Origin of the sequence: Capnocytophaga catalasegens (genome assembly GCF_026005215.1) — a bacterium.
In the GTDB taxonomy this organism is placed as follows: Bacteria; Bacteroidota; Bacteroidia; order Flavobacteriales; family Flavobacteriaceae; genus Capnocytophaga; species Capnocytophaga catalasegens.
In genome coordinates this window covers 1-57,671 of record NZ_BPMA01000027.1, presented here as the reverse complement: position 1 = coordinate 57,671, position 57,671 = coordinate 1, and the positions used below count along the sequence as shown (strand labels likewise).

The window sequence follows — 57,671 nt, the reverse complement described above, 5'->3', positions numbered from 1 at the left end:
AATGCTCAATGATAATGTTGGGAGCTCATACACTGAACAATTTACAACATTCAACACTATGGGAAACATTACCGAAATGGAACTAAACTTACAAGGTTCAAAAACCCGAATAGTGGAACAATACAATGATAAAAAGTTGATTGTCAAATCCGTTTCATATAATCCCGAAGGAGAAGTTGTTTTTTTAAACGAATTATCTTACGATGATAAAGGTAATAAAATAGAAGAAAAAGCATTATTCCCTGATGGTTCTCTTTTACAAAAAATTCTTTGGAAATACGATAATAAAGGAAATGAAATAGAGAAAAAACTTTGTAGTGCTGATAATTGTTTTGAACGAATAGTTTCTTCATACGATTCGAAAGGTAATGTAATAAAAGAATTAAAATACGACGAAAAACACCAACTTTTTGAAACAATTACCTACAACGATAAGAGAAATAATCGTACAGAAATTGTAGCTGTATATCCACAGGGCGAACTTATTCAGAAATTCACCTACAAGTTTGATAAACGCGGAAATGAAACCGAAGTTGTAGAATACGATGCAAGTAATATAATTATTGACAAAAAAACACTCACGTACCAATACGATAAAAAGAAAAATTGGATACTCAAAAAAGAGTATCTTGAAGATAAAATTGTTGCCAAATTTGAACAAACATTAGAGTATTTTAAATAATAACGAAACTAATTATTTATTTAAAAAAGGAGGAAATGGTTGTTTCCTCCTTTTTATATAAGTGCTGATATTGCTGCGGTAAATCCGAAAAAAACACCAGGCATATTGGCAAATGCTATTGGTAGGTCACGAGGCGTTTTAAAAAGTCCATAACATGTCCAAATGGTACAGTTAATTCCCGCTACAAGAGGTTGTATCCAAGGTCCTGTAGCATCACCAAGTGTTCTGCCAATTTGGTCTATATAAGCTACGTACATTGCCACAGACATTGCTGTACCTATCCAACCCAAGATAGAGATGAATTTATTCATTTTTTCTTCTTTTTTTTCCATTTCTTTTATATTTTTAATTGGAAACCTATCTAAATTTTTCTAAAAAGTAAAAGTTTCAAGAAATTTTAGTATTTTTATTTTGATGAAAATTTATCGGAAAAGTGTAAACAAGTTATTATCAATATTAAATTTTAGAATGCAAACAGATATAAAAAAACACCAATAAACACAAATTCTATTGATGTTTTAATTTTTTAACTTTAAATAAATAATCCTTTGTGACCGCAGGAGGATTCGAACCCCCAACCCTCAGAGCCGAAATCTGATATTCTATCCAGTTGAACTATGCGGCCTTATAGTTATGATAATAATTTCTTTACAATAGAAGAAATAAGTTTTCCGTCTGCCTTTCCAGCCAATTCTTTTGAAGCATTGCCCATTACTTTTCCCATGTCTTTCATTCCCGAAGCACCTACTTTTGCGATAATTTCTTTAATTATTTTTTCTACTTCTGTTTGGTCCAATTGCTTAGGTAGAAATTGCGAAATGATATCTGCTTGTGCCAATTCGGGCGTAGCTAAGTCTTTTCTTCCTTTTTGTTGATAAAGCAAAGCGCTTTCTTTGCGTTGTTTGACTAATTTTTGCAAAAGTTTTATTTCGTCTTCTTCTGACAATTCTCCCGAAGCTCCAGCTTCTGTATTTGCTAGTAAGATAGCTGATTTTATAGCTCGTAAAGACTCCAATGCCATGGTATCTTTGGCTTTCATAGCTTCTTTTAGGGCTTCAGTGATTTTGGTTTGTAAATTCATTTTTCAAAAATTGCGATTGCAAAGGTACAAATATTTTTCTTTTTCAGAAAAAGAAAAACGGATTTTTTATTGATTTTGATATTTAATTGACCAAAAATATTAAAATCTCGTACAAAACCATTACCTTTGCCCTATGGAAAGTAACAGACAGAAAAAAATAGCAGGAATATTACAAAAAGAATTGGCAGAAATTCTTCAAAAAGCAGTACGTCAAGGAGGATTAACCAATCTGATTATTTCGGTAACGAAAGTTCATATAACGGTTGATTTGACTATTGCTAAGGTTTATATCAGTATTTTTCCAAATGAAAAATCACAAGAGATAATAGCAGGAATACGCTCCAATGCGCATCTTATCAAACACGAAATAGCGCAACTTACTCGCCATCAACTTCGAAAAATGCCTGAATTGGAATTTTTCATAGATGATTCATTGGAATATCTAAACCAAATTGAACGTTCGCTTACAGGAGTTGATAATCCGATTGAAAACCCTGAATTACTTCAACGTCGTAAAAAATCGTAATATTTGAAAATATCTCTCTACATAGCATGGCGATATGTTAAGTCCAAAAGTTCGCAGAATGTAATAAATATTATCAATCGAATGTCTGCCTTTGTACTTATTATAGGAGGAGCTTCACTGATGATTGTTTTGGCAGGATTTGCAGGACTCAAAGCATTCAGTTTGTCATTTTCAACCTTTTTTGACCCTGATTTAAAAATTCTACCTAAAACAGGAAAATTTATTACGATTTCTCAAGAAAAATTGGATAAAATAAAACAATTAAAAGGAGTTATTGCTTATAGTCAAGTGCTGGAAGAACGCATTTTTCTAAGTCATAATCAGAAGAATTACATCGCATATATAAAAGGGGTAGATGAAAACTATCCGCAAGTAAATCAGGTAGATAGTATTTTGGTTGTACAACCTGATAACTGGTTTTTAGATGACAATTATGTAATTGTAGGTGATTATATTGCTCGAAATCTAAATTTGGGGCTTCATACCTCTTTGTCTCCTTTACAGATTATTGTTCCAAAATCAGGCAAAGGGAGTATTACTTCTGACACACGACCTTACCGAGAGGAGTTGGTTTTGGTTTCTGATTATTATCGAGTAACCGAAGATTTAGATGGGAAATATGTTTTCGCTTCTTTGCCCTTGGCACAGCGTCTTTTAGGGCTTTCCGAAAAAGAAATTTCTGGAATTGAGTTAAAAATTGATTCAAAAGACTCTGAAAAAGAAGTTGTATCACGAATAAACACCCTTTTTGACAATTCTGTAATTGTTAAAAATCGAATGGAACTTAATGAAGACTTGCACAAAATGTTCAATACAGAAAACTTAGCCACGTATCTTATTTTTACGCTTGTACTGATTGTTGCATTGTTTAATTTGGTCGGAGCGATTATTATGATGATTCTTGACAAACATCATAATCTGAAAACACTTTATGCATTGGGAGTTACAACTTACAAACTGAAACAAATTTTCTTCTTGCAAGGATTTTTAATTTCGCTTATTGGAGCCATATGTGGTGTAATATTAGGGGTTTGCATTGCTTGGTTTCAACAGAAATATCATTTACTTTTGATAAATCCTAACTCACTTACCCCTATTCCTTATCCGATTGAAATTAACGCAATAGATGTTTTTATCGTATTTTGTACTATTTTGATACTTGGCACCATAGCCTCATGGATTGGTTCAAGGCGTATTCAATTCTAAGAAAAAGAATATCAAATTCTAAATTTTCTATGTATTTTTGTTTTTTACTTTTTTGTATTTGAGATTATGGTAATACATTTTTTTAATAAAATTTTTATTTTTCTTAAAACCAAGCATTTACATTAGAAAAAGGAGATTCTAATATACTCAATTTTATATTTTCTAAGTTGTTTTTAAGTATATTGAATCTAATTAATTTAGTTTGCTTTGATAAAAATAATGCCTTCTTTTGGGTGTTTTATTATACCATTTTCGATATATTTATGTATGCTATATCCATAATACCTGTTATTGTAAAAAAGTTTCATTGGTTATATTTTCATTATTAAACTATTTTATTTGATCATTTGTAAATCGTATCAAAAACTAGTTTTTCAGATAAATTCTTATTTGATTTTTTAAATTTTGTTTGTGATTGACAAGATAATAATACAACTTCTCAATGCAATTAGCTCCAATTTTTCAATCAATTAAAAATATAAATAGGAAAACTACCTTTTTGTAAATTTGTTTTAAATCCATAATCATTCAAATTACTGATTAACAAATCTTTAAACCGATAATGAACCTGCCAATCATAAGGATAAGAATTGATATATTGGTTTTGATTCATAAGTTGAATAGGTATATTGTGCAATTCGGAAATCAAAGCCAATATTTCGCGGATACTCATATTGTCGGCTGTTATTTGATTGTCATCAACCAAAAATTTAGCATTGGGAGTCCCCCAATTTATTTGTTTTTTATCCCAAAGTAAATCATATGAAACAAGTGTAACTTCAAGGATTTCATCTGTTTTTTGAGTTTGTTCACTTTTGAGTCCCAATTGTTTTTTTATAGCAGAAACAATTTCGTTTTTATCAGCTTGTTGATTGATGATAAGTTGATAAGATTGATTTAAAGGTTTGCGAACTTGTACCTGTTGCTGACCAGTATCTAACAAATATGCCAAAATTTGTTGCAAAGAGCCTTTAACAGAAGTCAATTGGTCATTGAGTTGCTCAACAATAGGTAATGTTTGCGGATTGTAAGTAATCTCATTTAACTTGTAATCTCCTTCTATTTCAATTGATTGTATCGTTTCTGTTTCGTATGATTTATATTGTAAAAAATTATAAATCGGAACTTTTCTTTGATTTTGTCGTAAAAATTGGTCTATCTGTCTGTCTTTAAGGTCAGCAGGATTGCCTCTCCATATAATTTTTCCTTCAGCATTGAGCAATACCCCCGAAGGCAAAGCTCTGATATTGTATTGTTTAAAATTTTGATTATCATAATCAAGACTTACAGCGAGTTTGGTTTTGTGCCGTTTCAAAAATTTTTCAACAATCTCAGGATTTTCTTCCGAGAGAGAAAGTACATACAATTCTTTAGCATATTTGGCTTGAACTACGTTGAGATATTCTGAAACAGTAATACAAGGGGCACACCAAGTAGCCCAGAAATCTATCAAAAAAAGTTGCTTATCATCAGGGCTTGCTAATTGCGAATATTGCATTCGCTTTGACATAACTATCTGTGGGCTTTCACTTTGAGCTTGTATGTAATGGATAGACAATAAGCTGTATAGTATAAATTGAAAATATTTCATAAATCAGTCATTTTTAGATGTTTTCAGTATTTTGTCATTACAAAAACTTTGCCAAAGATACGAAAAAATAGATAAAAACCAAGTAACTCAAAGTAGCGACAACTTTTTCAATATATTTTTGTACCTTTGCCTAAACAAAAATCCTTTCTTATGCAAGAATTTATTGTATATACAGCACTTGCTGTTGCAGTTGTTTTTCTTTTGCGAAAAATTTTTTTCACTAAAAAAAACAAATGTGGTAACGGAAATTGTAAATGTGGATAATGTACTTATATGATAATCCGAACTATTGCCTTTTATAATGTAGAAAATCTTTTTGATATTTTCAGTAACTCATACGCACAAGATGATGATTTCACTCCGGAGGGAAAATTTGCATGGACTCAGAGCAAATATAATGACCATCTAAACAAAATCGCGCACGTAATTTCCAAAATAGGAAAAAAAGAACGTAAATCAGCTCCTGACATTGTTGGACTTGCCGAAGTCGAAAATAAAAATGTTCTGAAAGACTTAATTCGTACCAAAGCACTTGCTCCATATAATTACGGATTTATTCATTATAACTCTCCCGATGCTCGCGGAATTGATGTAGCTCTTTTGTACAAAAAATCGGTCTTTACACCTACACATCACAGTACGCATCCTTTGGAATTGTACAATGAAAAAGGTGCACGTATTTTCACGCGTGACATACTTGCAGTTTCGGGTTTGTTAGATGGAGAAGAGATACATTTTATAGTAAATCATTGGCCATCTCGTAGAGAAGGGAAAAAGAAAACTCGAAAACGCCGTGAAGTTGCTGCTTTACTGAACAAATCTCTTATAGAAGGGTTTCAGCAACACAATCCAAAAGCAAAGATTATAAGCATGGGCGACTTTAACGACAATGCCTTTGATACAAGTTTTAAGCATATTTTAAAAACTAAAGGAAAACGAAAAGAAGTATCTGAGCAAGATTTGTTCAACCCGATGGAAGCTATGTATCAAAGAGGTATGGGTACACTTGTTTTTGAAGGGAAATGGGATTTGTTCGACCAAATGTACTTTACAGGAACACTTTTATACACTACCAAAGGAACATTTTATTTTGTAAAATCGTATGTTTTTAACCCATCTTATCTGTTGTACGATAATGGACTAAAACCCATAGCACCTCGCCGTAGTATGACAAAGGGCAGATATACAGGAGGTTATTCAGATCATTTGCCTGTATATCTGTTACTAAAAAAATAATTATTTTACAAGTGAAATATAATCTGCATATCCTTCTTTTTCCATTTCTTCTTTGGGAATAAATCGCAAAGAAGCACTATTGATACAATAACGCAAACCTCCTAATTCTTTGGGTCCGTCATCAAATACGTGTCCAAGATGCGAATTACCTGTTTTACTTCTAACTTCAATTCGTTGCATTCCGTGTGAAGTATCTGTTTTTTCTTTTATTAAATTCTTATCAATAGGTTTTGAAAAACTTGGCCAACCACACCCCGAATCAAACTTGTCAGATGAAACAAATAAAGGCTCACCCGTAGTAATATCTACGTAAATTCCTTGACGAAATTCGTTCCAATATTCATTTTTGAAAGGACGTTCAGTAGCATTCTCTTGTGTTACAGCATATTGTTCTGCCGTTAGTTGTTTTTTTAGTGTTTCTTCATTGGGTTTTTGAAACGATTTAACAGGATTTGCTTTACGAGCCAAATCAAACAATTCTGTTGATATATGACAATATCCTCCCGGATTTTTATCTAAATACGCCTGATGATATTCCTCTGCTCTGTAAAAATTATCTAACGGAAGTACTTCTATTACAATAGGTTGCGAATATTTTTTAGCCAATTCAGAAATAGACGCCTGAATAATAGGCAAATCGGAAGTGTTTTTGTAATAAATTCCTGTTCGATACTGCGTACCAATATCATTACCTTGCTTGTTCAGCGAAGTTGGGTCAATTGTTTTGAAATATAAGTCAATTAGTTTTTCTAAATTGATATTTTTTCTATGATATACAACTTTGACTGTTTCTGCAAAACCCGTATCGCCTGAACTAACTTGTTTGTAGGTTGGATTTTTAATTTTTCCATTGGCATAACCAACTTCGGTTGAAATAACACCTCGTATTTGTTTAAAAAAATGCTCTGTCCCCCAAAAACAGCCTCCTGCGAAATAAATTTCTGATTTATTTTCTTTTTGAATTTCTTTCATATCGTTATTTGTTTGATTTTCTACTCGATGGGTTGGTTTTCCATTACAACTAATAGTCCATATCAAAATCAAATGCAAAAATAAAAAATTCTTCATAACAAATAAAACTTTTTTATAAATTAAACAGCTTTTTTTACTATTGATGTCGATAAAAATTCTGAAACCTGACAAATTTATGACTTTTATTTTAAATGTACAAAAACAGCCAACAGATAAATTTAGTTGGCTTTGTTTATAATAGAATCTAAAATTACTTCCGACTACTCTGAAAGTCTCTCGACAAGTGTCCGCAAGATTTCCGACTACTCCGAAAGATTCCCAATGTTTCCAATGGACGATTGTAGGGGCGTATGCAATACACCCAATGATAATATGGATTGATATTGAAAAGGGCGTATATAATTGCTTCGCCAATTCACTTCGTTCGGGTCGCCCCTACGATATTTCATTAACAATTAATCATCTATTCAGCCGTTTTACGATACGCGAAAGGGAATTGGGTGAGATTCCCAAAAAGCTGGCGAGGTACTTACGCAAGGGGCGAGTGGGCAAACTCGGGCGTATCTTGCCGATGTTTTGAAAACGCTCCTCGGGCGACTCTTCGATGAACGCCTCCAAGCGGTAGATAAACGCCATCACCACATTTTTCAGTGCCGTGTGGTAGAAGTCAAAAGCGTAGGTGTTGGTACGGGCGGCGGTCTCCAATTGTCTGAACGAAATGCAGCTCACCTCCACATCGGTCAGGGCTTCGAAGGTGTATTTGGTGGACTTCTCTTCCATCAGCAGACATTCGGGAGCGGCAAAAAAGAAGCCTTCTTCGGGTAGGAAAACCTCTGGCAAATCCTTTGGTAAGGAAGTAAATATACTTGTCGTTTGTGCCTTCTTTGATGATGATTTCGCCTTTTCGGAAGGTTTTAAAGGTCGTTAGTTTTTCTAAAAGAAGCGCGTCATTCTCCTCCCAAGTGTTGTATTTTGTCTGTAAAGTATTGCCCCAATCCATTATAATACAAAACTGATTTAGTCGCAAAAATACATTTTTTTCATAAAATGCTATTCTTTTGTATATTTTGGAATGGATTTTTTTCGGAGAATTTTTCAATAAGGATTTTTTTTGTATTTTTTCTAAAAAAAATCTATTTTACAACAAACTGATAACCAAGTATTTACCCCTTCTCATTTATATTTTAAACCTTTGTGTATCAAAAAATTAACTTTTGTATATTTTTTATTACAAAAAAAATTGTCCCTTTGCCCCTCGAATTCTGCATATTTTTCTAAATTAAATTTTTATATATGACCAAAAAAGTTATTGTACTTAGTATGCTACTGCTTTTTCAGTCCACTTATGCGTTTAGTGGCGAAACTGCCGACAAAGTAGCCGATTTTATGACTTGGGTAGTGATTATCCTCTTGCCCATAGGTGGGATTTACCTGTTTTGGCAAGCACACATTTACCCCGAAAAAGTAGCCGAAAAGAAGCATCACCCACAGCTGTAAGCCATCAAAACAATGTGTTTGCTATCGCTTTTCTTTGGCGGATTGCTTTGGCCTGTTGCCTTAATCTGGGCAAATTACAACTACGGCGACAAAAAAGCTAAAAAACACAAAGAAGAAATAGAACCCACAGAAAATCAACCTATTAAAATACCAGTGGAAACAAATAAAACAGAAGAAATAAAACAATTTTAAGAAAAATGAGAAAAATAAATATCATCACATTATTAGGCGTTTTTACACTTTTATTGGTTTCTTGCGGAAGCACATCAACTCTAAAAAGTAGCTGGGTAAAAGAAAAATACACTTTCGCCAACGATAAAGCAGAAAAAGTATTCTTGGTAGCCATCGCCAAAGACGAATCTATCCGCAATCGTGTGGAAGACGAAATGAGAAATGCTTTCTACGGAAATGTTCCAAAAGTACAGGTTTCGTATCCGTTCATAAAATACGGTACAGACACAAAAGAAATGGTGGAACTGATAGAATTAGGAAATTTTACGCACATTGTTACAATGCGTATCGCCGATGTAAAAAAAGATATTAACTATACACTAGGCACTTATTACACAGGTGGTTACGGATATTATCCTTCGTATTATGGTTACTACGGAACTTACTTCGGAAGAGTGTGGCCATCATCATACTATGCACCAGCTTCTTACGAAGAATCAGTAGAATATACCATCGAAACCAATGTCTATTCCACCAAAGAAAAAGCCTTGGTATACTCGGCAATGACTTCTTCTTTCAAAGGGTCAGGACTTAACGAAACCATTTCGGCTACTTTGCAAACCGTAGCAAAAGATTTACAAAACAAAGGATTGGTAGCAACCCCTAATAAAAAATAATATAAAATGTTAGAGTTAATTATCGCTATATATGCAGGAATTTGTTGGCTTTTGATTAAAAAATTAAAGCTCATTCCTTGGACATTTACCACACAAGTTATTGTGTATTCACGGATTTTCGGGTCTATTGCAATGATTTTGAGTTTGAACTATTACACGCCGATTACTTCGGATGTACGCGTAGGAAATCGTAGTGTGGACATCGCCAGCCAAATTACAGGAAAGGTAAAAAAAGTATATGTAGAAACTAATCAAGAAGTAAAGAAAGGAGATACGCTTTTTGTGTTGGATAAAACGCCTTTCGTGCAAGAAATCAAATCGTTAGAAGCAAAAATAGAATCTACTCTTGCGACGGTCAATTCGTATGACAAAGACATCGCCGCTTCACGAAGCCAAATTTCATCGATACAAACTCAATTGGATTTGGCAAACAAACGCGTTACCCAATTTCAAGAATTAGTTGCGGCAGGAGCAGCCAATCGTTTTGACCTTGACCAAGCCATCACCACGGCTCACAATTTACAAGCTCAATTGGCAACCGCTCAATCGCAAATGCAGTCGTTACAAATCAAATCGAGCGTAGTACACAACGGCGAAAACGCTTCGGTATCGGAACTTAGAGCCAAATTGGAACAAGCACGTTGGAATTTAGACCAAACCGTAGTACTCGCACCAACAGACGGAATTATTCCGAACGTACAGCTCAACGAAGGAGCGTTGTTATTGCCAATGAAATCGGCTTTTGTGTTGATTCAAAAACAACAATCGGTAATCGGATATTTTGCACAAAACGAATTACAAGCCGTAAAACCAGGTGATGAAGTAGAAATTGCCCTCAGAACCAAACCAGGGAAAGTGGTAAAAGCCAAATTGGAATATGTAATCGAGGCAACCAATCAAGGGATTATGAACAACGCTACAAGTGCCTTATCGGGAAGTACTTCGGGGATTCCGAATACCGCACAGCCATTGCCAGAAATCGAATCGCGATTGATAGCAAAATTTGTGTTGAGCGAAAACCATCCGCCACTTACCACAGGTGCCAGAGGTACAGCCGTGATTTATTCGGATAATATCAAGCCGTTGCATTTGGTACGAAAAGTAATGGTGCGTATGACAAGTAATATGAATTATTTCATTCCTAAATTACACTAATCAATGAAGTCAAAAATCATTTCCTTGTCTGTGGTGGCATTGTGTTGCTCATCGTGTTTGATGTACAAAGAAGTTTCGCCCGAAAGAACGGACGAGCTGAAAGCATCGGCAAAGAGTATGCAGAATGTCAAAATTTCAGACAAATGGATTACCGATAGAAATTCATCAACGGATTTTTCATTCGATTGGATTAACGATTTGAAAGACCCGCAGCTCGATGCCCTCATCACAGAGGCTCATCAGTACAACGCCGATATGATCATCGCTCAGGAGCAACTCACCCAAGCCGAATTGGCAATGCAAATCGCAGCGAGCAACCTCTATCCGAGCGTAAATGCCGTAGCCAATACCACCAACAACCTTATCAAAGGAAGTCATATTCACAACTTAGCATTGAAAGCCAATTGGGAATTGGACATTTGGGGAAAGAACAAATCGGGGCAAATGGCAAATCAGGCTCAGTATTTTTCATTGAAATATCAAAACGAAAAACTGAAACAATCCATCACGGCGATGGTGTGCAAAGCCTACTTTCTGAGTGTAGCAGGGCATATCCAACAGGAGAAAGTGGCTCATTTTCTTACTTTGACCCAAGATTTGGAAAAACTCTACACGCTTAGAGCCAAAGTAGGAACGGCAAACGCCATCGATGTGTCGAACATTCGCTCGGAGATTATCGCTTTGGAAGGACAGTTGGAACGCATCCAAAACGCCAACCGCGAGGCAAAACGCACCTTGGAACTGCTCACCAGCAAATATCCGCAAGGAACGCAACCCACCGCCGAACAATTTACCCAGCTGAAAACCGCTTTGCCCGAGAGTTTCCCTTTTTCATTATTGGAAAACAGACCCGATGTATTGGCAAATCAGTATTTGATAGAAAGTGCTTTTTACCAAGTGCAAGAGGCAAAACTTTCGCGACTTCCGTCTATCAACATTGGACTATCGGAAGGAGCGGCTTTTACCAATATCGACGCTTTAAATACTTTGTATTCCAATCCGTTGGTAAATTTGGGCGGAGGCGTTGTAGCACCGATTTTCAATTACGGAGCTTTGAAACGAAATGTAGAAATCCGCAACTCGCAAGAGCGTCAGGCAGTGGAAATGTACGCCAAAACGATGCTTAATGCCTTGGCAGAAGTAGAATCGGCGATGAGCAACAGCGTTTCGATAGAAAAGCAAATCGACTTCGGACAAAGAGCCGTTGCCGAGCTGGAAAAGAACATAACCCTCACCAAAAAACAAATCCAAGTGGGTACGGCAGACAGCTTTATCCTTTTGCAAAAACAACGCAATTTGCTTCGTAAAGAAATGAGCCTTATCGATTTGGAATTGCAAAACCGCATCGAGCGTATCAACCTGTATATGGCGTTGGGCGGCGGACAAGCGTGGTAAATTGATTCCTCCTTCAAAGGGGGATTTTGTGAAGTAACCATTTAAAATTACTACAATAATTCATAACGCTTCGACTCCGCTCAGCGTGACAAACCTCCTGTCAGGCTGAGCGAAGTCGAAGCTCTTCATCATAGTACAACGGAAATACACATCAATACTACTTTTATTCTTATTAGTTTCTCTTTTTTATAACAGACATTCATCGGAACATTTTCGGAGAAATTTTTTTGTTTTTTTCAAATCTTTAAGATATTCTGAAAAGCCAAATTATGTGTTATACCATTCGGAAGAAGGAATTTCTAAAATTCAATGATTTAAAAATTATTTTGTCAATTTGTTTCGATTTTTCCACTTCGTTATATACTTCAAAGCGCAGACTTTATTTTGAATGAGAAGAATTTACCTTTTTGAATAGTATCATTATCCTACTCGGTATGAAAAAACAATCTCATAATATTTAAGTTAAAATCACTTCAAACGGAAAATTATAGTGAAACAACGGATATAATTTTTTTTTCTGATTAAAAGTTGTACTTTTGAGCAAAATTTTCAATTATGATTCAAGAACCAAAATTAGCAGTTATAGGTGGAGGAAGTTGGGCAACGGCTTTGGTTAAAATTCTGTGTGAAAACCTCTCGCATATTTATTGGTATATGCGCAATGATTCTGCAATAGCTCATATTCAAAAATACAAACACAATCCTAATTATATCAGTTCGGTAGAACTTCATACAGAGAAATTGCACTTAACTTCAAACATTGATGAGGCTGTCTCGTATGCTGATTATCTGGTTTTTGTTATTCCATCAGCATTTTTGAGTGATGAAATGCAAAAACTTACAACTTCGCTAAGAAATAAAATTATTTTTTCTGCAATAAAGGGAATTATTCCTCAGAGTGGGCGTATTATTGGCGAACATTTTTTACAAGAATATAATATTCCTCTTGAAAACATTGGGGTAATAACTGGTCCTTGCCATGCCGAAGAAGTAGCATTGGAGCGTCTTTCGTATTTGACTATTGCTTGTGCAGATTCTCGTAAAGCTGAAATAATGGCAAAAATGCTTTCAGCTTCGTTTATCCGTACCAAAATATCAGAAGATATTATCGGGATAGAATACGGGGCGATGCTCAAAAATATTTATGCAATTTCAGCAGGAATTGCTCACGGACTCGGGTACGGAGATAATTTTCAAGCTGTACTAATGAGTAATGCTATTCGCGAAATGGAGCGATATATTTCCAATATACAAAACATTGACCGAAATATTGATGCATCAGCTTATTTGGGTGATTTGCTCGTTACAGGATATTCAACATTCAGCCGTAATCGTATGTTTGGTAATATGATTGGCAAAGGATATACGGTCAAAAGTGCTTTTATGGAAATGAATATGGTCGCCGAAGGATACTATGCGGTCAAAAGTGCTTATAAAATCAATCAAGAACAAAAAAAACCTGCTTTTACACCCATTTTAGATGCTGTTTTTGCTGTTTTGTATCAGAATAAAAATATACGCAATACATTTAACCAATTAACCGAAGTACTAGATTAAATTTTTTTGTAACAGACAGAAAAATAAACATTTTAATACTAAAAAATGAAACTAAGCAGCCTTTTCAAACATACTGCTATCTACGGAATAGCCACCGTTTTGCCTCGTATATTGAATCTGATACTTACTCCATTGCACATTGATAATTTGGAAAAAGAACAATATGGAGTGTATCAAGGCATTTTTGCTTATATGATATTGGGCAATGTGTTGCTTACGTATGGTATGGAAACGGCTTTTTTTCGTTTTATTAACAAAGAAACAGATAAAGAAAACGTAAAATCTACAACGATGCTAAGTATTGTAGCAACTACGTTTTTGTTTTTTATACTTTTCTGGATATTCAAAAGTAACATTGCTTTCCATTTTCAGTATTCGGAGTTATTTATAAAATACGCCATCGGTATTTTAGCCTTAGATACATTGGTAGCTATTCCTCTGGCTTGGTTGCGCAACGAAGGAAAATCAGTTTCATACACAATTATCAAAACAGGCAATGTTTTTGTGAATTTGATAATCAATGTATTTTATTTCAAAATGATGCCCGATATGGCAAAATTTGCCCCACAAATATATAATTTCTTAGAACAAGAAGATTTGGTTACGTATATATTTATTGCCAATTTTATTGCCAGTTTGATGACTTTTTTGGTTTTATTACCGATTTATTTTAAAATGAAATTAGAATTTTCTTTCTCTCTCTGGAAGAAAATGATACGATATGCACTACCTATTCTTATTGCTGGAATTGCTTTTTCAATCAATGAGGCCTTTGACCGAATTTTTATTCGAATGTTGTATCCACCCGAAGTTGCCGATGCAACGGTTGGTATTTACTCAGCTTGTTACAAAATGGGTGTTTTTATGACGCTTTTCATAACGGCATATAAGTTAGGAATAGAGCCTTTCTTTTTTAGTACGGCACAAGATAAAAATGCGCCCAAGTCGTACGCCAAAATAACACGGGTATTTATTATTTTTGGTTCGTTTATTTTGTTGTTTGTCAGTGTATATACCGATATTTTGAAGAGAATTCTAATACCTAACCCAACATATTGGGAAGCTCTTTGGATAGTGCCTTTTGTTCTTTTTGCCAATTTATGTTTAGGTATTTATCATAGCTTGTCCGTTTGGTACAAAATAACTGATAAAACTCACTATGGAGCAGTAATTTCTATTGTCGGAGGAGTAGTAACCATTGTAGCTAATCTGGCTTTAATTCCGCTAATAGGCTATCGTGGCGCAGCCATAGCCACCTTACTTGCTTACGCTACTATGATGACGTTATCTTTTGTTATTGGGCAGAAGAAGTATCCAATTCCTTACAATCTACGTAAAATAGGATTGTACTTGTTATTCAGTGTAGGGACAACTATGCTAAATTTTTACCTACTGAATCGAAATATGATTACAGGAACGCTTTTTCTTTTTCTTTTTGTCGGGATAGTTTATTTTTCTGAAAAAAAGAAGGTTCTAAAATAACTTCCACTATTTATGTATTTGAATATTCACACGCACAACGCTGTAAATCAGGGCGATATACAGAATTATTTTCCGCAAGACACGCCTTTATCTCATTATTTTTCCATAGGAATACACCCTTGGTTTATTGCTGAAAATTGGGATTTACAAATGCAAGAAGTTATTAAAAAAAGCCAATCTGAAAATTGCAAACTGATAGGAGAGTGTGGTTTAGATAAGAATGTTTTGACAAGATTGGATATTCAAACAGCTGTTTTTGAGCAACATATTCTCCTTTCAGAAGAAATAAAAAAACCTTTGATTATTCACTGTGTAAAATCTTTTTCAGAAGTAATTGCTCTTCGGAAGAGATTTGCTCCAAGACAAATGTGGATTCTTCACGGATTTCAAAAAAATGAACAAATTGCATGCGAATTGCTAAAAAACAATATCAAATTGTCTTTTGGGAAAGCCATTTTATATAAAATCGAATTGCAAAAACTTGTTTTTTCGCTTTCTGATGCAGATTTTTTCCTTGAAACTGATGATAGTTCTATAAAAATAGAAGAAATATACGAAAAAGTAGCACAAATACGTAATATTTCCGTAGAGAAGTTAAAAAAAACACAACTTTCGTTATTTAATTTATAGTTTTCACTATCAATAACTACTATTTTTTGAGTGTTTTTGACCATACAATTGTTTCCATTATGTGCCGAATATCATTTTTTAGATAATTGGCTGCAGGTTGTATGGAGTCAAAATTGGGTTTCACCTTGAAATAAATAGAGCCTGTAAGAAAATGATGTACGCTATCAGTTACATAAAATTGTGATTGTGATGCAGCATTTCCGTCAACTTCATAAAACATTCCAAAAACTCGACTCTTAGCGTTAATATACGGTTGTTCAATAATATTACTGGCTTTGATAACATGTTCGTAAGTGAGTTTTTGTGCATCACGAAGTAGTATATCTAGATTGTTGTCAATCGCTCGATACGTAAGATAAACGGTGGCTTTCATAGCAGGATATTCTATATCCATATTGCAATTTTTTTCTTTTCTGAGAAAGGATTTAGTATTTTTTTCAAAAGAAAAAGGGCAATTCGTATGTAGTGTGTCATATAGAGCTTCTCCGTAATTGAGCCGTAACATGGCTTTGGGTTTGGGAAGATTTTCATTCTTACAACTTATAAAACATACTCCAAGTATTAGGATAAAAAATTTATTCATTATTGATGATTTTTATCTGTTTAATACGTTTTTTATCAATATTTTCTATAACAAATAAGTAATTTTCAAAAGAAATCTGTTGTCCTTTCTCAGGGAAAACACCAGCTATTTCTAACAAAAACCCTGCAATAGTTTCAGCCTCACCACGTGCTTGTTCAAAAAGAAGTTCTACCTCAGAAGGCATATTCAATATTCTGTAAAAGTCTTTCATTGGAGTTTTTCCTTCAAAAAGAAATGTTTTTTCGTCTATTTTTGAGAAAAAAGAATCATCAACATCGTACTCATCACTTATTTCTCCTACAATTTCTTCAATGATATCTTCCAGAGTAATAATTCCTGAAGTGCCTCCATATTCATCAACAACAACAGCCAAGTGAATTTTCTTAGCTTGAAATTCGGAAAGTAAATCATCTAATTTTTTATTTTCAGGAACGAAAATTGCTTTACGTTTGATAGTTTTCCAGTCAAAATCTTCTTCGTTCAGATAAGGTAACAAGTCTTTAGCATAGATAACACCTGTTATATTGTCGATATTTTCTTTGAAAACAGGTACGCGCGAGTATCCATTTTCAACAATAATAGACAAAATTTCAGCAAAAGAAAGATTCTCGTTTATAGCGCAAATATCAATACGAGGGCGCATTACCTCACGTGTTTCTGTATTTCCGAAAGAAACAATGCCTTCAAGAATTTTTTGCTCTTCTTGTGTGGTTTCTTCTTCAGAAGTAAGTTCCAAGGCTTGTGAGAGCTGTCCGATAGAAATATTTGATTTTTGTTTTCCTAATTTGTTGTTAATCAAAGAAATACCCTTTGTTAAAGGAATACTAAGTGGAGAAAAAATCACCTCCAAAACACGCAAAGGTTTTATAATAAATTGAGCAAAAGACAGATTGTTCCGATTTGCATAGATTTTGGGTAGTATTTCTCCAAAAAGCAAAATAAAAAATGTAACTACTCCAACATCAAAAATAAGATGAAGAATTGGGTCTATTCCTTCAAAGAGAAAATTGCCAATAGGGATAAAAACTAAGGTAATAGAGATATTTACCAAATTATTAGCTATCAATATAGTAGCTAATAATTTTTTAGGATTAGAAAGCATTTTTGCAATAAGAACCCCCGAAGGGTTATTACTTTCTTTCTCTGTATTAACTTCAGTTTGTGAAAGCGAAAATAAGGCTACTTCTGATGCTGATATCAATGCTGAACAAGCTAAAAGCACAAAGAAAATAATACCTTGTAAAAGTAATGAGTCTTGAAGAAATTCTATCTGTAAATTGGGAGGTTCTGTATCCAAAATAATTTATTTTTGTTAAACAAATTTTGATTATTTTTCGTTTTGATTGCTATTGTATTGCGCTTGATTTGCATCTTTCTGTGCTTGCGAACGAGTATTCAAAAATTTGAATTCCGTAGCATATACTTCTGTAATGTTGTGAGTAACTCCGTTTTCGGCTTGCCATTGGCGATTTTTAAGTTTTCCTTCTATATAAATCAAATCACCTTTGGTCAAATATTTTTCACAAACTTCTGCCATTTTATTACGAACTACAATGGTATGCCAATCAACCGAAGTAGTTTTCTGTCCTTCTCGATTGGTGTAAGATTCTTCGGTTGCAAGCGGAAAACGACCAACACAATTTCCATTGTCAAAATACGTTAGTTTTACAACATCACCTAAGCGACCTATCAAAATTACTTTGTTCAAAGAATTATTCATAATAAATACCTAATATTTTTTCCAAAGGTACTAAAAAAATTTATATTTGCAAGTTTTTTAAAAAATTTGCTAGTAAAATAGATGTGGGAAAATTATTTATATTTTCTAAACAAATAGCGTTTTTATGTATTTTTTTTACAGAAATAATCCAAAAATAAGAATAAATATTTTGATGTGATAGCTTATGAAGTATTTTTTCTGATTTCTTTTCTATTGAAATTATTTCTGGAAAATTTGCTTGAATAAGCTTAATAACTTCTAAGTCAGAAACCTCTTCGGCAAATTCAATCAGAGGAAATTCATACAATCCTTGCCAAATATCTTTATTTTTTCTTTTTTGAAAAATAGTGGTTTTGTTTTCTTGGTCTAAAACCATACAATAATGAAAATAACGATTGCGTACTTTTGTTTTCCCTGTTTTTACAGGCAGTTGCGAGATTTTGTTTTGAACATACGCTAAGCATTTTTCAGAAAACACACACTGCTGACAATCAGGAGATTGAGGTTTGCATTGTACAGCTCCAAAATCCATAATAGCTTGGTTGTATAGTCCTGCTTTTTCTTTATCTAAAAGCTCTGTGGCAAGCGCTTTAAAATACTTATTTCCTTTTGAACTATTGATAGGTATTTCAATATCAAATATTCGGCTCAAAACCCGATATACATTGCCATCAACCACCGCTCGGGGTTCTTGATAGCAAATAGATGCAATAGCGCTGGCTGTATAATCTCCAATTCCTTTTAGTTTGATAATTTCATCATATGTTTTTGGAAAAACTCCTTGATACGTGTAAGCAACTATTTTGGCTGTTTCGTGGAGATTTTTTGCTCGTGAATAATAACCAAGTCCTTGCCAAAGTTTTAATACTTTTTCTTCGGAAGCATTTGCCAAATCTTCAATAGTAGGGAAGGCTTTGACAAAATCTTGATAATACGGAAGTCCCTGAACTACTCGGGTTTGCTGCAAAATAACCTCTGAAAGCCAAATATAATACGGATTGGTTGTATGTCGCCAAGGCAGATTACGCTTCTGTACATTATACCAATTGAGTAATATTTGTGAAAACTCGAACTGATGATGTGTCATTGATTTTAAGTAATTATATCGAAAGATTATAGAGTAGCTCCTACCTCATCGCAGATATACTCACCATTTTCACAAAAAGCAACCAATTCTCTTTTGATAAAGGTAATTCCCTCTTCTTCGTATTGCTTTGGATAGAGGAGATGAACATTAGCTCCTGCATCAAGGGTAAAACAAACAGGAATTTTTGTTTCTTTACGAAAACGCCATATTCTTTCAATAACAGATAACGTATTGGGTTTCATCAAGATAAAATAAGGCAAACTTGTTAGCATCATTGCATGCAATGTAAGAGCTTCACTTTCAATAATTTGTATAAAACTTTCGATATCTCCTTGATGCAATGCTTTTTTAAGTTTTGAAATATTAGAATGTGCTTGCTCAAATCGTTCTTTTGCAAAAGGATGCCCGTGCATTAGGTTATGTCCTTGCGAGCTACTAACTTGTTTTTGCCCTTTGTCAATAAGCAAAATCGTATCTTGATATTGAGCAAAAACAGAATGTACTTTGTCGGGATAAGGTATGCCATATAAGTTAGAACTCCCTTGTATATCGGTATGTTCGCCCCATACCACAAGGTCAGAAAGCATACTTCGGCAAGCACTTCCTGAGCCTAAGCGAGCCAGAAAAGAGGCTTTTTTCCAGAAGAAATCATCGGATATTTCTGGGCAAAAATCACGCTCTATTTGCATCAAACAAATTGACAAAGCCGCCATACCACTTGCCGAAGAGGCAATACCGCTACTGTGCGGAAACGAATTTTCGGAACGAATTTCAAAATGAAATTCACTTAAAAAAGGCAAATATACTGCAATTCGTTCAAAGTAAGCATGTATTTTGGCTCGAAAACTTTCGTTTAGCTTATTTTCAAAATAAAAATCAAAACTATAAGTTGTTGTATTTTTTTTAGGGAACAGTTTAACAGAAGTTTCCGTATAACTTTTTGTTAATGTGAAACTTACAGACGGATTAGCAGGTATTTGATTTTCTTTTTTTCCCCAATATTTGACCAAAGCAATATTGCTCGGTGCTTTGTGTTGGTAGGTTTTGTCGAGTATTTTGGTCGCATATACAGGAAGCACAAACTCAGTATGTATCATTTTTTTATTTTTAAAATATATTTTTTTTAATTTCTTTCAAATAAATAATTTTGCCCACAGGCAGTGATTTGTTATAATTTACAAATAAAGTATTTCCATTGCTCTGGCACGCTATTCGATAAAAACCACCTTGAAAATACGATTGTACTACCTGAGCTTGCCAATTACTTTTGTCAATTATTGAAATTTGATGAGGAAATAATATTTTCTCTTTTCCATTATGACCAATAAGATTTATTTCGTCAAAAAGGGAAGCTACATACCGGTTAGCAGGCTCATTGTAGAGTTTTTCAGTTGGTGCTAATTGTTGTATTTTTCCATCTTTTAGAACTAATATTTGGTCAGAGAAAGCCAGTGCATCGGTAACATCGTGCGTAGCAACCAAGCAAGTAATCCCTTTGTTTTTGAGATATGAGAACAAATTACGACGTAAAAAATTTTTGTGAAATGTATCAATTTGACTAAAAGGTTCATCTAAAAGCAATACCTGAGGTTCTTTGGCAAGGCTCATAGCCAGAGCCACGCGCTGTTGTTGTCCTCCACTAAGGTTCAAAGGTTTTGTGTTGGCAAAATCAAGCATATCAACCATTTGCAAAAGCTCGTTAATACGTGTTTTCTTTTTTTTCAAATCAAGATTTGAGAGAAACTTTCCCACATTTTCTGCCACAGTAATATAGGGCATCAGTCCGAAATCTTGTGCCAAATATTTCATTTTTGGATGTCCAGGTACTAAGTTCTTTGCAGGTCCTGTAACTTTTTCATTTGCAAAAAAAATAGTTCCTTGTTCAATATCAAAAAGCCCGTAAATAGCTTTGAGTAATGTACTTTTTCCGCAACCACTCTCTCCAATAATAGACAAATGACTACCATTTTTGACAGAAAAATTGATTGTGTCCAAAACTTTTTTGTCCTGATATGCAAAAGACAGATTTTTTATTTGTAGCATATTTGTTCCTAATTTTTGAAAAGTCATTTTTATTTTTTCGTACTAAATACGCTTATTTTTTGCACCTGCTCTTCAAATTCGTCGCGTGAAACGGCTGATTTATTTCTCACTTTTACACGATAATTATAAACCGTACGTAATGAATATCGCAGAAAATCAGCTATTTTCGAGCTGTCAGTAATTCCTAAACGAATCAGTGCAAAGATACGTAATTCAGTGTTAAGAAGTTCTCCTTTTTTGGGAAAAATATGTTCTTGAGGTTGTAGCAAATTATTAAATTCTTCAACGAAATTCGGATAAATATTCAAAAAAATAGCATCAAAATTTTTATATAATTCTTCCAATTCTTTTTCAACCAAAGTTGTTGATTTCAGCAACTTGGTTACTTCTTGAAACTGATTGTTCAACGCACGTTTGTACAATAATTTTCTATAGTTTTCTATTTTATCAATATACGAAGAACACAAATTGAAAAAATGAGCAATATATTCTTCCTTAATATGGTTTGACTCTTGCAGACTTTGATTGATAAAACTCAGTTCAGAGTTAAGTTCTTTGAGTTGTATATTGGTGTGACGGAGTTCTCGACGAACTTGTATTAGGTGTTTCATTTGTTTATACACGTACCAAAGCATTCCGATAAGTGCAATGGACAAGAAACTAATCAGTAAGAGATAATTTCGTAATTGTTTTTTCTGACGTTGTTCTTTTTCTTCGTAAGCAGTATTTATAATTGTGTAAAAAGAAGTTCCTTCTTGTTCTCGATAGCGAACATTACAAAAAACAGCATCATCAATAGCCGCTTTGATAAATAAATAGGCTTTGTCTATATCTCCCAATTCGTAGTAAGTAAGTGCTAAACTCTGCAAAGAAGCATTGTCTTTAATACTATTTTTAATATCTGCAATAGCTGAAATAGAAAAATATTTTTCTTGCAATTTAATATTGCCTTTTCGCTTGTAAATAAGCCCAAGAAAATACGCAATAATAGCTCGATTTGGATCATCATCATGTGTTTTTTCTAACAATGTAAGTAATTGTTTTTGAGCTAATTCGTAGTTTTGTAAAGGTGCTATATTCTTTGTAGAAGTTTCTAATTGATATAAAAAACTATGCTCGGGCAAGAGCATCAGTAAAGAGTCTCTATATTCTTCACTTAGCTTAAAATACGTTCGGTCATTGGTACTAAGTCCGTAATTGCTATAAAAATTGTTATTTATAATGTAATATTCTTGTAAAAGAAGTGTATCTAATTTATTTTTCTCAATAGCATCTAATAGTTTGCGCGACTCTACATACAATCCTTTAACTGCGTAGAGTTTTGCCAATTGCAAATTTACTTTTTCAGACAAATTACTCCCTAAATGTATTGCTAATTCTTTGTTTTTCAGTGTATAATGAATCGCTGAATCAACTTTGTATTTTCGATATTGCTCACTAATTTGTTCGTTGATATGGAACAATTGTGTTTCTGACACATCACTCATTTGGAGCATAGCCTTTAGTGAAAGAATATATTTTTCTTTCTCTTTCGAATAAATGGAACTGTTTTCTATTACCTTGACAAGATGTTTCACAATGGAATCATTGGTTTGTCCCCGAAGAAAAACAGGAGTCAAAAAAATGAAAAATATTATGATAATTCGTATCATACTTTGCAAAACTATTTGTTATAAAAAAACAGCAACCCAACAAAAATAATTGAGTTGCTTCTATTTATTATGGCTTAAAAAATCTTTCTGAGATTATTTGAAAAACGAATGCGCAGTAGCATCAATACGTTCTGTTTTTTCTTTGTTGAACTTATGCAATTGTCCAATCCAATAAAAGAAAAAACCAAACAAAATAAAAATCATAATCCAAGTAATGGTATTGGCTACCCACCAATTGCTCAGTTCCAACTGACGAATAGCGTCAAGAGGGACAAAGATTATATTTTCAAAAAAATATTGAATCGCTTTAAAAAACGCTGTCATAAGTTATGAATAAATATATTTTGTGCAAAGGTACTGATTTTTTTTAAAAAACAAAAGATTTTTTATTAAATTTCAATCTCCGTATATATTGAATAAAAGTAAAAAAAATTTTATATTTAACATAAAAAACACAAATAATTGATTTGAAACTAATTATCCTAAATTTTACAACTGAAATATAAATATTTGGCAAGTTTATTCAAACCGTACTCATATTCAAATAAATATGGATAATTAGCAAATTTATATTTAAGAAATATTAAACCTTTAAACAGATTATCGAAAGTGCTCTATTTTTTCTCCAAAAATGTTTTCTTTTCTGAAAGATATTTTTATATTTGCAATATCAAAAAACAAGCATAATGACAAGAAAAATTTTTACTTTGTTAGGTATCGCATTGGGTATCGTTTCTTGCCAAAAAAACACTTCACAATACGTAATAAATGGCGAAATTCCTTCCGATATCAAAGGAAAAGTATATCTTATGCAATACAAAAATAGGGAATTTATCCCTGTGGATTCTACCGAAATCTCGCAAGGTAAATTTCATTTCAAGGGTTCAACAAACGAACCAATGGTATATACATTACAACTGAATTCGCTCAGAAAACGCACTTTTTTCTTTTTAGAAAATACTCCAATTGAGGTAAAACTCAATTCTGAATGGGATATTGAGTATATCACAGGGAGTGAGAATACTCGTTTTTTCAGGGAATGCCAACAATTAAATAAAGACAAAGCATTAAATGTAGAACATTTGCTACAAACACATAACAATTCACCGGTTACTGCCTATTTTTTGGCAACCAAATCGTATTTGTATGAATATCAAAGTCTGAAATCATTACGTGAAAAACTTTCCAATTCGCTAAATACTTACACGTATGTAGTCGAGTTGGATAATCTTATTGAACAATTAGAAAAACTACAACCAGGGAACCCTGCTCCCGATATTATCGCACAAACGCCTCAGGGAACAACCATTCGCTTAAGTGACTTGAAAGGAAAAATTGTACTGGTTGACTTTTGGGCTTCGTGGTGCCCTGATTGTCGAAAAGAAAATCCGCTATTAGTAGAACTATACAATCAATATAAAGACCGAAATTTTACTATATTGGGTATTTCTCTTGATAGTGATTACCAAAGCTGGCTCAAAGCTATTGAAAAAGATAGACTTACATGGCACCACGGATTAGTAGAAGGCAATTGGAAAGCAGATGCTCCACAAACTTATGCCATTCGTTGGTTACCTACAAGTATTCTCATTGACAAAAATGGAATTATTGTAAGTAGAACGATTCATAGTCCCGAACTTGTACCACACATTGAGAGATTGTATGAGTAACACTTGCGAGTTAATAATTATTTAACGTTAAGGAAATGTTCTTTTTGGAGAAAATTTAGAAATTTGCAAAAAAAGGATTATATATGGAGCAAATCTATATTTTTATGTTGATAGTCTTGTTTGGGCTTGCTATTTTTGACCTAATGGTTGGAGTAAGTAACGATGCTGTCAATTTTTTAAACTCGGCTGTGGGGTCAAAAGCTGCCAATCTTCGTACAATTCTTATTGTAGCTAGTATTGGAGTTGCTATTGGGGCTGTTTTCTCCAACGGAATGATGGAAATAGCCAAATCAGGGATTTTCAATCCTGAGAAGTTCTATTTTGAAGAAATAATGTACATTTTTGTAGCAGTAATGCTTACTGACATTATTCTTTTAGATTTTTTCAATTCAATGGGATTGCCTACTTCAACTACGGTTTCTATTGTTTTTGAATTGTTAGGAGCATCGGTTGCCGTAGCAGTAATGAAAGTAGTAGGTGCAGACCAAAATCTTAATTTAGTCTTTGATTATATCAATAATGCTAAAGCTTTACAAATTATAATAGGGATATTTGTCTCTGTGGGGATAGCTTTTACCATAGGAACCATTGTTCAATATATTTCACGCCTTATCTTTACGTTCAATTATCAGGGGAAAATGAAATATTTGGCAGGAATTTTCGGAGGTATTTCGCTCACATTTCTTTTTTACTTTCTAATAATCAAAGGATTAAAAGATGTGTCTTTTGTGTCAAAAGAACAATACCTTTGGGTTGATACACATACTCCGTTACTTTTGGGTATTTTTCTTGTAAGTTTCACTATTCTTTCTCAGTTATTACATTCGTTCAGAGTAAATATTCTTAAAGTAATTATTTTAGTCGGCACGTTTGGTTTAGCCATGGCTTTTGCTGGAAATGATATGGTAAATTTTATCGGAGTACCTATTGCGGCATGGGATTCGTTCAATATTTGGCAAGCAAATGGTTCTCCTGAAGTAGGGATGACAATGGAATCACTTCGACATAGTGTTCAAACTCCACAAATATTCCTTTTTGTAGCAGGAGCCATAATGGTTATAACCCTTTGGTTTTCGAAAAAGGCTCGTAATGTAATTGAAACAGGTGTAAGTCTTTCTCGACAAGATGAAGGTTCCAATGAAAAATTTGAAGCCAATGCGCTTTCACGAGTAGTTGTTCGTTCAGCAGTTTGGACATCTACGGTTTTTGAGAAAATGATTCCGCCAAGTCTATCAAGAAAAATAGATAGCCGTTTTCAGAAACCTCAAGAAAAAAAATCAAATAAAGAAAAAGCCGAAGAACCTGCATTTGATTTGATTCGAGCAGCGGTTAACTTGGTACTTGCCAGTGCGTTAATAGCAATGGGAACTTCGTTAAAACTACCTTTATCAACCACATACGTTACTTTTATGGTTGCGATGGGAACTTCGCTTGCTGACCGCGCTTGGGGTAGAGAAAGTGCTGTGTATCGAGTAGCAGGAGTATTTAATGTAGTGGGAGGATGGTTTTTGACAGCAGGAGCTGCTTTTATTATGGCTTTTGCCGTTTCGACTTTACTTTTCTTTGGAGAAGTTATAGCACTTATTGCATTGGTGATCTTGGTAACATTTCTGCTTATTCGTAGCGCCAAAATTTATCGAAAAAAGCAAGAAGCTAAAGAAGAAAGAGCTAAAATTTTTGAATATAATGATTTGATTACCATTAAAGAAATTGTACAAATCAGTTCACAGAATATTGCTAAGGCCATTAAACGTATTGATAACATATTTGTTAATGTTATTAACCATCTGGCAACAGAAAACTTAGCTGAACTGAAATCTTGCAAGAAAAAAGCTAAATCATTAGAGTCTGATATTGAAGAGCTCAAAAGCAATATTTACCGATTTATTAAATCTCTTGATGACAGGTCGGTGGCTTCAAGCAAGTTTTATATTTTAATATTAGATTATTTGCACAATATGTCTCAATCTATTGGATTTATTGCTGATACGAGTTATACACACGTGAATAATAATCACAAAAAACTCAAGTACAATCAAATACGCGATTTAAAAAATCTCTCCGAAAAGATACATAAACAATTTCAAATTATTTTGGAGATTTTGAACATATCAATGTATTCAAACTCAATAACCAAACTCATTGCCGAAGAAAATGCCATAAAAGCTGATATTTCAGCACTTATTGAAAAACAAATTAAAGAAATACGCACAACTGATTCCAGTCCGAAAAACACAAAATTATATTTCAGTTTGCTCTTAGAGACCAAAGTGCTTATCCGCTCAACAATTAATCTTATGAGTCTTTTCAAAGATTTCAAAGATCAATATAAAGCAATAGACAATAAGTAAAATGTTTTCCATAAAATGAATAATTTCCGTAGGATTTGCATAAAAACTTCCTGCGGAATTATTTTTGCTTAAAACTCACTCTGGCAAACTATTTTTGTGTATTTATCTGCAAATGAATCAAATGATTTGTATGTAGCTCCTTCAAGTATGTAATCAACTATTTGTTGTAAATATTTATCCATTGACGGATTAGTTACATTAAAACACATTGCTATAACCACCTGATTTTCAGGATAAATATAAAACCAAGCGTATCCTCCTATTCCATTACCAATATGTCCGTAATAAAGTCGGTTGTTCCAATCAACAGATGATTGCCAACCAATGCCATATCCGGTTTCGTTACCAGTATCTAAGCATTGTGATTGAAGCATTTCATTCTGAATATCTATTGGTAAGAAGGTTCGTCCCAGAATAGCATTGCCCAGAATAGCCATTTCGTGCGATGTAGAGAGAAAACCTCCACCAGCTAGTTTGTAAAAATTATTCACTTCTGTCGATTTGTAAAAAGATGTTTTTCCTTTGGTATAAGGAATAGCTTGTTCTTCTACCATTCCGCCCATATCGGCACGTGTTTGGTACATTCCTAACGGAAGTAAAACATTTTCTTTTACATAACGCTCAAAAGGCATCTTTGCAGCTTCTTGCATTGCAAGAGATATGAGATTCCAGTCAAAACTATTATAAAAATATTTAGTTCCTGGAGCAAAAAGTAAAGAATCTTTAGCAAACATTTCGATACCTTGACGTATACTCAGAGATTCGTTACTAAAAACTTCACGTCCTTTGTAACCCCGTATACCAGCTAAGTGCCCTGCTAATTGTTTTATAGTAAAGTCATATTCCTTTTTAGGAAAATAAGGTACATATTCGTACAAAGATTTGTTCCAATCTATAATGCCTTGCGCCTGCATTTTGGCTAAACTTACTCCTGACAACGGCTTAGAAACACTTGCTATACGAAAAAGTGTTGAGTTTGGACGAATAGTCTTTTTATTGTCTATATCAGCCCAACCATATCCTTGCTCCCAAATTGTATGACCTTGTTTGGTTACCGAAATAGACATACCAGGAATGGTTTTGCTCTCTAATAAATGAGTAATTATTTGCTCTGCTTTTTGTTGTGCTTCTTCAAATGAGCTAATTTTAAGAGTAAGCGTATCTTGTTTCTTAGAAGTATTTTCTTGTCCCAAAAGTTGTTGAAAAAAAGAAAGAATAGTACTAAACAATACGATATATTTTAAGTTCATAAATGCTTTTCTTTGGGCAAAGATACAATTATTTTCAGATGTACAAATCAGTCCAAAATTATTTTAGAAAAATTTAATATTACTTCTTGACAGATTTTTGATGATACCAATAAATAGATTATTTTTTGAATATAGAATGTAATAATAGATTATATTTATAATTTAATATTTTTTTTCATTGCAACATTTTTGATTGTTTTTGACCTATTTTTTATAGTCTTATTACCTAAATAACAGGAACTTTGCAATATACTTAATGTCATACATTAGTTATGTGTTTAATTAAAACTAATATAAACTTATCCAACAAAAAATTCTACTTGTATGAAACAAAAAATGAAACAGATGTTTTGGATGTGTTTCTTTTGCTTTGGTTGGCTTTCAGCTCAGCAAATTGAAGTAAAAGGAGTCGTCATATCCAAAACAGATAACCAACCACTTATGGGGGTAAGTGTTATCGTAAAAGACAAAACTATCGGTACTTCAACCGATATAGACGGAAACTACCTATTGCGAGTTAGTGAAAACGATGTTTTGACCTTTTCGTATATCGGTTTTAAAACATTGGAAGTGCCTGTTCAGGGAAGGAAACAAATTAACATTTCGCTGGAAGAAGAGGCACAGATGCTGGAAGAAGTAGTCACTGTGGGTTACAGAACCGAGCGTAAGGCGGATTTAACAGGAGCTGTTTCGGTGGTAGATGTCGACCAGATGATGTCGGCTTCAGAAAATAACCCAATAAAAGCCCTTCAAGGACGTGTAGCAGGTATGCAAGTGAGTAACGACGGGAATCCCGCAGGGAAAACAACCGTTCGTATCCGAGGTGTAGGAACGCTTAACAATAACGACCCACTTTACATTATCGATGGCGTACCCACACAAGCCGGTATGCACGAGCTAAACTCGAACGATATTGAAAGCATTCAGGTACTTCGTGATGCTTCGGCAGCAAGTATTTACGGGTCTCGTGCCGCTAATGGCGTAATTATCGTTACTACCAAAAAAGGAAAACAAGGCGTATTGAAAATTGATTTCGACCATTACACCACCGTTTCGATGTTTCAATCACGAATGAAAATGCTAAATTCGGAAGAATACGCCCGAATTCTTTGGAAAGCCTCCGTAAATGACGGCAGAGATGCCAATACCAACGGATTAGGCATTTATTATGATGAATCTACCGATGCCAATGGCTATAAAACATTGAACAATCTGTACTTTCCGAAACAATATTATGACAGAATAGGGCGTCCTATCATTCCTTCCAATACGGATTGGTTTGACGAAATTACGCGTATGGGAGTGGCTCAATCTTACAACTTATCTGTGATGAATGGAACTGAAAAAGGCAATTATTTCTTCTCGTTAGGATATTATAATAACGAAGGATTGGTGAAATATACCGATTTCTCACGGCTTTCTGCTCGTATCAATTCAGATTACAAACTCTTGGGCGATGTAATTACCATAGGCGAAAACTTCACCATCAACCGCACCAGCGAAGTAGAACAGCCTTATCAAATTACAGAAGCTGCGATGATTGCTGTGCCTTTCATTCCCGTACATACTGCTGACGGAAAAGGTTGGGCTGGTCCTGTAAAAATCCTGAACGACCGCCAAAATCCTGCTCGATTAGTTTATGATAATCAAGACAATAGATATAATTATTGGCGTATCTTCGGGAATGCTTTCGTGAATATACAGCCTATCGAGAAGTTTAACATTCGTTCCAGCTTTGGGTTAGATTACGGAAATTTCTACAAACGAGTGCTTAATCGCTCGTACGTTTCTGGATTTTTGGAAGAAACCAAAGATCGCACTTCATCGGCTCTTGAACAAGCACATTGGACAAAATGGAATTGGTCGAACACCCTTACATACGATTTTCAAATAGGAGACAATCGTTTTGAAACCTTAGCAGGAATGGAAATGTTCCAGCAAAATGATATTTCTTTCGGTGTAAAATCATATAATTTTGCCATCGAAACCCCCGATTATATGTGGCCAAGTCTGGGAACAGGCTCAGTAACTGGCAATGGTAATGCTACAGGGTACAAACTGATGTCTTTCTTCGGTAAAATAAACTATGCGTATGCCGACCGATATTTGGCTTCTGCTACACTTCGGTATGATGGGTCATCACGCTTTCATAAAGACCACCGCTGGGGAACGTTCCCTGCCTTTAACTTGGGCTGGCGTATCTCGCAAGAGGCTTTTATGGAAAACCTTCGTGGTACCATCTCTGACTTAAAATTGCGTTTGGGTTGGGGACAAAACGGAAACCAAGAAATAGGCAATTATTCTATCCACAATATTTACAATCCATATTACGGAGTTACAGGCGATTATATTTGGAATGCCATTTGGAATACTTCATACGATATTGAAGGAAAGGGAACGGGACAATTGGCTTCAGGATTCAAACGCGATAGACTCGGAAATCAAGAGCTTAAATGGGAAACAACTACACAAACCAACTTTGGGATTGATTTCGCTTTCTTTGATAATACCCTCTATAGTTCTGCCGAATATTACATCAAACAAACAAAAGATATTCTTGTAGAACCTCCTTATGCAGGAATAAAAGGCGAGGGAGCCACTCAGTGGGTAAATGGAGCGGGTATGGAAAACAAAGGTTTTGAACTTTCTGTGGGTTACAGAAATGAAACCGCATCTGGATTGAAATATGACATCAATGCTAACTTCTCCACCAATAAGAACAAAGTTACAGAACTTCCCGAATCAGTAATAAATGCCTATGGCGGAAATGGAAAATGGGATAACATACTTGGGCGTCCTTATGGTTCTCATTATGGGTATGTAGCTGACGGAATCTTTAAAACGCAAGATGATTTGGACAAACATTCATTGCAAAACGGAAAAGCCATCGGGCGTATTCGCTACAAAGACCTAAACAATGACGGCGTAGTAGATGAAGATGACCGCACGTGGATAGGTAGCCCATATCCTGACTTTATTTACGGATTAAATGTCAATTTGGAATACAAAAATTTTGATTTGTCTTTATTTTTACAAGGAGTACATAACGTGAGCGTTGTTAATGATGTAAAAAAACACACAGATTTTTGGAGTGCTGTGGATACACATTCCAATAAAGGACAACGCCTGCTTGATGCTTTTGATCCCATAACAAATCCCAATTCTGATATTCCGAGTGTTACGTATTCTAATACCAATCAGGAAGATAGATTCTCTACATATTATGTAGAAAATGGTTCGTATTTAAAACTGCGTAACGTTCAATTAGGATATTCTTTACCAAAAGATATTTTAGCGAATTTCAAAATGAGTAAATTGCGTTTTTATGTAAGTGGGCAAAACCTATTTACTATCAAAAGTAAAAACTTTACAGGGCAAGACCCTGAAAACCCGAACTATGGGTATCCTATCCCGATGACATTCACTATAGGACTTAATGCTTCTTTTTAATATTAAATTCTCAGAAAAATGAAAAAGATATTATACACCACATTGGCTATTACATTAGCAAGTTGTAATTTCCTTGATGATGCACCACAAGGAATTATGACACAAGAACAGGCTCAATCCGAAGTTGAAGGATTAGTCACAGCAGCATATTCTGCATTGGGAAACGACCATTACGATGTGCCTTTTAGCCTTTGGCCTTACGGAAATGTTCGCTCTGATGATGCGTACAAAGGAGGAAGTGACACCTCTGACATTCAAGCATTTCACTTTTACGAAACCTCTCAGAATATTGACCCTACATTTGCCGAAGCAGACAAATTATGGTTCAACTGCTACAAAGCTATTTCACGTACCAATACCGCTCTGGCTGCTTTACAAAAAATTTCAGAAGCCGACTTACCATTGAAAAATGTACGTATGGGCGAAATGTATTTCTTGCGAGGACATTTCTATTTTATGTTGAAACAAGTTTTCGGGCATATTCCTTTTGTAGATGAAAACACTCCCGACAAAGAGTATGAAAAAACTCCCAACACACTGCCTAATGACGAGCAATGGGCGTGGATTACAAATGATTTCAAAAAAGCATACGATTTGCTTCCTCCAAGTCAAACACAAAAAGGACGTGCCAACAAATACGCCGCAGCAACATATCTCGCCAAAGCCTTTTTGTACAAAGCCTACCGACAAGACCAATCAAACAATGTAACCTCAATTGACGCTACCGACCTTGACCAAGTGCTCAAATATACTAACGAGGTGCTAAGCTCCCCATACGGATTGGAAGACGATTTTGCTTTCAACTTTCTCCCTGGTGGGTATGAGAACGGAAAAGAGTCCATCTTTGCGGTTCAGTATTCTGCGGAGGACGGAACTATGTACGGACGGCTTAATTGGGGCGATGTACTTTCCGCTCCACAAAAAGTAGGATGCTGTGATTTCCACAAACCAAGCCAAAATTTGGTAAATGCCTTCAAAACTACTAATGGAGTACCTCAGTTTGATACGTACAACACAAACAATTACAACCTTACAAGCGACAAAACCGACCCGCGTTTGTTCCACACCGTAGCAATCCCAGGGCTTCCGTATAAGTACAATACCGAGCTTATTTATCAGGAGGATTGGAATAGGAATGTCAATGTATACGGCGTATATGCTTCCTTGAAGGAAAACGTAGACCCTTCGTGCAGTTGCTTTAAGAATATCAACCCTTTCAGAGGTAATTCCAAAAACAGAATCGTTTTACGCTATGCCGACGTGTTACTTATGCGTGCCGAAGCACTCATAGAGCTTAATCGACACGAGGAAGCACTACAATACATAAACCAAGTACGCCAAAGAGCAGCACAAAGTATTTCATTGATAGGCTATGCCCCCAACATCCAAATCGCTACGTACGTACCTGGTGCTAACATCACGTGGAAACAAGAGGTAGCCCGACAAGCACTTCGCTGGGAAAGACGATTGGAATTTGCTATGGAAGGACAGCGTTTCTTTGATTTAGTGCGATGGGGAATCGCTGATGAAGTGATGAATACCTATTATACTACAGAGGCAACACGTCGCCCAGTTATATACAGCAACGCTCGATTTACCAAAAATAAGAATGAATACATCCCTATACCACAAAACCAAATCGGGTACGTGAGGGGAATTTACAAACAAAATGTCGGATTTTAATCAGAAATATATGAAATCAGTAATCACTATTTGCAAAGGACTTACACTATTGGCGGTAGCTATCGCCTGTAACAAAAACCACGAAGGGAATTTGATAATAGACAAAGAACCTTATATAGTATCCTTTAAAGTCAATAACACTATTGAAGGGATTATTGACCACACAAAGCAGGAGATAAATGTATATGCACCTTGGTCGCACGACTTTACTGCAATGAATGTGGCAATAGAAATCCCCTCTGGAGCTACAATTATGCCTAACAATACCACTAATATCGACCTATCGAAAGGGAAAACCTATCGAGTATTGAATGGAAACCTATATTGGGACTATAATGTCAAAGCTCAATATAGCCAAATGCTTTCCTTCGACATAGGAAACTACAAAGGAAAAATAGATAACTCCACTGGTAAAATTACTATCAAATATCCGATGGGGCAATCCGTAACCGATTTATCTCCCACTTTTGTGACTACTCCTGGTGCTGTGGTAAGTCCCAGTTCAGGAACTGCTCACGATTTCACAAATCCGGTCACTTATACAATGCAATATGCTGGAGAGGAGTTTAAGTATGTGGTAACTCTTGTTCCTACTCAGTTTGAGGCATTAGCTTTCTTGGGTACTTCCAAATCTTCTTCTGCTATCACAAATGATGATGAAAAGAAAGCTTTTCTGTGGTTTAGTGAGAACTTTGATAATCATACTTATATTTCATTCGATGATATTAAAAGCGGAAAGGTTAAACTTTCGGATTATAAAACCATTTGGTGGCATCTTGATAGCGACTCACAAGATTTGCCAAGTGAAGCTACCAACGCAGAGGTTATCAACAAGATAAAAAACTACTATCGTGCTGGAGGTTCTCTATTTCTATCATCGTGGGCTGTGCAATATGTTGCCAATTTAGGAATTGCCAAAGATGGGAAAAAAGTAAATAATATGTGGGGAGAAGGTGACGCTCCTTTTGCTACTGCCGATGATTGGGGTATTTGTTATAAAGGCAATGAATCGCACCCTATCTTTGCAGGACTGACAAAAAAAGCAGGTTCTAACAACATCGCATTCCTGATTAGCAAAGGGACTAAGGTAAAGGCACATAATGCTTTATGGAACTTTGAATGGGGTGATTATGCCAATGATGTGCCACGTTGGTCTATCGAGAATGGTGCAATTAACTTAGCAAGTTTTCATTGGAATGATGCGATGAACAGAGCTGCCATATTTGAGTATCCCTCTGACGGAACATCGGGGAAAACTATCTGTGTAGGGATAGAGGCTTACGACTGGCACAACGAAGATAATTCGCCTGAAAATACCTATTTCGGTAATATCGAAAGATTAACCACAAATATTATTGAGTATTTATCCAAATAAGAACGTTCTTTTAAAGTATAGTTTTATATCATTCCGATTTAGGAAAAGAAGAATTCTTGATAGAATAATACTTTACTGACTTAGAAAAAGAAAAATTCTTAGTAGAATAATACTTTCCTGATTTAGGAAAAGAAAAATTTTTAGTAAAATAATACTTTACTGATTTAGGAAAAGAAGAATTCTTGATAGAATAACACTTTCCCGATTTAGAAAAAGAAGTATTCTTAGTAGTATAACACTTTTCCGATTTAGGAAAAGAAGTATTCTTAGTAGAATAATGCTTTTCCGATTTAGGAAAAGTAATATACAATCTAGATTATAATTATTCTTATAGAGAAATAATGACAAAATATTGTAACAAACATCTTTAACATAACATAATAATGAAAAAATATATTCATTTAGATATAATCTGTAATCTATTAGGAGTTACATCGTGCAGTTTAGATGATAACTTCACGAGCAATGACCCTAACGCAGCACCCGAAGCCTCTACCTGTTATGACATATATGATGCAGAGGCAGATTATCATACTTTTTTCAGACCGAAAAAAGCGTGGGTAGGTGACCCTATGCCTTTTTATGATAACGGAAAGTTCTATATATACTATCTTCACGATACGCGACCTGCTGGAGAAACCTTTCACCCTTGGTACTTAGCTACAACTACCGACCTATTTACCTATGAAGACAAAGGGAAAGTTATTCCTTGTGGAGCGGATAACTCACAAGAAGATGCATTAGGTACAGGTTCTGTTATAAAACATAATGAAACATACTATGCTTTCTATACTGCCCACAATGGGAATCTTAATCCAAAGGAGAAGATACACTTAGCCACCTCAACGGATTTAATATCTTGGCAAAAGAAAAATGACTTTAGCTTACAAGCATCAGATAATTACGATGCTAATGAGTTCCGTGACCCTTACGTATTTAAAGATGGAAATACCTTTAATATGCTTGTTACCACAAGGGGATACATACCTGAAGTGAACGATTGGCAAGCCGTCATAGCTCATTATACATCTTCAGACTTGATTCATTGGCAACTCCAAAGCCCTTTTTACTATAATAGTGAGCGAGTATTGGAATGCCCCGATGTATTTACTATGGGTCAGTATCAGTATTTAGTTTATTCCAATTGGGATTGGGCAAATAAAAATAGGAAAATACTTTATCGCTATCGTAAAATAGGTAATTCTGATTGGATAATACCCTCAAACGATGCTCTCGACGGAGACCTTTTCTATGGAGGAAAGACTATCTCCAATGGGGAAAACAGATATTTAACAGGGTGGATACCTACTCGCAATGCGTATAACGATGGTAGTGATTTGAGTTGGGGTGGTTCTCTTGCCGTGCATCAACTATCACAGAACGATGATGGTACATTACGTGTCGGGGTTGCTAATATATTAGCAAGTAAATTATCTAATGATAAGCCGGTAGGGACATTTTCACTTAGTGGCTTAGAGGTTAAGGTTTTTGAAAGATTGGAAAAAACTCCTCAGAAGATAACAACCCGCATCACGGCAGATACTGCTACACAATTTGGTATTAAAGTTGGGGCTTGTGGAAACCTACGCGAAAGTTATGATTTGCTCTTCGACCTAAAAGGAAAAACACTTAGTTTCAACAGAAATACACGAGAGCAGTCGCTCGTAAGCATTGCATCAGTGCATCTACCTATCCTTACGGATAAGGTATTTGATGTTACACTTATTGTAGAAGGCTCTGTGGCTACCATTTATGTAAATAACCAAACTGCATTATCAGTACGCTGTTACCGAATGAATCAAAATACTTGGGGTATATTTACCAACGATGGAGCAGTAACGTTTTCAGACGTAAAAATTTCAAAATAAACACTTACAGAATATCATAGATAGCTCATATATAAGTTCTTTACCATAAAGAAAAACAAAATGACAACAGATAAAAATAGCTTTTCTTCTGCGGAAAACAATCAAATAATAAATGCTGTTTGTGATGTACTTTCAAAACAAATATAAACTAATAAATATACACAAATGAAGAAACAATTTATATTAAATGGTATATTTGCCATTACTCTTATAGGGTGTACAGCATCTCAAGATAAGATTATAGATGATTTCGAGTCAGGGAATTATAATCAATGGACTATAGAAGGAGACGCTTTCGGAGACGCACCTGCACAAGGCAGCTATTCAGGACAGCAATCCGTAAGCGGATTTGAGGGAAAATTCCTGATAAATAGCTTCAACGGCGGAGACGATGCCAGAGGCGTACTTACTTCAAATCCTTTCACGATAAACGGAAAGTATATAAACTTCCTTATCGGTGGCGGAACCCATCAAGAAACATATATTGAACTGCTAATCGATGGACAAAGTATTTACAAGACACACCCTTTGATAGAGAGTGAAACACTACAATGGCAATCGTGGGACGTACAGAACTATGGCGGAAAGACCGCTGTGGTACGCATCGTAGATAATCAACGAGGTAGCTGGGGACATATCCTCATTGACCAAATAGAACAAAGTAACGAATCTAAAAGTATTTTTATGACGGATCATACTCTTTCATTTACAATTGATAATAATTTTCTGCTCATACCAATAGAAAATGAAGCTCCCGAGACTAAAATCCGCTTACTGGTCGATAACAAACCAATAGGAGAAGCGATTGATATCCGACTGGCACAATCAAAAATAGATTATTGGATACCTATCCCAGTTAAGGAATACAACAAGCAACAAGTGGCACTGCTTTTCAGCTCCCTGAAAACTACTGACATAGGCTATAAAGAAATAAAACAGGTAGCTACCTATGAGTTCAATTATAATGAAACCTATCGCCCACTCTATCACTTCACACCGCAATATGGCTGGATGAATGACCCGAACGGAATGGTATATCACAATGGAGAATATCATCTTTATTTTCAGTACAATCCTTATGGAACCAAATGAGGGAATATGCACTGGGGACACGCCGTAAGCCGTGACTTAGTACATTGGGAATATCTTCCTACAGCAATAAGCCCAGATGCATTGGGAACAATTTTCTCAGGAAGTGCCATTGCAGATAAGAACAATACGGCAGGATTTGGTAGAGATGCCATTATTGCTATCTATACTTCGGCAGGAAAAAACCAAACCCAATCCATAGCATACAGCACTGATAACGGACGCACATTCACACCTTATGCACAAAATCCAGTACTTACTGACCCTAATATCGTTGACTTCCGTGACCCAAAAGTATTTTGGCACGATGCTACCCAACAATGGATTATGTCACTGGCTACTTCGCAAACGATTACCTTTTACGGCTCTAAAAATCTCAAACAATGGGAAAAGCTTAGCGAATTCGGTGAAGGCTTAGGAGCTCACGGAGGCGTTTGGGAATGTCCTGATTTGTTCCCACTTACTTATGATGGAAAAACAAAATGGATACTTTTCGTAAGCATCAACCCAGGCGGACCTAATGGAGGAAGTGCTACGCAGTATTTCATTGGTGATTTTGATGGAAAAACATTCAAACCTGATGAACTATCCGCTGTGGCTTGACTATGGACGTGATAACTATGCGGGTGTTACGTGGAGCAACATACCACGTGAAGACGGACGTCGCCTTTTTATCGGGTGGATGAGCAACTGGGATTATGCAAACAATATACCTACGGAACACTTCCGAAGTGCAATGACCATTGCTCGTGAACTCAAATTAACTCACAATGGTGAACATTTAGTAGTAAATAGTATGCCTGTGAGAGAGTTAGAAAATCTACGCCGCACTACCGAAAAATTTGAAAATAAGATTGTTGATACGAATTATATCATTGAAAGATTGCTCAAAGAAAATCAAGGAGCTTACGAAGTAGAGTTCGTTGTAAAACCTGAGCAAAGTTCGGTATTTGAGTTCAAATTGTTTAATCAGAATAATGAAGAAGTACGTTTCATCTTTGATTTGAACAAAAAAACACTTGAATTCGATCGTTCCAAAAGTGGAAATGTAAATTTTAGTAATAATTTCGCTTCAGAAATTATAAAATCACCTTTGGTAAATAAGAAATCATACAAAATAAGATTATTCATTGATAAAAACTTAACAGAAATCTTCATAAATGACGGAGAATTAGTACAAACTAATACTATCTCCCTACTGAAACATATAATTCATTATCGTTTGATGTTCAAAAAGGGAAAATTAATGTAGAAAACATATCAGTTTATAACTTAAAATAGAAAAAAATGACACAAAAAAATAATTTAATGACTTTACTCCCTGTTATGTTAGCATTTTTCTGTATGGGATTTGTTGATTTGGTGGGAGCAGCGACCAATTACGTGAAAGCCGATTTCCAGTTAAGCGAAACGATAGCGAATATTCTGCCTTCTATTGTATTCTTTTGGTTTTTGCTTTTCTCTGTGCCTACGGGTGTGCTTATGGGTAAAATCGGAAGGCGTAAAACTGTGATTTTGAGTCTTATCGTGACAGCGATTTCGCTTATAATTCCCTTTATTAATTATTCGTATATCTCTATGCTCATTTCATTTTCATTGTTAGGAATTGGAAATACATTAATGCAAGTATCTCTTAATCCGCTTCTTTCGAGTATTGTGAAAGGTGATAAATTGGCAAGTTCACTTACCTTTGGGCAGTTTGTCAAAGCGATAGCCTCGTTTATTGCTACTATTTTGATGATTCGTTTTGCATTGATGTTTGAAAATTGGAAATTGTTATTTCCTTTGTTTGCTATTGTTTCGGTGATAGCTATTCTGTGGCTTGGTTTTACCTCTATTGACGAAGAGAAAACCGATAGCAAAAATGCTTCTTTTGCGGAATGTTTCGCCCTCTTGGGAGACAAATTCATACTTCTGTGCTTCATCGGAATTATGTGCCACGTAGGAATTGATGTTGGGGTAAACGTAACCGCTCCTAAACTTCTACAAGAACGCTTAAACATTCCGCTGGACGACTCGATGTATGCCACAAGTGTATATTTCTTATTCAGAACGATAGGTTGTTTCAGTGGAGCGTTTATCCTGTCAGTGTTTTCTCCCAAAAAGTTCTTTGGGCTGAGCGTAGCTTGTATGATTATCGCGATGGCAGGATTTTTTATTTTCGATAGCAAAACGGCATTGTATGTAGCGGTGGCTTTGGTAGGTTTTGGGAACTCGAATATCTTCCCGATAATCTTCTCGCAAGCCTTATTACATAAGCCAGATAAGAAAAATGAGGTTTCAGGACTGATGATTATGGGGCTTTTCGGAGGGACTGTTTTTCCGTTCTTTATGGGAATAGCTTCGGATATGACGGCTTCACAAATGGGAGCTTTGGCGGTACTTAGTATCGGTGTGGCATATCTGATTTTGATGACTCTGAATTTGAGAGAAAAAGTAAATCAATAAAACATTCATATTTATTTTGTATAATAACTAAAAATATTCAAATATTTTGTTTATCATATCAATATTATTTACGATATTTGCTGTATCTGTGGTGGTATTCACAAAAACACAAAAAACGAAAAAAATAAGCCAATGAAAAATATAGTTGTAGGATTAGGAGAAATCCTTTGGGACGTTTTCCCTGAACGGAAAGTATTAGGCGGAGCACCTGCCAATTTCGCATATCACATATCGCAATTTGGGTTTAACGGCTATGCGGTAAGTGCCATTGGCGAAGACCTTTTGGGCAAAGAAATTCTGCAAAGTTTAGAAGAAAAAAATCTAAATTATCTGCTCGAAACAACCGATTACCCAACAGGAACGGTGCAAATAACACTCAGTGGAGCAGGTATTCCGCAATATGAGATATGCCAGAATGTAGCGTGGGATAATATCCCATTCACAGCCCGAACCGAGAATTTGGCAAAAAACACACAAACGGTTTGTTTTGGTTCATTGGCACAGCGTAGCGAAGTGTCACGGGCTACAATCCGTAAGTTTGTACAAGCTATGCCTGAGGATAGTCTGAAAATATTTGACATTAATTTGAGATTAGACTATTATACTCAAGAAGTCATTCACGAATCGTTACTTCTGGCAAATATGATGAAGCTCAATGATGAGGAAGTGGTTAAAATCGCAACTCTTTTCGGGTGGAACGGAACAGAAGAAGCTATTTGCACCAGATTATTACAAGAATACAATTTAAAAATTCTGATTTTGACCAAAGGAACACAAGGAAGCTATGTTTTTACCGATACCAAAACGTCATTTCTGCCTTCGCCGAAAGTACACGTAGCCGATACGGTAGGTGCTGGAGATTCTTTTACGGCAGCTTTTGTAGCAGCATATCTCAATGGCAAAAGTATTGAGGAAGCGCATCAGTTAGCTGTGGAAGTCGCTGCTTACGTATGCCAACAACACGGAGCGATGCCTCGCCTTGCTGATGCTTTTGTGGAGCTTTTTTAGAAGGTAAGAAATAAATACATAAAGCATTATGTTTAGATAAAAATCAGGCTGTCTGAAAAAATCAGACAGTCTTTATTCTTACTATATTTAACCTTCATTTTCTGTAATATTCTCAATTTTTTGATAATCTTCTTCATCGAAATATTCGTCGCAAACGGTTTGATATTTTCTAATAAGCGATTGCAAGGCGTTTTTATAACCTAAATCCCACAAAAGCAAAACCGCATTACAAACGATAATTTCATCAGCATAACTTTCATTGTCAGAATATTGCACAACTAAATATTGCTCAATAAAATCAAAAATTTCTGAAATCATCACTGACTTCAATTCAGGATTTGAACCAAAAAAGGAGATTATTCCCTCTCGCTTGTTAAATTCGTGCATCAGAGTTGTTCCCAGCCAGTTTTTCCAAATCTGTATTAATACTTGATTGTCAATCTAGTATCTGTTTAAAATATCTAACAAAAAGTCTGTTTTGCATTTGTTGTAATTTTTTAAATCCAGCTTTTCATTAAGAACGCTAACTTGCTCATTAAGGGGCAATTTCTGAAATTCAAAAATCAAATCATTCTTCTGAATTTCCAATTGATACATTTTTTCTATATGATTTTTTGTTTCTTTATTTTTTATTGTTACTTAAAATTTAAAAGCATTTCTGCCAGTTCCATTGCTGAATTATTAAGGTTTTTAAAGTTAAAATTCCGCAATGGATTTTTGTATTTTTCCTTACCTTTTTTCTTCTCAATATCTTTCCAAGCGTAGCTATGCCCAACGTTTTTTTTCTGTATAATTCCACGAACTTTGTAATTGTCCAAAAACTTATTCAACTGAGCAAGTTCTCGTTCCAAATCAATATCCAAAGGTTTGTAATGCGTTATCATATAAGGCTTTACACGCAAAACGAATCGCCACGGCTCTCGAAATTCGTAAAAAGTCTCAAAAGATTTCCGCTGCGGATTGTATTCTTCGGTTTTTATGAAATAGGCTTGTTCCTTCTCGTCAAATTCCAATTTTTTATATTTTGGAAACTGCCATTCGATGATTTTGTGTAACTTTTGTTCGCGTGGAACTTGTATTTTTTTGCCTCGTTTTCGTTTCTTTTTCAGAAATTTACGATTGTCGGAATATTGGTAAGTATTGATTTTTTCTAAAATTTGATTGAAAAAATCGGCACTTTTACTCCGAGCTATATCGTCCCGAAGTACAAAAAAACGCACAAATCCCTTTTGATAAGGCTCAGGAAGTGGCACCAACGGAATCTCCTGACGCATTTTCCAAAGTTTTCGCCATAGTTTATTTTGCTGACGAATATATTTCTCGAAATCTTCCTTTTTTAATCGTATTTTGGTTCGTTTGGAACGAATTCGAGAAGTTTCTATGTATGAATTTCCCATTATTCTTTTCTAAAAATATGCTGTAACATTCAGATATAGATGTATTTATAAAAAATACAACCTTATTAGCTCAACAGCTTTTATATTTTATTTTTTTCTAAGTTTTTCAGGGATTTCCGTGCAGATAAGACACAAAAAAGCCCAAAAATTTTGGAATCTTCGGGCTTGAATATATTGTTTTGTAATGTTCTGTTAATATTGAGAAGCACGAAGAAACGACTCACGATTTCGTGAGAAAGTAATTGTAGATGTAAAATTTAGTACACGCATTTTCTTCGTTGTTTATTATATTAGACAATAATTTTCGGGTGCAAATGTAAGAAGATTTTTTTAAATGCAAATTAAAAATATAAAAACTACTTAAAAAAATATTTTTAAAATTATAAACTACTACAAATGAGTGTATTTACGAATTTTCAAAAAAGAGCGAAAAAAACTTTTCGCCCTTTTTTGTTATTTACAACTTCATCACGAGCCTAAATACAAGTACAAAACAGGAGTTCCGTCTTCTTCGTAACCTTCTATTTGGAAGCCTTCAAAGAAAATATGGTCACCGAGTTCTTTGTTTTGCAAGCAGTTATGAATGTTCCAAAGCAATTCCAACGCTCCAAAGCTATTGTTGTCACCAGCAGTAAATTCGGCTATGATTTCTGCCTGATAAAGTCCGTCTTCTTCATTATCTTCATCAAAAATATCTTCGGGGCTTTCTACAAATTGTTCCATTGCGAACAAGGCTTTTTCATTTTTTACCCAAGCTTCGTAAATCACTTTTACTTTCGGAGTATTGAAAATGGTTGCAAACGGATTGAAATCTTCCAAATCTTGCTCAATTTCATCATTATACGCTCGTACATCTTCCCAGAAAGCCATAAGCCCAAGATAATTGGTATGATTAAATGCCCAAGCGATATCGTTCAAAGCACTATTGTTTTCCAATGCTTGGTAGTCAGGACATATATTGGGTCTATTTACATCAACTATTGGCGGATAAGGAATATTTTTTTCTTCAAACAACTCGGTAAGAGCCTCTGCTCCATTTTCCAATTTGAAGAGTGTTTCTTGTTCGTACAAAGGAACTAAGGTAAAGAATTGTACCTCGCGTCCGCTTGGGAGTGAAGCAAGTGCGTTTTCGTTGTTTTTATCTTCTGCCCCGATAAGCATAAAACAATCAAACTGCGTTCCTTCCAAAGGTTCGCCCGTCGGAATGGTGTGTCCCCAACCCAAATACGTTTGCTGTTCGATAGGCAATCTCGCTAAAATTTTCAGCCAGCGAATGGGCCAATAATCTTTTTCTTCCTCGCTTTTCACATTCCAATAGGCAGGGAGGTGAATCATCAGTTCGGTATTGATAGCTCCTTGATATCCTTCTGGGACAAACATGTCAAAAGCTCCCATACCGCCCGTTACCAAAGTGTAATAATTTCGTTCTGGCATAGGTTTTATAACGTATATATCACAATGAATATCAGGCGAAACCAATTCGTGAAGCACATCGTCAAACTTGCCCAAATGCTCCGAAATGTAATCCTCCAAAGCCAATCGGTCATCTTCTTCGTAATAGGCTGGTGCAAACGAACCTTCGTTATCATTGCTGAACATCAATGAGTTAATCTCCTCATCGTAAGCGATTTCTCCACTGGAAATGCTATTGGTAGTGTTGTAAAACCACATCCAAACGCTTTGTTCCACATAGTCAATAAAATAACTCTCAAGCTCCTGATTAGGCAATATGCCGATAAGTTGCCCGAAATCTTCTTTTTCGATAGCATCAAAATCAAAGCAAAGAAATTCCTCAATACCTTGGTCGTTGGTGCGAACCAAAAGGGGAATCCATTTTTTGCTAAATAATTGATTTTTAATAATATCATCATCTAAAAAATCGTCTGCGGATAGTTGTTTCTTTTGCCAATTGTTGCCGTAATTTTTCACCACGAAATCCAACCATCGTTGTTGCATCGCTTCAATTTCCGAAAGAGCCACAAAACGCTGTTGATTATTGAAAAAATGTACATTATTATCGGTTTGTCCGCTGAAAGTTTTGTGAAGTGTACGGAAATACTCAGGCAGTTTTATTCCGATTTTTTGCTCAAAATTGTCTAATTCGGCATCAGAAACGCCGGGAGCCAACACACCCGCCAAAGGAGCGGCTTTTGTTTGGGTTTCTTTTATAAAATGCTCCAACAAAAACTCGAATTTAAGTTCGCCTCTCGGAGCTACTTCCGTAGGTTTAAGCCCTTTTTCCACGGCAATCGAAAGATAAGAAAGCAATTCTTTGGCGTTGCACTCTTCGGTTTGCGAAAGATGTTCTGTTGCCTTTTCGATGTTGTCCAAAAAATAATATGCATACCCAATGCGATAATGCCAACTTTTCGGATTAATATCGTCTTTGATATAATTGAAAACGCTTACGGCTTTTTGCAGATATTCTCGATTTTTTTCTGAAGGGTCAAGCCAATAGAAATTGTTGTACGCACGTCCGAGTTCGCTCAGTACGGCAGGTGTTTTTTCTTCTACGGGCAACGCCTCCACAAACTCGATGATGGCTGAAATTCTGTCATCGTTGTCCCATTTGTCGATTTTTGCTAAAATTTGTTTTTCTGTCATTTTTAAAAAATTTAAAATGTTAATTCGGGGCAAATTTACATCTACATATCTGAAAAACCTAAAAAAAAGCATCTACAAAGCGTCTACAAGTGTCGAAAAAAATATCTTTCAATTGAAAAATAATAAATAGTTTGTATTGGGAGATAGAATTCTATATTCAAAAAGAAGGAATTATTAAAAATAAAAAAAGTCGTTAATTACTAACGACTTATGTATAAATAAATATAATTTTCTTTTATTTTGAAAATTGTTCTATAACTTCTTGACTAACGCCTACATTTGAAAATCCTCCATCGTGGAAGAGGTTTTGCATTGTAACCTTTCGAGTAAGATCTGAGAAAAGGCTCACAGTATAATCTGCACACTCCTGAGCTGTTGCATTACCCAACGGAGACATTTTTTCTGCGTAAGAAATAAAGCCATCAAATCCTTTTACACCTTGACCTGCGGTAGTTGGTGTTGGCGATTGAGAAATAGTATTGACACGTACTTTTTTGTCTTTTCCAAAGAAATAACCAAAGCTACGAGCAATAGACTCCAAGTAGGCTTTGTTATCAGCCATATCGTTATAATCGGGGAAAGTACGTTGAGCGGCCATATAAGTAAGAGCAACAATGCTTCCCCAAGGGTTCATCGCATCGTTTTTGTAAAGAACTTGACATACTTTATGGAAAGAAAGCGCCGAAACGTCCCAACCTTTTAGTGTAAAATCATAATTAGATTCTGTATAAGGAATATTTTTGCGAACATTGACTGACATTCCGATAGAGTGAAGCACAAAATCTAATTTTCCTCCCAAAATTTCCATTGCTTTGGTTACTAAGTTTTGCAAATCATCTATATTGGTTGCATCGGCGGGGATAATTTCAGCTCCTGTTTTTTGAGCAAGTTCGTTAATTTTCCCCATGCGCATAGCAATTGGAGCATTCGTCAAGACAAATTTTCCTCCTTCTTCAAATACACGTTCTGCTGTTTTCCAGGCAATCGAATTTTCATCTAAAGCACCGAATATAATTCCTTTTTTTCCTTTCAATAAATTGTACATATGCTTCTATTTATGGTTTCTTGTTGCAAAGATACATATAAAATTGAAAAAAGGAGTTTCGAAACAAATATTTTTATTCGAAACTCCCATTATTAAATAATTAAGTAACTTGATTATCCGAGATATTTTCGGATTTCTTTGATAATTTTGGTTGCATTTCCTATAATTATTCGATTGTTAATAATAATTATAGGACGTTTCAAGAATGAATAATGCTCCAAAATAAGTTTTTTGTAATCATCATCTGAAAAATTTTCGGCTTTCATGTCCTTCTCTCTGTATAGTTTCGCTCTTTTGTTGAATAAAAGCTCGTATCTACCCACCTCGCCCTTCAAAAAGTCGAGTTCTGCTTCTGTAATTGGTTGGTGTTTAACGTCTTGAAAAACGAAATCATCAGATAGATGAATTTCGTTCAAAATACGCTGACACGTATCACAATTACTTAAATAATACACTTTCTTCATTTTCTGAATATATAATTGGGGTTTATTTTTTAATAATATTGTTTTTGGCACAAACATTTTTCAAAACAAAAACTGAAACTGAAAAATTTGTCAATCTTTTAAGTTTTTGATAAAAATCCATTTTTGTATTCGGTCAAGAGGTATTTTTATTATTTTTGCTCCTTCACTATACGAGGTTATTTCATATGGATTGTAATATAATATTAGCGAATCTTTCTCAAAACCAATATTTTTGGAAAGAGCAAACTGGTCTTGTTCAAACCAATATCCGTTTTCACTTAGTAATCCTTCTATGTGTTCTTTCTTACGAAAATATTGTTCAGCAATATGTGTAATACTATCCTTATTAGAAAAAAGTTCATCATTCCTATAACAAACTCCAGAAGGTTTGAAGTTTAGAAATGTAACCGACTGATACCCGTGTGCGCCTCCTGAATATGTATATACATTGGACATCAGCGATACCAATGTATCATTCTGAAACGAAATGCTATCAACTACATTTATTTCGTATGCAGGCATTTCTGGGAAAATTTTTTTTAATTGTTGATATTCATAGAAATACGTTTGAATGGCTTTTTCTATATTACTATGTTCTACAAACGAATTATCTCCTCCTATTTCTAATAAAGTCAGTAACCGCTTGCGTATTGTTTCGTTGAACTTTGTAGCAAATGGTTCAGGAGCTTTGCTTATCAAATAATTGAGTGAAACTACAGGACAATCATCGGTTGTATCACACTGCTCTGAAGTTTGTTCAAGGGCTATATTCTCAAACTCAAACGTATCTTTTTTGAACCATTCACAAGATGTAAAAAGAAAAAATAAACTTATAAATAATGAACTTCTCATCAATTAAATTTAATTTGCGATGGCAAAATTATAGCATTTTTTTAAAGGAAAAAAATATTTGTTGAAAATTTCTATATCTTAGACGTCTTTTTTAACAAAAATATTCTTTGCAATAAGCGCTGATATATTTTTTTCTTTATTTTCTGTTATTATATGTATTGAATTGTCAAATGTTTCATAATGTACAACTTTGATAAGTTTTCCAATAGAAATATCTATTCTGTCCAAATATTGTAGAAACTCACTAGATGTATTTTTTACTCCAATACAATACCCTTGTTCTCCTACACGAAGGTCGTTTAGTAATAATTTTTTTCGTATGGGCATATTTCCATTTTTGTCTGGAATAGGGTCTCCGTGAGGGTCTGTGTCTGGAAATTGTAAAAAAATATCTAATTGTTCTACCAATTTATCCGATTGTATATGTTCTAATTGTTCTGCTACTTCGTGTACTTCGTCCCACGAGAAATTAAGTTTTTCTACCAGAAAAACTTCCCATAACCGATGTTTACGGATAACTTTCAAAGCCGATTTCTGTCCTTGTTCTGAAAGCTCTACACCTTGATAGGGTTTATATACAACCCATTGTTTTTGAGCTAAGCGCTTAATCATATCTGTAACTGATGAGGCTTTTGTTTTTAAAACTCGCGCTAAAGCATTGGTTGTTACGCTTTTAGGTGTTTCTTTAGACAGATGATAGATAGCTTTTAAGTAATTTTCTTCTGAAAGTGTCATAAGAGATATTTTCTTCTTCGAGGAGCAGCAAAAAATATACCAAAAAAATTGTTTTATAGTTAAATATTTGTTATTTTTGATTGTTTGTGTAATTATTACATTTTGGTAATGACGATTCGTTTTGGAGTTGGTCAAAAGTATGTCGAATAAAATAATGGTTTATAGAAGTTTTTGCAATTCGACAGAAATTTTTCGTATTTCATCAACAAATCGTTGTTCTGCTTCTTGAAATGACTCGTTAATATATGTAAAATAGGCTAAATTTCTTAACCGATGTTTTGTACATTCTAATTCGAATTGTAATAATTCTTTGAAATCTTCTTTGGCAAAAGGTAAATAACTGCGTACATATCCTTTGGCTCTGAAAAAAGACTGAATTCGTTTCCATTTGACAAAGGCTCGTTTGGGAGGTATTTTATAATCAAGCGGAATTTGAACCATAGGTCGTTGACAACTAGGACAATAATGTACAACCTCAAAGTATGAGGTAGTAAGGTAATCTCTCTCAGAACTTGTGATGTATTTGCTGAATGCTTTTAACAACAAATCCCCATCTCCGTTTTGGTCAGCTATTTGCGAAACATTAGGTAATTCAATACTTTTTTTGCAATGCAAGCAGAGAAAACGGCGACGATAATCATAACGAATTAAGAAATAATCATCTGTCATTTTGGGATTTTTCGGCGTGCAAATTTACGTTATTTTTTATCAATTATACAACATTTTGTTAGAACCTTTTTCTATATTTTTGAAAATAAAGCAATTGATATAAAATTTTGAATATCAGAAAAAATTTGTATTTTTGCTCGGTCAGATTTCTAAGATATATTTCAAATGGAAAATTTTACAACCAATTATTTTTCGTCAGACTTTACTCTTGGGATACTCGGAGGCGGGCAATTGGGCAAGATGTTATTGTACGAAACGCGTAAGTACGATATTCGCACCAAGGTTTTAGACCCCAGCAGTGAAGCTCCCTCTCGTATAGCTTGTAATGAGTTTGTTCAAGGTAACTTGCTTGATTATCAGACGGTGTATCAATTTGGTAAAAATGTCAATACACTTACCATTGAAATAGAAAATGTAAATGTACAAGCTCTCGAACAATTAGAAAAAGAAGGGATTGTTGTATTTCCTTCAGCAAGAAATCTGAAAATTATTCAAAATAAAGGACGACAAAAGTTATTTTATCAAAATAATAATATTCCCACTGCAACATTTTCATTATTTTCTTCAAAAGAAGACTTCAAAAAAAGTTTAGAAAAAAAAGAAATTACTTTGCCTTTGGTTTGGAAAAGTGCACAATTTGGCTATGATGGTAATGGCGTAAAGATTGTGCGAAAATACGAAGATTTAGAGCAATTACCCGATGTAGAATGCATCGTAGAACAACTGGTTGATTTCAAAAATGAATTGGCAGTCATTGTTGCTCGCAATCCCAAAGGAGAAACGGTAACCTATCCTGTGGTTGAAATGGAGTTTCACCCCGAAGCCAATCAAGTTGAATATGTACTTTGTCCGGCTCGAATTGATAAAAAAATTGCCGAAAAAGCAGAAAAAATAGCATTGCAAGTAGCACAAGCACTTGAACATATTGGTCTTTTGGCCGTAGAAATGTTTCAAACTCAAACCGATGATATTTTGGTCAATGAAATAGCTCCTCGTCCGCATAACTCGGGACATTTTTCTATTGAAGGAAGTTATACAAACCAGTTTGAACAACATTTACGATCTATTCTAAATCTTCCTTTGGGAAGTACTCAAAACAAAGCAGCAGCTGTAATGGTTAATTTGGTTGGAGAAGAAGGTTACTTTGGAGATGTTGTTTACCAAAATATAGAAAAAATTATGGCTATCAAAGGTGTTACACCTCATATCTATGGCAAGCGAGAGACTCGTCCGTTTCGTAAAATGGGACACGTAACTATCATACATTCAGAACTTAAGGAAGCTCGACAAATAGCTCAGCAAGTAAAACAACTTATAAAAGTACGTAGTAAATAATATCAATAAAAAAATAATGAATTTTATAAACGAATATTTGAAAGAAATTATTGCAACACTTGTTGTGATACTGACTTTTATAGGAATTCGACTTACTATTAACGCCATTATTACTCGTTTTGGTAAGCAATCCAATTTTCCACACTCACGTACCAATCTGGTGATGAAGTATATAGATTATCTCATTACTTCTTTGGCTGTAATTGCTCTTATAGGAATATGGGGAGTGCAGCGTCAGCAAGCTTTTTTGGCAATATCATCTATTTTCACTGTAATTGGTGTAGCATTGTTTGCACAATGGTCTATTCTTAGCAACGTAACAGCGGGGATTCTTTTGTTTTTTTCATTTCCTTTTAAAATAGGAGATAGAATACGTATTTTAGATAAAGAATTTCCTATTGAAGCTGAAATAATTGATATTAAATCATTTTATACATTATTAAAATCTTCCGAAGGAGAAGAAATATCTTATCCCAATAATTTGCTCCTTCAAAAAGGAATTGTTATTATTCCTGAAAATTTGAAAAATAAACCAGAAGAAACTCAAAAAGATTATATAGATTAAAATTATTTTGATAAAAAAAATAGCCATAGCGCCCTTTGTGATTTTGGTTCGGTTTTATCAGCTGTTTATTTCGCCACTAAAACCACCAACGTGTCGCTATACTCCTACATGCTCACAATATACCCTTGAAGCACTCAAAAAATACGGACTTTTCAAAGGAGGAAGGTTAGCTATCAAGCGAATACTTAGTTGTCATCCATATGGGGGAAGTGGTTATGATCCTGTTCCTTAACGAAAAAAAACAATATATTATCATATGAATAGAAAAATACTTGTTGTTGCAGCTTTTTTGGGAGTCACTGCAATTATATTGGGAGCTTTTGGAGCTCATGGGTTAAGAAAAATAGTGGATTCGGAATCCGTAGCTTCGTTTGAAGTTGGAGTACGTTATCAGATGTATCATGCTTTGTTTTTACTTTTCATAGGGAATAGTTCATTGTCAGAAACACAAAAACAATATATCTTTGGAATTACTCTTATTGGAATTCTTTTATTTTCGGGATCTATCTACGGATTAGCAACCAATGAATGGTCGTATTTTTTCGATTTTAAAAAAATAGCATTGCTAACTCCTGTGGGCGGATTATTACTTATTATTGCTTGGACTTTAACGATAATCTTATTTTTTCGACAAAAAAAATGATTTATCCATTTTCGTTTGAAAAAAACGTCCTAATTTTATTCTCCGAAAAAGAATGCCTTTTGTTTTTGTTAAAATATTGAAAACCAGTAAGATAAAAAAATATAATAAAACAACAATTAATTTTTACATTTATGAGTACAAAAACAATTTCAGTTGAGAATTACGGAATTAAAAATGCAAAAGTAAATTATCAGCTTTCAGCCGATGAATTACACAAAGAATCAATCAGCAGAGGATTAGCAGAAGAAGCTAATTCTGGTGCTTTATCAATCAAAACAGGTAAATTTACAGGACGTTCTCCACAAGACCGATTCATCGTTGAAGACGATATCACCAGAGATCGCGTATGGTGGGGAAAAGTGAATATCAAGTTTGATTCTAAAAAATTTGATGCACTTTATGACAAAGTAATGGCATACCTTTCTGGAAAAGAAATCTTCGTACACGACGGATATGTATGTGCTGACCCTAATTACAGAACCAATGTGCGTACTATCGCAGAGCTTCCTTGGAGTGCTCAATTCGTTTACAATATGTTCTTGCGTTTGGAAGACAACGAAGTTGCAGGATTCAAAGAAGATTGGTTGGTGGTAAATGCACCAGGGTTCTTAGCTGATCCAGCTGTGGACGGAACACGTCAGTCTAACTTCGCAATTTTGAACTTTACCAGAAAAATCGCTCTTATCGGTGGAACTGGATACCCAGGGGAAATGAAAAAAGGTATTTTCTCTGCACTTAACTTCGTGCTTCCTGTGTTCAAAAATACAATGCCAATGCACTGTTCTGCTAACGTAGGAAAAGGTGGTGATACGGCTATTTTCTTTGGACTTTCAGGAACTGGTAAAACAACGCTTTCTGCTGACCCGAATCGTCACCTAATCGGAGATGATGAGCACGGTTGGACACCAGAGAACACCGTATTTAACTTCGAAGGTGGTTGCTACGCAAAAGTAGTAGATTTAACAGCTGAAAAAGAACCTGAAATCTTCCGTGCTATCAAAAAAGGTGCTATCCTTGAAAACGTAGTGATACACAATGGTGAAGTAGATTTTGCTGACACAACAATCACTGAAAATACACGTGTTTCTTATCCAATTCACCACATTGATAACATCCAACCAGGGTCAATCGGAAAAAATCCTAAAAACATTTTCTTCTTGACATTTGACGCTTACGGAGTATTGCCTCCAATCTCTAAATTGACACCAGAACAAGCTGCATATCAGTTCGTTTCAGGATATACTTCAAAAGTAGCTGGAACAGAGGTAGGAATTACAACACCTCAAAAAACGTTCTCTGCTTGTTTCGGAGCTGCGTTTATGCCTCTTCACCCAGCGGAATACGGAAAAATGCTGGCTGAGAAAATTCAGAAATCAGGCGTGAATGTATGGTTAGTAAATACAGGATACAACGGAAAAATGAAACGTTGCAGCTTGAAAGATACACGTGCTTTAATCACTGCTGCTTTGACAGGAGGATTGGACAAAGTTGAATACAAAGCGCTTCCTATCTTCGGATTCCAAGTACCACAATCTTGCGAAGGTGTTTCTGACCAAGCTATCTTGAACCCAGAAAACACTTGGGATGACAAAGCTCAATTCGCTGCAAAATCAAAAGAATTGGCAGAAGCATTCTTACAAAACTTCAAAGACAAAGGATTCGAAAATGGTGCTGATGCACAAGTACTTGCAGGAGCTCCTAAATTGTAATTTTTGAATTGATTTTTCATAAAATTTAAAAATAAAAAAGTTGCCTTACAAAAGGGCAACTTTTTGTTTTTATTTATAATTTTTTTATATCTTTGCGCGCAAATTAAAATCATTTTTCGATGAAAAAAATAATAATATCTTTTTTTGCCTTGATTTCTTTTTCGGCAATAGCTCAACAAACCTTTGCAGGATTTAGAAATGGTTATTATAGTGGCACACATAGCATCTTATCTAATCCAGCTAATATTGCAGGGAGTCCCCGAAAATGGGATGTTAATTTAGTTTCGTTAGATGCTAATATAGTAACTGATAGAATTCTTATAGACTTTAATCTTGAAGAAAGTATTCATAAGTTTTCAGATTTAGCAAATTTTAGAGATTTGGACTTTTCTGGAAATCTACACTTGGACGTTCTAGGTCCTTCGGCAATGGTACGCATCAATGAAAAACATTCGGTAGGATTGACAACTCGCGCACGATTGTTTGCCAATATAGATAATTTTAATGCAAAACTTATTGAAGCAATATTTTTTGATACAAACAATATAAAAAGTTTACCATATACTTTGAAAGTTGAAAATCAAGGGATTATGATAAATGCTTTTTCAGAAATAGGAGCTACATGGGCAGGAACAGTTTTTCAAAGTGATAAACATACTATTAAAGTTGGAGCTACGGCTAAATTTCTTCAAGGTATTGCAAATACACACTTCTATATAAATGATTTACAGGCAACTATTGATGCTGATGTAAATAAAAAAGAAGTGTATTTAGACAATGCTTCAGGGTCATTAAGTTTTGTAAATTCGGGAGTTGATATAATAGAGAGTTTTCAAGCAGATGATATTACAAAGTCACACGCTACTGGTTTGGGGCTTGACTTGGGAGTTGTTTATGAATATCGACTTGATCCAAGCGATGAAAAATATACACTTAAAGCTGCTTTGGCTGTTACTGATATAGGGACTCTCAAATACACTCCTTTACAAAATAGAGCTTATCATTATTCTATTGTTAATGCTTCACGAATTATCATTTCTGATGATATTCAAAAAAATCTGAATAATACAGCTAATGTAACAAGTACAGATGTAACAGGCAAATACAATTCATCATTGCCAACAGCTTTACAATCAAGTATTGACTATCATATTTGGAATAATTTTTATGCAGAAATATCGGGAATTGTAGGGCTTAGCAAGAATAAAAATAAACCCGAAAATTCGTATTATATAAACGAATTTGTAGTAACTCCTCGCTTTGAAAACAAGTATTTTGGAGGATATTTGCCTGTAAGCTATAATCAATTGAGTCAATTCAATGCAGGTGTTGCCGTTCGTTTAGGTCCATTGGTTGTTGGATCAAGTAGTTTGTTATCTCATTTAGGAAATTCTAAACAAATGGATTTCTTCTTCGGAATACGATTTGGGAACTAATCTTTATCGAAATACATAAAATTATCATTACAAAGTCGTTTAAATATTCTTTAAACGACTTTGTTTTATATGAATTTTTAATAATATGTCTTTTAACGTATAAAATTTTTAATTTCACATGAGTTTTACTACTTTTGTATGTTTTTTATAACATTTATCAAAATGTCATTACGGATTTTCTATATTACTTTTTTCTCATTTTTACTATTTTCTTCATGTGCCGTAGAGCAAAATATACCTATTGAAGGAGATTTTAAAATTTCAATGGTTGATGACCGTTATAATGTTCCTGTGCGAGTTCGGATACTTAATCAGATACAAGGTGCCGATACATTCAAGTGGGAATTTCCTAATGGGAACTACACTTCATCAGACTTGGTATATCCCGAAGAAATCGTATATAGTAAGGCGGGAGTTCATACGATAACTGTACAAGCTTCAAATGTTGACGGAGAACAAAAAACGTTTCAAAATCAATTTACAGCATTTGCAGAACTATCAGCTTCTTTTGATTGGATACAACAGGGAAGCCTTTACGCACCGCTTACTCTTATAATGCAAAATCACAGCCAAGGAGCACAAGCCTATCAGTGGCATTTTCAAGGGGGTACGCCCGAATATAGTGCTGAAGATAACCCTACAGTTGTATTTGCAGAAGGAGGAGACTTTAAAATTACTTTGGAGGCTATCAATCATTCTCAACGTGAAAAAATAGAAAAAACTATTCATGTAAATCCGCCTTTGGAAGTTGCTTTTGAATGGGAAAACGAATATTTTGAAAATTATCAAGCACCAGTACGTATTTTTTTAAAAAATCGTACTCGAAGTGCTACTTTGGGTTATCATTGGAAAGTAACCAATGGAGCTTCTACCCTTGAAAGTACCGAAGAAAATCCAAGTTTTCTACTTGTAAGCGCTGGGAAATATACAATAACTCTGACTGCCAAAAATGATAAACAAACCCTTTCTTTAAGTAAAGAAATTATTGTTGAGCAAGGGCAAAATTTGATAACGTTTGAAAATGTAAAAATGGGTATCAACACAGCTCAAAATACGATTGGTTGCTTTTTTTCTTCTTTTTTGGGCAGGACTTTAACTGTGCAAGAAACTACCTCTGAAACAGGTAAACTCATTGATTTTATTTATTTTGGACAAAACGCTTCTTTTTTACACAACGTATTTCTCTCTCCCGACGAGGCACAAAATACGGTTTTTGACCCTATTGCAGGAGCTACACAAAGTCATTTTGTCAATAAACAAGAAAACTTAACACAACCCTTATTAAGTGTCAATGAATTTGATAATCTGAAATCGGGAAGTGCTATTGCGACAATAAATCTGATGGCGAACCCGAATAAAGCTCCTTTTAACAAAAATCTGGTTCCCAGAATTGTACTTTTTCAAACTTCTAACGGTAGGAAAGGAGCTATCAAAGTAAAAAACTACGTGAATGATGGAATACAATCATACATATTGGTAGATATAAAAATACAAAAAATACCTTAGTTCTTTAATATCAATCTATATACAATAAAAGATATGCTTTTTTTAAAACGATTTTTGACCTACATCTTTTTATTCTTGAACATTTTAATCTTAAAAGCTCAACAATATCCTATTGATGTTCAGGTATTTGCTTCGCCGCCGTATTTGCAAAGTTTGAAAGAATATGCGGTTTCTTTTGAAACCAAATTGCACGTTTTTTTGCATTTGAGAGACTTAAGTAGCCCGGTGCGAAATGTAGCCTTGCGTTTTTCACTGGAAAATATGCAAGGACAACCACTGGCTCAAACAGCTTCTTACGCGCTACCTTTCCAAACACAACTAACGGCTGGTGTCCGTAAAAATCTATCCAATATTGATTTTAAATCGCTGTTTGAATTAGAAAATCTGCAAGGCGTTTCACCAAATTTTTATACGAATTTATTACCCGAAGGTGCTTATTTTCTGTGCTTTACCGCTTATGATGTCGCTTCACAAACTCCTCTTTCGGCAAAAGCTCGTACCTTGGTTCAAATTCGTCGTTACACCCCGCCAATACCCACTCTTCCTGCCAAAGGCGAGGTTATCGGCAAGCAAAATCAGTTCCAGCACCTTGTTTTCCAATGGATGTTGCGTGACCCTGCGCCTTTTGTTCAGTACGAATTTACTCTCAAAGAAGTCTGGGACACGAGTCTATCTGCTGATGAAGCCTTTATCTCGGGACGATTGGTCTATCAAGGAAAAGTGCCTTCCAATACGATTTTGTACGGACCTGACAAACCTTTTTTACTCGAAAACAAACGCTATGTGTGGCGCGTAAGAGCATTTACTCAAAACCCGAATAATCCGAATCAGGTGCAATCGTATTTTAAGAATAATGGTGAATCGGAAACGTTCTTTTTTGATTATGTAAGCCATTGTGATGCACCTAAGTTCTTGACAGCCAGCACACAAGGAACATCGGCTACAATACGTTGGAGCGGAGAGCCATCGCAGGCAATGCGTTCTAATTCCGACGGAAATAAAAGCCTTTATAAGATTTTGTACCGCGAAAAAGGCAAGGCGTGGAAGTCGCAGACCTCGCATCTTGCGCAAACAACACTTGTTGGGCTCAAACGCAATAAAAAATACATTTACAAAGTCGGTATTTCGTGCGGATTGGGACAGCAGAGCCAAAGTGTTTTCAGCGAACAGACGTATTTGTACAGCACCGAACAGGAATTTTTCACCGACCAACAAAGCGATTCGACCAGCGTGCAATGTGGGGTAAAACCGCAGATACGTATCAAAAACAGAGAACCTTTGCAGGAAGTTTTGGGTGTGAATGAGACTTTTACAGCGGGCGATTTCCCCGTAACGGTACTTCGTGCCACAGGTTCCAATGGTGTATTTTCAGGTGAAGGTTATATACAAATACCTTATTTGTTGGACACCAAAATCAAAGTAGTTTTCAGCGGAATAACCCTTAATACCGAGCGCCAACTCGTTGAAGGTAAGCTCGTTACAACTTATGATAGGACGGGAACGAATGTGGTGGAGGTTTCTATACAAATAAATAAAATTAAAGAAATACTTAAAAACTATAAAGGAACTAAAAAAC

At 34.9% G+C, this 57,671-nt stretch carries 52 protein-coding genes, 1 tRNA gene and 1 pseudogene (1 of these 54 running past the window's edge); 31 read left to right on the top strand and 23 right to left on the bottom strand.

Annotation, left to right across the window (positions count from 1 at the left end; translation table 11 throughout):
- Nucleotides 1-682, top strand: partial view of a hypothetical protein gene (locus tag OO775_RS08645; RefSeq protein ID WP_264846683.1) — the 3' portion only. The gene continues 128 nt to the left of window position 1, outside the view; only the last 682 of its 810 coding nucleotides appear in the window; the start codon falls outside the window, past its left edge; its stop codon occupies nucleotides 680-682.
- Between the two features lie 53 nt (nucleotides 683-735).
- On the opposite strand, the gene OO775_RS08640 is transcribed toward OO775_RS08645, so the two are convergent.
- The 3 genes from OO775_RS08640 to OO775_RS08630 form a co-directional block, all read right to left on the bottom strand.
- On the bottom strand, nucleotides 736-1,014 hold the full coding sequence (locus tag OO775_RS08640) for a SemiSWEET family transporter (RefSeq protein WP_264846682.1): 279 nt from the start codon (nucleotides 1,012-1,014) through the stop codon (nucleotides 736-738).
- Between the two features lie 219 nt (nucleotides 1,015-1,233).
- Nucleotides 1,234-1,307: transfer RNA gene (locus tag OO775_RS08635), tRNA-Arg, on the bottom strand.
- 6 nt (nucleotides 1,308-1,313) lie between these two features.
- Nucleotides 1,314-1,763 carry a GatB/YqeY domain-containing protein gene (locus OO775_RS08630; protein ID WP_264846681.1) on the bottom strand — a complete coding sequence of 150 codons (450 nt, stop codon included), beginning with the start codon at nucleotides 1,761-1,763 and terminating at the stop codon, nucleotides 1,314-1,316.
- Nucleotides 1,764-1,896: 133 nt separating this feature from the next.
- Here OO775_RS08630 and rbfA point away from each other — a divergent pair, with 133 nt between their 5' ends.
- Nucleotides 1,897-2,289: a 30S ribosome-binding factor RbfA gene (gene rbfA / locus OO775_RS08625; RefSeq protein ID WP_264846680.1), complete on the top strand. Its 393-nt coding sequence runs from the start codon at nucleotides 1,897-1,899 to the stop codon at nucleotides 2,287-2,289.
- Between the two features lie 3 nt (nucleotides 2,290-2,292).
- Complete coding sequence (locus OO775_RS08620) at nucleotides 2,293-3,495, top strand: ABC transporter permease (RefSeq protein WP_264846679.1); 1,203 nt, start codon at nucleotides 2,293-2,295, stop codon at nucleotides 3,493-3,495.
- 466 nt (nucleotides 3,496-3,961) lie between these two features.
- Here OO775_RS08620 and OO775_RS08615 read toward each other — a convergent pair whose 3' ends face one another.
- Nucleotides 3,962-5,086 carry a TlpA family protein disulfide reductase gene (locus OO775_RS08615; protein ID WP_264846678.1) on the bottom strand — a complete coding sequence of 375 codons (1,125 nt, stop codon included), beginning with the start codon at nucleotides 5,084-5,086 and terminating at the stop codon, nucleotides 3,962-3,964.
- Nucleotides 5,087-5,236: 150 nt separating this feature from the next.
- Between OO775_RS08615 and OO775_RS14210 the strand changes: the two genes are divergently transcribed.
- Nucleotides 5,237-5,350, top strand: coding sequence for a FeoB-associated Cys-rich membrane protein (locus OO775_RS14210; protein WP_264846677.1), 114 nt, complete (start codon nucleotides 5,237-5,239; stop codon nucleotides 5,348-5,350).
- Nucleotides 5,351-5,359: 9 nt separating this feature from the next.
- Nucleotides 5,360-6,322, top strand: coding sequence for an endonuclease/exonuclease/phosphatase family protein (locus OO775_RS08605; RefSeq protein WP_264846676.1), 963 nt, complete (start codon nucleotides 5,360-5,362; stop codon nucleotides 6,320-6,322).
- Here the strand turns inward: OO775_RS08605 and msrB are convergent, their stop codons facing one another.
- On the bottom strand, nucleotides 6,323-7,390 hold the full coding sequence (gene msrB / locus OO775_RS08600) for a peptide-methionine (R)-S-oxide reductase MsrB (protein WP_373874560.1): 1,068 nt from the start codon (nucleotides 7,388-7,390) through the stop codon (nucleotides 6,323-6,325). It lies immediately after the preceding gene.
- A gap of 187 nt (nucleotides 7,391-7,577) precedes the next feature.
- On the opposite strand from msrB, the gene OO775_RS08595 reads away from it, so the two are divergent.
- On the top strand, nucleotides 7,578-7,874 hold the full coding sequence (locus OO775_RS08595; RefSeq protein WP_264846675.1) for a hypothetical protein: 297 nt from the start codon (nucleotides 7,578-7,580) through the stop codon (nucleotides 7,872-7,874).
- 87 nt (nucleotides 7,875-7,961) lie between these two features.
- On the opposite strand, the gene OO775_RS08590 is transcribed toward OO775_RS08595, so the two are convergent.
- A complete protein-coding gene (locus OO775_RS08590; protein WP_264846674.1) occupies nucleotides 7,962-8,393 on the bottom strand; it encodes a cyclic nucleotide-binding domain-containing protein in 432 nt (143 codons plus the stop codon).
- Between the two features lie 194 nt (nucleotides 8,394-8,587).
- Between OO775_RS08590 and OO775_RS08585 the strand changes: the two genes are divergently transcribed.
- From OO775_RS08585 to OO775_RS08550, 8 genes are all read left to right on the top strand, one after another.
- Entirely contained in the window at nucleotides 8,588-8,791 is a 204-nt protein-coding gene (locus tag OO775_RS08585; RefSeq protein WP_264846673.1) for a hypothetical protein, read from the top strand.
- Nucleotides 8,792-8,803: 12 nt separating this feature from the next.
- Nucleotides 8,804-8,983, top strand: a complete 180-nt coding sequence (locus OO775_RS08580; RefSeq protein ID WP_264846672.1) for a hypothetical protein — start codon at nucleotides 8,804-8,806, stop codon at nucleotides 8,981-8,983.
- Nucleotides 8,984-8,988: 5 nt separating this feature from the next.
- A complete protein-coding gene (locus tag OO775_RS08575) occupies nucleotides 8,989-9,639 on the top strand; it encodes an outer membrane protein assembly factor BamD (protein WP_264846671.1) in 651 nt (216 codons plus the stop codon).
- 6 nt (nucleotides 9,640-9,645) lie between these two features.
- A complete protein-coding gene (locus OO775_RS08570; RefSeq protein WP_264846670.1) occupies nucleotides 9,646-10,794 on the top strand; it encodes an HlyD family secretion protein in 1,149 nt (382 codons plus the stop codon).
- 3 nt (nucleotides 10,795-10,797) lie between these two features.
- Entirely contained in the window at nucleotides 10,798-12,189 is a 1,392-nt protein-coding gene (locus OO775_RS08565) for a TolC family protein (protein WP_264846669.1), read from the top strand.
- Between the two features lie 555 nt (nucleotides 12,190-12,744).
- The gene (locus tag OO775_RS08560; protein ID WP_264846668.1) at nucleotides 12,745-13,746 is read left to right on the top strand and encodes an NAD(P)H-dependent glycerol-3-phosphate dehydrogenase; all 1,002 of its coding nucleotides are present in this window, start codon (nucleotides 12,745-12,747) and stop codon (nucleotides 13,744-13,746) included.
- A 45-nt stretch (nucleotides 13,747-13,791) separates the two neighbouring features.
- Nucleotides 13,792-15,228 carry an oligosaccharide flippase family protein gene (locus tag OO775_RS08555; RefSeq protein WP_264846667.1) on the top strand — a complete coding sequence of 479 codons (1,437 nt, stop codon included), beginning with the start codon at nucleotides 13,792-13,794 and terminating at the stop codon, nucleotides 15,226-15,228.
- A gap of 12 nt (nucleotides 15,229-15,240) precedes the next feature.
- Complete coding sequence (locus tag OO775_RS08550) at nucleotides 15,241-15,858, top strand: TatD family hydrolase (RefSeq protein WP_264846666.1); 618 nt, start codon at nucleotides 15,241-15,243, stop codon at nucleotides 15,856-15,858.
- 19 nt (nucleotides 15,859-15,877) lie between these two features.
- On the opposite strand, the gene gldD is transcribed toward OO775_RS08550, so the two are convergent.
- The 8 genes from gldD to OO775_RS08510 all read right to left on the bottom strand — a co-directional run bounded on the left by gldD (nucleotide 15,878) and on the right by OO775_RS08510 (nucleotide 23,267).
- Nucleotides 15,878-16,441 carry a gliding motility lipoprotein GldD gene (gldD, locus tag OO775_RS08545; protein WP_264846665.1) on the bottom strand — a complete coding sequence of 188 codons (564 nt, stop codon included), beginning with the start codon at nucleotides 16,439-16,441 and terminating at the stop codon, nucleotides 15,878-15,880.
- Nucleotides 16,434-17,738: a gliding motility-associated protein GldE gene (gldE, locus tag OO775_RS08540; protein ID WP_264846664.1), complete on the bottom strand. Its 1,305-nt coding sequence runs from the start codon at nucleotides 17,736-17,738 to the stop codon at nucleotides 16,434-16,436. Before gldE ends, gldD begins: the two co-directional genes overlap by 8 nt.
- Nucleotides 17,739-17,768: 30 nt before the next feature.
- The gene (locus OO775_RS08535; protein ID WP_264846663.1) at nucleotides 17,769-18,161 is read right to left on the bottom strand and encodes a single-stranded DNA-binding protein; all 393 of its coding nucleotides are present in this window, start codon (nucleotides 18,159-18,161) and stop codon (nucleotides 17,769-17,771) included.
- Between the two features lie 40 nt (nucleotides 18,162-18,201).
- Nucleotides 18,202-19,248 (bottom strand): A/G-specific adenine glycosylase, encoded by a 1,047-nt coding sequence (gene mutY, locus OO775_RS08530; protein ID WP_264846662.1) that lies wholly within the window; start codon nucleotides 19,246-19,248, stop codon nucleotides 18,202-18,204.
- A gap of 26 nt (nucleotides 19,249-19,274) precedes the next feature.
- Nucleotides 19,275-20,345 (bottom strand): diphosphomevalonate decarboxylase, encoded by a 1,071-nt coding sequence (locus OO775_RS08525; protein WP_264846661.1) that lies wholly within the window; start codon nucleotides 20,343-20,345, stop codon nucleotides 19,275-19,277.
- 10 nt (nucleotides 20,346-20,355) lie between these two features.
- Nucleotides 20,356-21,318, bottom strand: a complete 963-nt coding sequence (locus OO775_RS08520; protein ID WP_264846660.1) for an ABC transporter ATP-binding protein — start codon at nucleotides 21,316-21,318, stop codon at nucleotides 20,356-20,358.
- A 2-nt stretch (nucleotides 21,319-21,320) separates the two neighbouring features.
- On the bottom strand, nucleotides 21,321-22,943 hold the full coding sequence (gene susR / locus OO775_RS08515) for a SusR family glycan utilization regulator (protein WP_264846659.1): 1,623 nt from the start codon (nucleotides 22,941-22,943) through the stop codon (nucleotides 21,321-21,323).
- A 93-nt stretch (nucleotides 22,944-23,036) separates the two neighbouring features.
- Nucleotides 23,037-23,267, bottom strand: coding sequence for a DUF6341 family protein (locus tag OO775_RS08510; protein ID WP_264846658.1), 231 nt, complete (start codon nucleotides 23,265-23,267; stop codon nucleotides 23,037-23,039).
- Between the two features lie 362 nt (nucleotides 23,268-23,629).
- Between OO775_RS08510 and OO775_RS08505 the strand changes: the two genes are divergently transcribed.
- Nucleotides 23,630-24,613, top strand: coding sequence for a TlpA disulfide reductase family protein (locus OO775_RS08505; RefSeq protein ID WP_264846657.1), 984 nt, complete (start codon nucleotides 23,630-23,632; stop codon nucleotides 24,611-24,613).
- Between the two features lie 83 nt (nucleotides 24,614-24,696).
- Nucleotides 24,697-26,964: an inorganic phosphate transporter gene (locus OO775_RS08500; protein ID WP_264846656.1), complete on the top strand. Its 2,268-nt coding sequence runs from the start codon at nucleotides 24,697-24,699 to the stop codon at nucleotides 26,962-26,964.
- 68 nt (nucleotides 26,965-27,032) lie between these two features.
- Here the strand turns inward: OO775_RS08500 and OO775_RS08495 are convergent, their stop codons facing one another.
- Entirely contained in the window at nucleotides 27,033-28,214 is a 1,182-nt protein-coding gene (locus OO775_RS08495) for a serine hydrolase domain-containing protein (RefSeq protein ID WP_264846655.1), read from the bottom strand.
- 324 nt (nucleotides 28,215-28,538) lie between these two features.
- Between OO775_RS08495 and OO775_RS08490 the strand changes: the two genes are divergently transcribed.
- From OO775_RS08490 to OO775_RS08460, 7 genes and pseudogenes are all read left to right on the top strand, one after another.
- Nucleotides 28,539-31,664, top strand: a complete 3,126-nt coding sequence (locus OO775_RS08490) for a SusC/RagA family TonB-linked outer membrane protein (RefSeq protein WP_264846654.1) — start codon at nucleotides 28,539-28,541, stop codon at nucleotides 31,662-31,664.
- A gap of 18 nt (nucleotides 31,665-31,682) precedes the next feature.
- Nucleotides 31,683-33,347, top strand: a complete 1,665-nt coding sequence (locus OO775_RS08485; protein WP_264846653.1) for a RagB/SusD family nutrient uptake outer membrane protein — start codon at nucleotides 31,683-31,685, stop codon at nucleotides 33,345-33,347.
- A gap of 10 nt (nucleotides 33,348-33,357) precedes the next feature.
- Nucleotides 33,358-34,722: a DUF4960 domain-containing protein gene (locus tag OO775_RS08480; RefSeq protein WP_264846652.1), complete on the top strand. Its 1,365-nt coding sequence runs from the start codon at nucleotides 33,358-33,360 to the stop codon at nucleotides 34,720-34,722.
- A gap of 383 nt (nucleotides 34,723-35,105) precedes the next feature.
- On the top strand, nucleotides 35,106-36,590 hold the full coding sequence (locus OO775_RS08475) for a glycoside hydrolase family 32 protein (RefSeq protein ID WP_264846651.1): 1,485 nt from the start codon (nucleotides 35,106-35,108) through the stop codon (nucleotides 36,588-36,590).
- A gap of 165 nt (nucleotides 36,591-36,755) precedes the next feature.
- A pseudogene (locus tag OO775_RS08470) lies at nucleotides 36,756-38,960 on the top strand (glycoside hydrolase family 32 protein).
- Nucleotides 38,961-38,966: 6 nt separating this feature from the next.
- Complete coding sequence (locus OO775_RS08465; RefSeq protein ID WP_264846650.1) at nucleotides 38,967-40,127, top strand: MFS transporter; 1,161 nt, start codon at nucleotides 38,967-38,969, stop codon at nucleotides 40,125-40,127.
- A 132-nt stretch (nucleotides 40,128-40,259) separates the two neighbouring features.
- Nucleotides 40,260-41,135, top strand: coding sequence for a carbohydrate kinase family protein (locus OO775_RS08460; protein ID WP_264846649.1), 876 nt, complete (start codon nucleotides 40,260-40,262; stop codon nucleotides 41,133-41,135).
- Between the two features lie 87 nt (nucleotides 41,136-41,222).
- Here OO775_RS08460 and OO775_RS08455 read toward each other — a convergent pair whose 3' ends face one another.
- From OO775_RS08455 to OO775_RS08420, 8 genes are all read right to left on the bottom strand, one after another.
- Nucleotides 41,223-41,522 (bottom strand): hypothetical protein, encoded by a 300-nt coding sequence (locus OO775_RS08455; protein ID WP_264846648.1) that lies wholly within the window; start codon nucleotides 41,520-41,522, stop codon nucleotides 41,223-41,225.
- A gap of 248 nt (nucleotides 41,523-41,770) precedes the next feature.
- Nucleotides 41,771-42,532, bottom strand: a complete 762-nt coding sequence (locus OO775_RS08450; RefSeq protein ID WP_264846647.1) for a hypothetical protein — start codon at nucleotides 42,530-42,532, stop codon at nucleotides 41,771-41,773.
- Between the two features lie 468 nt (nucleotides 42,533-43,000).
- A complete protein-coding gene (locus tag OO775_RS08445) occupies nucleotides 43,001-45,136 on the bottom strand; it encodes a suppressor of fused domain protein (RefSeq protein WP_264846646.1) in 2,136 nt (711 codons plus the stop codon).
- Between the two features lie 235 nt (nucleotides 45,137-45,371).
- Nucleotides 45,372-46,181 (bottom strand): enoyl-ACP reductase FabI, encoded by an 810-nt coding sequence (locus OO775_RS08440; RefSeq protein ID WP_264846645.1) that lies wholly within the window; start codon nucleotides 46,179-46,181, stop codon nucleotides 45,372-45,374.
- 113 nt (nucleotides 46,182-46,294) lie between these two features.
- Nucleotides 46,295-46,645, bottom strand: a complete 351-nt coding sequence (locus tag OO775_RS08435) for an arsenate reductase family protein (RefSeq protein WP_264846644.1) — start codon at nucleotides 46,643-46,645, stop codon at nucleotides 46,295-46,297.
- 90 nt (nucleotides 46,646-46,735) lie between these two features.
- Nucleotides 46,736-47,497 carry a DUF3298 and DUF4163 domain-containing protein gene (locus OO775_RS08430; protein WP_264846643.1) on the bottom strand — a complete coding sequence of 254 codons (762 nt, stop codon included), beginning with the start codon at nucleotides 47,495-47,497 and terminating at the stop codon, nucleotides 46,736-46,738.
- A 78-nt stretch (nucleotides 47,498-47,575) separates the two neighbouring features.
- Nucleotides 47,576-48,232 (bottom strand): metal-dependent transcriptional regulator, encoded by a 657-nt coding sequence (locus OO775_RS08425; protein WP_264846642.1) that lies wholly within the window; start codon nucleotides 48,230-48,232, stop codon nucleotides 47,576-47,578.
- 159 nt (nucleotides 48,233-48,391) lie between these two features.
- Nucleotides 48,392-48,901, bottom strand: a complete 510-nt coding sequence (locus OO775_RS08420) for a hypothetical protein (protein WP_264846641.1) — start codon at nucleotides 48,899-48,901, stop codon at nucleotides 48,392-48,394.
- 165 nt (nucleotides 48,902-49,066) lie between these two features.
- Between OO775_RS08420 and OO775_RS08415 the strand changes: the two genes are divergently transcribed.
- The 8 genes from OO775_RS08415 to OO775_RS08380 all read left to right on the top strand — a co-directional run.
- Nucleotides 49,067-50,236 carry a 5-(carboxyamino)imidazole ribonucleotide synthase gene (locus tag OO775_RS08415; RefSeq protein WP_264846640.1) on the top strand — a complete coding sequence of 390 codons (1,170 nt, stop codon included), beginning with the start codon at nucleotides 49,067-49,069 and terminating at the stop codon, nucleotides 50,234-50,236.
- 16 nt (nucleotides 50,237-50,252) lie between these two features.
- Entirely contained in the window at nucleotides 50,253-50,801 is a 549-nt protein-coding gene (locus OO775_RS08410; RefSeq protein ID WP_264846639.1) for a mechanosensitive ion channel domain-containing protein, read from the top strand.
- A gap of 7 nt (nucleotides 50,802-50,808) precedes the next feature.
- On the top strand, nucleotides 50,809-51,033 hold the full coding sequence (gene yidD, locus OO775_RS08405; protein ID WP_264846638.1) for a membrane protein insertion efficiency factor YidD: 225 nt from the start codon (nucleotides 50,809-50,811) through the stop codon (nucleotides 51,031-51,033).
- 24 nt (nucleotides 51,034-51,057) lie between these two features.
- Nucleotides 51,058-51,444 carry a DUF423 domain-containing protein gene (locus tag OO775_RS08400; protein ID WP_264846637.1) on the top strand — a complete coding sequence of 129 codons (387 nt, stop codon included), beginning with the start codon at nucleotides 51,058-51,060 and terminating at the stop codon, nucleotides 51,442-51,444.
- A 131-nt stretch (nucleotides 51,445-51,575) separates the two neighbouring features.
- Nucleotides 51,576-53,153, top strand: a complete 1,578-nt coding sequence (pckA, locus tag OO775_RS08395; protein WP_264846636.1) for a phosphoenolpyruvate carboxykinase (ATP) — start codon at nucleotides 51,576-51,578, stop codon at nucleotides 53,151-53,153.
- A 119-nt stretch (nucleotides 53,154-53,272) separates the two neighbouring features.
- Entirely contained in the window at nucleotides 53,273-54,589 is a 1,317-nt protein-coding gene (locus OO775_RS08390; protein WP_264846635.1) for a DUF5723 family protein, read from the top strand.
- A gap of 162 nt (nucleotides 54,590-54,751) precedes the next feature.
- A complete protein-coding gene (locus OO775_RS08385; RefSeq protein WP_264846634.1) occupies nucleotides 54,752-56,095 on the top strand; it encodes a PKD domain-containing protein in 1,344 nt (447 codons plus the stop codon).
- A 33-nt stretch (nucleotides 56,096-56,128) separates the two neighbouring features.
- Nucleotides 56,129-57,671: fibronectin type III domain-containing protein (locus OO775_RS08380; protein ID WP_264846633.1), on the top strand; the 1,543-nt coding region annotated here is incomplete at its 3' end.

Bases quoted from the DNA above. Each gene is read 5' to 3' on its own strand.
- OO775_RS08550 (WP_264846666.1), top strand. From the start codon at position 15,241: ATGTATTTGAATATTCACACGCACAACGCTGTAAATCAGGGCGATATA.
- OO775_RS08615 (WP_264846678.1), bottom strand. From the start codon at position 5,086: ATGAAATATTTTCAATTTATACTATACAGCTTATTGTCTATCCATTAC.
- OO775_RS08555 (WP_264846667.1), top strand. From the start codon at position 13,792: ATGAAACTAAGCAGCCTTTTCAAACATACTGCTATCTACGGAATAGCC.
- OO775_RS08385 (WP_264846634.1), top strand. From the start codon at position 54,752: ATGTCATTACGGATTTTCTATATTACTTTTTTCTCATTTTTACTATTT.
- OO775_RS08580 (WP_264846672.1), top strand. From the start codon at position 8,804: ATGTGTTTGCTATCGCTTTTCTTTGGCGGATTGCTTTGGCCTGTTGCC.
- OO775_RS08495 (WP_264846655.1), bottom strand. From the start codon at position 28,214: ATGAACTTAAAATATATCGTATTGTTTAGTACTATTCTTTCTTTTTTT.
- OO775_RS08435 (WP_264846644.1), bottom strand. From the start codon at position 46,645: ATGAAGAAAGTGTATTATTTAAGTAATTGTGATACGTGTCAGCGTATT.
- OO775_RS08510 (WP_264846658.1), bottom strand. From the start codon at position 23,267: ATGACAGCGTTTTTTAAAGCGATTCAATATTTTTTTGAAAATATAATC.
- OO775_RS08455 (WP_264846648.1), bottom strand. From the start codon at position 41,522: ATGCACGAATTTAACAAGCGAGAGGGAATAATCTCCTTTTTTGGTTCA.
- OO775_RS08520 (WP_264846660.1), bottom strand. From the start codon at position 21,318: ATGACTTTTCAAAAATTAGGAACAAATATGCTACAAATAAAAAATCTG.
- OO775_RS08445 (WP_264846646.1), bottom strand. From the start codon at position 45,136: ATGACAGAAAAACAAATTTTAGCAAAAATCGACAAATGGGACAACGAT.
- OO775_RS08425 (WP_264846642.1), bottom strand. From the start codon at position 48,232: ATGACACTTTCAGAAGAAAATTACTTAAAAGCTATCTATCATCTGTCT.
- OO775_RS08505 (WP_264846657.1), top strand. From the start codon at position 23,630: ATGACAAGAAAAATTTTTACTTTGTTAGGTATCGCATTGGGTATCGTT.
- OO775_RS08415 (WP_264846640.1), top strand. From the start codon at position 49,067: ATGGAAAATTTTACAACCAATTATTTTTCGTCAGACTTTACTCTTGGG.
- OO775_RS08400 (WP_264846637.1), top strand. From the start codon at position 51,058: ATGAATAGAAAAATACTTGTTGTTGCAGCTTTTTTGGGAGTCACTGCA.
- OO775_RS08560 (WP_264846668.1), top strand. From the start codon at position 12,745: ATGATTCAAGAACCAAAATTAGCAGTTATAGGTGGAGGAAGTTGGGCA.
- OO775_RS08420 (WP_264846641.1), bottom strand. From the start codon at position 48,901: ATGACAGATGATTATTTCTTAATTCGTTATGATTATCGTCGCCGTTTT.
- OO775_RS08570 (WP_264846670.1), top strand. From the start codon at position 9,646: ATGTTAGAGTTAATTATCGCTATATATGCAGGAATTTGTTGGCTTTTG.
- OO775_RS08390 (WP_264846635.1), top strand. From the start codon at position 53,273: ATGAAAAAAATAATAATATCTTTTTTTGCCTTGATTTCTTTTTCGGCA.
- OO775_RS08440 (WP_264846645.1), bottom strand. From the start codon at position 46,181: ATGTACAATTTATTGAAAGGAAAAAAAGGAATTATATTCGGTGCTTTA.
- OO775_RS14210 (WP_264846677.1), top strand. From the start codon at position 5,237: ATGCAAGAATTTATTGTATATACAGCACTTGCTGTTGCAGTTGTTTTT.
- OO775_RS08475 (WP_264846651.1), top strand. From the start codon at position 35,106: ATGAAAAAATATATTCATTTAGATATAATCTGTAATCTATTAGGAGTT.
- OO775_RS08500 (WP_264846656.1), top strand. From the start codon at position 24,697: ATGGAGCAAATCTATATTTTTATGTTGATAGTCTTGTTTGGGCTTGCT.
- gldD (WP_264846665.1), bottom strand. From the start codon at position 16,441: ATGAATAAATTTTTTATCCTAATACTTGGAGTATGTTTTATAAGTTGT.
- OO775_RS08430 (WP_264846643.1), bottom strand. From the start codon at position 47,497: ATGAGAAGTTCATTATTTATAAGTTTATTTTTTCTTTTTACATCTTGT.
- OO775_RS08485 (WP_264846653.1), top strand. From the start codon at position 31,683: ATGAAAAAGATATTATACACCACATTGGCTATTACATTAGCAAGTTGT.
- pckA (WP_264846636.1), top strand. From the start codon at position 51,576: ATGAGTACAAAAACAATTTCAGTTGAGAATTACGGAATTAAAAATGCA.
- OO775_RS08565 (WP_264846669.1), top strand. From the start codon at position 10,798: ATGAAGTCAAAAATCATTTCCTTGTCTGTGGTGGCATTGTGTTGCTCA.
- OO775_RS08490 (WP_264846654.1), top strand. From the start codon at position 28,539: ATGAAACAAAAAATGAAACAGATGTTTTGGATGTGTTTCTTTTGCTTT.
- msrB (WP_373874560.1), bottom strand. From the start codon at position 7,390: ATGAAGAATTTTTTATTTTTGCATTTGATTTTGATATGGACTATTAGT.
- OO775_RS08535 (WP_264846663.1), bottom strand. From the start codon at position 18,161: ATGAATAATTCTTTGAACAAAGTAATTTTGATAGGTCGCTTAGGTGAT.
- OO775_RS08630 (WP_264846681.1), bottom strand. From the start codon at position 1,763: ATGAATTTACAAACCAAAATCACTGAAGCCCTAAAAGAAGCTATGAAA.
- OO775_RS08460 (WP_264846649.1), top strand. From the start codon at position 40,260: ATGAAAAATATAGTTGTAGGATTAGGAGAAATCCTTTGGGACGTTTTC.
- OO775_RS08465 (WP_264846650.1), top strand. From the start codon at position 38,967: ATGACACAAAAAAATAATTTAATGACTTTACTCCCTGTTATGTTAGCA.
- rbfA (WP_264846680.1), top strand. From the start codon at position 1,897: ATGGAAAGTAACAGACAGAAAAAAATAGCAGGAATATTACAAAAAGAA.
- OO775_RS08410 (WP_264846639.1), top strand. From the start codon at position 50,253: ATGAATTTTATAAACGAATATTTGAAAGAAATTATTGCAACACTTGTT.
- OO775_RS08640 (WP_264846682.1), bottom strand. From the start codon at position 1,014: ATGGAAAAAAAAGAAGAAAAAATGAATAAATTCATCTCTATCTTGGGT.
- mutY (WP_264846662.1), bottom strand. From the start codon at position 19,248: ATGACACATCATCAGTTCGAGTTTTCACAAATATTACTCAATTGGTAT.
- OO775_RS08525 (WP_264846661.1), bottom strand. From the start codon at position 20,345: ATGATACATACTGAGTTTGTGCTTCCTGTATATGCGACCAAAATACTC.
- OO775_RS08450 (WP_264846647.1), bottom strand. From the start codon at position 42,532: ATGGGAAATTCATACATAGAAACTTCTCGAATTCGTTCCAAACGAACC.
- OO775_RS08480 (WP_264846652.1), top strand. From the start codon at position 33,358: ATGAAATCAGTAATCACTATTTGCAAAGGACTTACACTATTGGCGGTA.
- susR (WP_264846659.1), bottom strand. From the start codon at position 22,943: ATGATACGAATTATCATAATATTTTTCATTTTTTTGACTCCTGTTTTT.
- OO775_RS08605 (WP_264846676.1), top strand. From the start codon at position 5,360: ATGATAATCCGAACTATTGCCTTTTATAATGTAGAAAATCTTTTTGAT.
- OO775_RS08575 (WP_264846671.1), top strand. From the start codon at position 8,989: ATGAGAAAAATAAATATCATCACATTATTAGGCGTTTTTACACTTTTA.
- OO775_RS08585 (WP_264846673.1), top strand. From the start codon at position 8,588: ATGACCAAAAAAGTTATTGTACTTAGTATGCTACTGCTTTTTCAGTCC.